The sequence below is a fragment of the Atlanticothrix silvestris CENA357 genome, from assembly GCF_016056295.1.
Classification (GTDB): Bacteria; Cyanobacteriota; Cyanobacteriia; order Cyanobacteriales; family Nostocaceae; genus Atlanticothrix; species Atlanticothrix silvestris.
Genome location: NZ_JAECZB010000010.1, coordinates 2,475 through 60,145, shown reverse-complemented (window position 1 = coordinate 60,145; position 57,671 = coordinate 2,475). Strand labels below are relative to the sequence as shown.

Genomic DNA, 57,671 nt, shown 5'->3' with positions numbered 1-57,671 from the left:
GTGATGTTAGAGAAAGTTAATTGCTAACTTATAGAAATCCTACTTGAATTTTGCTGAGTATGCTGAAAAATAAACATTTATCAGCCATGTTTTTAGCCTACTTGGTTTTTCAAAAATCAAATCAGAGGCCTATATTAGCTATCTTTTTGAACTAACATCCTAAATGAATATTAGAGACTGATCAAACTCTCTCAAAATATAATTCACTCAAGATGAATTATATGAGTTTTATCCTCCGCATACTCATTACATCCACTAGTGATGCCACTTACCAGTTTCATCATCTACACACTTATAAATTGGTGTTACTGTGATTTTGTAGCCGACATACATACTTCCTCCACCGCAGTCGCCGTTGGGTGACTCATATTTATCTGTTTTTTCACAATCACCATACTCTTTACCACCGCCGTACTTTTTACGACTATAGGACTTAGACCATCCAAATCCACCAGCTACAAACTGCTGTTCATCTGCGGATAAATCTACAAGCAAAGTAGATGTGATCATTTGGTTTGACATAATTATTTGCCTCACTTACATTACATAGGTGTTGTTTACCTATGACTCTGTTATAAACATTTGATTGGGAAAATAAATGATTCTTTAGTCGTAAAAAAAATAAAAATATTATGTATTTGGCATTATAAATAATCATCTTAAATAGCATTTATTATTAAGCATTATAAATCGTTTGTACAAACAATTATGCACAAAATTATATAGTTATTTGGTATAAAGAAATAGCACCCATGATGGCAAAATACCTTCATGGATGCGAGAATATGATGACTACATTGAGTAATATTTTAAAAAGATATTCATCAAGTAGTCAAAACTATTTGCATCTTAGTAGTGATGTGACAGAAAGCGAAATATTAACCTATTACCTATCTTTTTGATCTCATGTCCTTAAAAAATATAAAAGACTGACCAAACTCTCTCAAAATTTGATTACTTTGAAGAAAGTTAATTGTATAAGTCTTTTTTGTCATTACTAATTACAAGCGTCTCTTACTGGTCAACAAAGCCTAAAATGCGGACGGGAAACGTTTTACCTTCACTAGTGTCTGTGAGATGACCGTTGACGATTATATCAGGTCTGCTTCCTTGTTGACATTTTGGCATTCCACAACCTTGTTTTCTTCTTCCATAACATTGTCCTCCAGTTAGAAGCTCTTGTTGCTCTGTAGATAGCTCTGTAAAGAAATTAGACATCATGATCGATTTCCTCAATTTTGTGCAAAGTTTTTAGGTAGCACCCATGCAGATAAAAACATCATTATGGGTGTAAAGTCACGGCTAAATATTTGAGTTATACCGTGAAAAAATGAGTGTTAAGTAGCCAAAATTATTTGCATTGTAAGAGAGAGGAGAGCAGAAAAATTAGTGTTAGGATAAACACTTTTACTTCTGGTCTCCATGGCATAGTTTAAAGCTTTAGAGAACATAGAATTGTTACCACACTTTCTCAAATATGCTTGATATTGAGTAAGTTATGTAAATCTATCTCTTCCCCTGATTTATTGCAAAGGTTAAGATTTTTTTAACTTCCTAACGCGAACGATACTTCTGCTTTTAATTAGGTAAACCCCAGATTTTTTATCAAACATAGAGTCAGAATATTCGCTGTCGTCAGAACCTTCGTCTTCTAAGTTTGTTTCACTCTCTGTCTCTGTTTCATCTCCATTAACTCCACCAGCTAGGAGTTGTTGTTGTTCTAAGGATAAATCTGCAAGTAGTTCGGACATCATTAGAGTTGACATAAATTATTTGCCTCACTTACGTAAATAGGTGTTATTTACCTATGTTTTTATTATTAACTATTGCCCTTGTTTTTAAATTATTCTTTGGTTAGATAATATAAAAAAATATATACTTCTTTTGACTCATGAATAGCAAATCAATAACTAATTTAATTAAACTATTTAAAATGCTTGAAATTGAATATCTTAATTTTCAAAATTATAATAAATTTGCTATCCATCAATATGGATCAGTCAGACGCGATTTATCGCGTCTCTACATAAGGCTTTTTGGCTTAAATTAACGGTATTGGTATGGGCTAAAAACAACTTATATTGACTTTTTAAAGTGTACTATGGGTGGGCATTGTCCACCCCTCCTTTAAGTTTAAAATGTGCGAATTTCTTCCTACAGCAAATTGGATTGCTATAGGATTAGTTTTTGGCATTAAGTAAAATTTTCACAGTGATAAAAACTTCAAATGTTCTCCTTGTTGCGAAAGAAAACTTTCTGGAGTGCCTTGCATTTGTATCTGACCTTTATCTAGTAACACAATCCAATCTGCCCTATTGATGACACTAGGTCGATGGGTGATCAAAATTGTAGTTCTGCCTTTGCGGTATTCTAGAAGTTGATCTAGTACTTGAGATTCACTAACTGGGTCTAATCCCGCAGTTGCTTCATCTAAAATCAATACAGGTGGATCAGTAAGAATTCCTCTGGCGATCGCTAATCTTTGTCTTTGTCCACCAGAAAGATTTGCTCCAAATTCTCCTAAAACAGTTTGATAGTTATTTGGAAGTTGACTGATAAAGCCGTCTGCATCAGCAATATGGCAAGCTTTGACAACTTCTTCAAAGGAGATATAAGGTGTTCCTAAGCGGAAGTTCTCTAAAATCGAGCGACTCCAGAAATGCGGTTCTTGGGGTACATAAACCACTTGTTGTCGCAGACAATCTAGGGAAATATCTTGAATGTTATAAAAACCAATCCGAATATTGCCAGAAGTTGGCTGATATAAGCCTCCTATCAGTTTTGCTAAGGTACTTTTACCACAGCCAGATTTACCAATCAAAGCTATAACTTGTCCTCCAGGCAGCTTGATGGAAAAATCTTCTAATAAGTCAACTCTACCAGGGTGGTGAAATGTGAGATGAGAACAACGAATATCTACATCACCAGGAATTTGTGCAATAGGTTTTTGACTACCTCCGACCACTTCTGGTGTAGCATCAATCACTTCCAAGAGGCGAGAGATGGCTGTTTGAGAGCGAAAATATTCATCAGTTAAGCCAACTAAAGAATCAATCAAATTCAAAACATTAATCTGTAGGGCGTTAAAAGCCAACAATTGACCGATGCTCAATTCGCCCTGAATCACTAGGATACTCCCCATACCCAGTAAAATAATACCGCCGATTGTAGAAAGAAAATTCGCAACGGTATTATTGATAATTCCGATTTGGGTGGTGCTGAAAGTAAGATTAGCAAGGCGACCAAAACGACTTTGAAATTCATCCCAAAATTGGGGAGCAGCATTTGTAGTTTTGAGTACCTGTGCGCCCTTAAATGTTTCTACTAAAACGCCTTGATTTTCAGCACCCAAAACCAAAAGACTACGCGTCTTTTGTTGGAGGATAGGTAAAAAAGGTAGGGTGGATAGGGTAATTAAAGTGCCAATAAAAACAACTGCTAGGGTCAACTTCCAGCTATAAAACAACATGAAGTTGAAAGAAATTACGGCAACAAAAAACTGGCTAGGTAAAAGAACCACAATCTGTGATACTAATTGATTGATATCATTGATATCTCGCAGTCTGCTGGTGATTTCGCCACTACGGCGAGCTTCATAGTAATTTAAGGGCAATTGCAGAATTTTTCGCCCAAACTCCAACACTAGACCTAATTGCAGCCGTTGACCAAAATGAGCAATCATGGTGGCTTGCAGTAATCGCAGACTACTGCTGAACAATGTCATAACCACAACAGCCAACACTACAACAGTGAGTAACTGGGTATCTCCTCGCACCAAGACATCATCTGTGAGGATTTGGATGAGGATGGGAGTACCTAAAGCGAGTAGACCCAGGACAATGTTGATCATTAAAACATGAGTTAGCAACCCACGATAAGGCAAAATCCGCTTCAAAAACCGTCCTAAACCACCTTTCGCCTCTTCTTTGGGTTGCTCAAAAAAGCGGTCTGGATCTGGCTCTAGTAAGAGCATCACCCCATTCCAAGCTGTTGTTAGCTCTTCTTTGTTGACATAACGGATGCCCACAGCAGGATCGGCTATTACGTACTTCTTACCCCGTTGGTCATATAAAACAACCCAGTGGTAGCCTTGCCAATGTATAATTGCTGGCAGCTGAATTTCTTTGATTCTATCGATGACTGCTGGCGAAGCTTTAACTGCTCTGGCATTAAAACCTAGAGTTTCACATCCTCTTTTTAGACCCAACATGGTTGTTCCTAGCTGTCCAGTTCCTACTGCTTCTCGGCTGCGATTGATGCTTAAAAACCGTCCGTAATGTTTGCAAATCGCCGCTAGACAAGCTGCTCCACAGTCTTCTTCGCTCAACTGTAAAATGGACTGATATTTTTTTTTGAATAGATCAAACATAGTTACTAGACCTATGAAGTTGGTATACAAACTTTGGATTTGGATTAAAAGTTTTAATCCAAAATTGAAAATTCAGTCAGGTCAGCAATTATGAAATTAAATTTCGGTGATTAATTTTGCTTTGCGGAGTATGAATTGAAGTACTGTTTCTTCACGGGAAATAATATCGGCTCTACCTTCCATCCCAGACTTGAGATGACACTGGCGATCGCCTCTACCTACATGTAAGGTTTGCGGCTCAATCGTAACTTCGTAGGTAGCTATAGCCGCCTGTGGTGTGTTGAGCGTTGTAGGATTTTTGACAGTTAAGGCATCTGGTGCAACTGTTTTGACGGTTCCTTTGAGAGTGCCGTAGTCTGGATAGGGGCAAGCAGAAACCTGCATCTGGACTTTTTGACCTACTTTTACTTTGTCAATATTTTGAGCTGTCACCTCAGCTTTAATCAGTACTGGGGCATTTAGAGGAGCAATTTGAGCAATAGCTTCACTTGGTTGTACTACCTGACCAGGGTTGCGAAGTTTTAGTTGCAGTACAGTCCCAGCGATTGGTGCGCGAACTATAGCCTTATTCAGGTCATTTTCTACTTGTTGTAAGTCTTTACCAGTACTAGTGAGTTGCTTTTGGAATTCTAGACGTTGTTGAAGCAGAGTTTCTCTTTCTTTTTTCAACGCTGCTAAGCTAGCCTCACCTCTTGCCCGTTCTTGCTCAATCCGTTCAGATGCTACTGTAACGGTAGCATTACTAGGATTGATCGCAGTTTGGGCTTTTTGTAGATTAGTTTGGGCGATCGTCAGGGCTTGGTCTTTTTCTTCTAGGAGGTTTTTAGCGTTAGCTTTAGCTTGTTCTAGTTTGGCTTCAGCAGATATCACTGCTTGGTCTTTTTCTTCTAAAAGGTTTTTAGCATTAGCTTTAGCTTGTTCTAATTTGGCTTCAGCAGATATCACTGCTTGTTCTTTGTCCTCCAAAAGATTTGTAGCATTAGCTTTGGCTTGTTCTAACTTGGCCTCAGCAGACTTCACTGCTTGTTCTTTTTCTTCATAGAAATTGCGAGAAATTGCACCTAATGCTACTATCGGCTGCAATCGGTCTCGTTGCACCCTAGCTAAGGTCAAAGCTGCTTCTGCTTCTTGTACAGTTGCCGTTATGAGTTTTTCTTGCTGCAATCTATCTCGTTGTAACCTAGCAAAAGTCAAAGCTGTTTCTGCTTCTTGTACAGTTGCTGTTAAGAGTTTTTCTCGCTGTAATCTATCTCGCTGTACTCTAGCTAAAGTCAAGGCTGCTTCTGTTTCTTGTACAGTTACTGTTAAGAGTTTTTCTCGCTGTAATCGGTCTTGTTGCACTTTAGCTAAGGTTAATGCGGCTTTTGCTTGCGTCATCTCAGCTAAAGCTTTAATTTGCTCGTCTGCATAGTTGCGTTGAGTACCTCCTAGTTCAGCTTGTGCAGCGATAATTGTGCGGTTAATTAAGTTTGTTTGCGCTGCTATTTGAGTATCGACTTCACCAAGTTGAGCATCGATTTGACTTAGTTGTAATTGACTCTGCTGAATACTGTTTTGTAGCTGACTTTTTTGAGTTTGCAGACGAGAATCATCGACATAAGCAATAACTTCACCTTCGGTGACTACCTGATTATTTTTAACGCTAATTTTTTCAACGGTGCCAGTAATAGCAGATTCAACAACTCGCAGTTCTCCTATCGGTCGGATAGTTGCAGGGGCTTTGACGGTAACTTTATATTTGAGAATAGATGTCAGACTCATACCTGCTACAAAAATACTCAGCAGAAATCCCCCGCCAATGTTTATCCACTTACCGATGTGCGGAAGAAACTCATTAGCTTCAACTGTAGGAAGCTGCTCTGGAATCGGTTCATTTAAACTATGCCAGAAATTCTTTTCTTCGCGACCTATAAAGTTCACGGTATGTACCTTAATTATGGTTATTTAAATGTTGTGTCTGTTGATTTGGAAGAATCTTGCAACGCGAATCTATATGACTTGATGGCAACTCGTACCAAAAAGCATCTACGGCTTATTCATACAGGAGGAATACGAAAATTCCTGTAAAAATGGGTCTTTAGTGTGATATTTACTAAATGGCAATATCAGCTGCTAATAGTAGCCACAATCCTGTTTTACGATCAGTTATAATCGTCAAAGGGGAATGAGAAGGGTATGCGCGACACGCAAAAATTATCTTTCTCAAATCTCAAACGTGGATAATGCGTTGAGACCACGGAGGAAAACGCTCAAACTCCCTCAAAGTCCTCACTTACGTTGAGCGAGTAGCAACAACCTCCTCCAGTCCCCTTTTTTATATTTAGCACAAGGATTGCAGAGATTTACTCGCAGATTTGTCGTTCAATGCATCTAGTTAAAGTCCTAAATCTTACAAAAAGAAAAAGGCACCAAGGCTCTAGCAGTATTTAATACCATAACTACTAACTGGTAGGTTTTCAGTTAGGATAAGAAACCACGTTAGTACAACTATTGAATATCTAGGAATCTCTACTTAACTAAGTGTTGTGTTGCCTAAATATACAATGATAGTTGCCAAAGTTAAGCTTGTGAATCAAGCCTAAAACATTTTGTGCTGTATTATTCTAATCAAGGAAATTGCTGTTGTTGCTTTAGGGATAAGAAGTGCTTGTACCCTGTAAAGCGGCGAGGTGCTAGAGCAAAATTGCTGCAACTCATTTCAAGATCATCGTTCAGCGAGAAACAGTTGTTGTTGATCAAAGAACGCGATTATTTTATATGACATGATTGTTAGCCTCACTTACACAATCAGATAGACAGACCACCTAAGTACTCAACTATAAGCACTGTTTGTCAGGAATTCATAAACCTAGAGATAGAAATCAAAGTTGTATATTTACTCCTCAAAGTAGATATAAAAACTTCTATTTTTTATAGATATACGAATGTCTCCAGAGGTAAAATAGCTAATTGTCGATGCTTTTGAAGCTATCTGGAGTATTTAAACGAATATTCATAGAGTTTATGATCAAAGCTCATAGAAAAATAAACCCTACACGTACCATTTTTTTTCGCTTAAAAGTTTGAATATGAGGTAGTATAGTTGGTCAATAACCACTTAAAGCAGTGAAGTCACAAAGTATACTAAAAACCTCTCTTTGTTGTAAAGAGAGGTTTAATGATCACGAGAACACCAATTTATTTTTATTGAGAAATACTTAAGAAATCAGCTAACTGCCGAAGCTGCTGCTGCTGCTGGTTAAATTGCTTTTGTTCTGGTGTTAAGATATCGCTGTCAATTGGCTGGCGCATATCCCATTGCCACTCAGCCAATATAAGTAAACTCATCATGATGATGATGCCAGTAGCAAGAAACTGCCATTGACCAAAACAAGGCATAACTGCAATTCCCAACAGATGAATCATTGCTGTTATCAAAAAAGTACGCGATCGCAAAGCCAACGCTGTACACAAGTAACCAATACTACTCAATCCCAACCATAAGGGACACAGACGCATCAAAACTTCACCCCAACCACAAAAAATGCTTGCGTCGGTGATTAAAACACCCCCTAACATCAAAATCACCCAACAATATACAAGCCAACGCACTTTTTCTACACTTACCCAAAACCAAGTCAAAATTACCATGCCTATGGTACCGACGAAAGTCAGTACTGACCACAAAACTGCTTGTGTATACCAACTGATGGGTAGAAATTGGGCTGTCAGGAACATACCTGGACATATTAGACCCCATAAGATAAAGACCTGATCTATGCGGGTGTAAAGCCCAGACAAAACTCTCAGTTGACCAATTTTTAAATTGAAGCGTACTAAGCCTTGCAAGTCTTGAATATCTAAAGCTTCCTGTTTATCACGCAGTAGTGGTTGAGAGATGGGTAAAACAGTCATTCAGAATTTTTATTTAAAATAAAATCATTACTTGGTGAAGTTTAACAAATAATTTAATATTTTTTAACTAAAATTCTGAGAAGTGGGCGATCGCTACCAACTGAATGTGCTATCAAGTTGGCCATAGCTGAAATAAGGCAAAAGCAAGGGCTGCACTACCTAAAGGAACTGTCAAATTATCAACACCTAAAAATGATACGGCTTCTAAGCCAGTAGCTACTAAAGCAACCGCCAGTGAGACTACCCAAGTTTGCCAGGTGTTTCCTTCTACACCCAACAAAATTAAGCTGCTGACCAGATAGCTGACTAAAGCCATAGTAAAGGAGCCTTCCCAGCTTTTTTGCGCTCCGAATATTTTATACTGATGTTTACCAAAACGTTGCCCAATCAAGGCCGCTAGTCCATCGCCCCATGCCATCACCATAATTCCTATGGCTGCATACTGCGGCTGTTGCAAGTGCCAAAAATAAGCAACTAAAATGCCTACACTGACAGCATAAAAAAATGTTCCTAAACTTTGACGACCGACGCTATTAATACCAGGGAGAATAGGAAATCTGTATGACAACAAGGTAACGGCACTCGCTAGAATTGAAGCCGTAATGCCTACACTCGCAGGTACATCAAGCCACCAAGCCAGCAAAATTACATTGCCAGTACCAATATGAACAATCTTGCGTAAGATTTCTGGCTCACCATTGGCGAAACGTTTTACCACCCATGCGATTAGGAGGACGAGTAACACCCAAACTGCAACTATTGTAATTTGCAGCCACAAAGATGGAATTGAGGTTAAACCGGGAACTGAAGTAAACAAAGATCTTACAAGATGGGTAATTTTTACCTTTGTTACTAATTTATAAGATTTAGGCGATTGCAATGAAATTATTATTGATTTGGCTGATTCGGGGCTACAGAATGTTTATTTCGCCACTGTTTCTCCCGACTTGTCGCTTTCAACCAACTTGTTCAATGTACGCCATCGAAGCAATTGAAAGGTTTGGTGTGTGGCGCGGTGGCTGGATGGCAGTTCGGCGCATTTTGCGTTGTCACCCATTTCATCCAGGTGGTTATGACCCTGTACCAGAGTTACCAGCAACGGTTACGGGGCATTGTTGTCATTTTGAAAGGGAACAGGAAAATTCCCATAACTAACTATAGGACTCATATTTGATTTCTGAACAAAACTCAGTACACTTTCTTGAAAAGTTCTCCGGCAGGAGTATCTCCCCGGCAGACTTTCCGCTTTATTTCTTCTTACCTATTCCCTGTTCCCTGTTCCCTTACTACGCAAATGATTTCAGGAATCAAAGCAGATTCCTATAGTACAGTGGGCGCGGAAATAAACCACCCATTCCAAATCAATGAAAAGTTTGCTCTTGGGGGAAACCTCAAGAGCAAACTTTTCGCTGTATTCGTTTTTAATTTTTAATTTTTAATTTTTAATTTTTAATTTTTAATTCCGCCTCGCGCTACTAGGCAGGAGGAGCAAGTTTCATCAGATGACGCACGGCTTGTTCTATATCTTGTTCTTTTATTAAAGATTCTCCTACAAGAACCGCATGTGTACCAGCCTCGCCTACCAGTAATAAATCATTATGTGTGTACAATCCTGACTCACTGACAATTATCACACCCAAGTCTTGTAATTGCGATCGCCTAGCTGCGATTAATCTTTGAGTTGTGCTGGTATCGATTGTAAAATCTTCTAGACTCTGATTGTTAATTCCTATTAAACGAATATCGTCTAGCTTCAGTACCCGATCTAGTTCCGTCAAGTTATGGACTTCTACTAAAGCGTTCATCCCCAAATAATGAATCACTCGCAACAAGTCTTGGAGTTCCCTATCTGTCAAAATGGCGGCGATGAGTAGTACTGCATCTGCTCCCGCTGAGCGTGCTAAATAAATTTGGCACGGGTCAATGATAAACTCTTTGCACAGTAGGGGTAAAGATATTTTCTGGTGGATTGCACGCAGACTTTCAAAACTGCCATGAAAGAATGATGCTTCAGTGATTACAGATATACAAGCAGCACCACTTCGTTCGTAAGCTTTGGCGATCGCTATTGGGTCAAAGTCTGCTCTGATAATTCCATGAAGTGGTGATGCTTTTTGGATTTCTGCAATCAGACTGGGTCGATGAGGACTCTGTTGCAAGGCTGTCAAGAAATCTCGCACAGTTGGAGCCGCAGTTAATTGACGTTGTAAGGAAGCCAAAGACATCTGTTGGTGCATTTGTATGACTTCTTGCTTTTTGTGCCACACAATCTCTCTGAGAATGGGTTGCAGACGGGTATTAACAGGAGTGAGTGGGTAAATCATAAGCTGCGACAAATCTGGAGATGGGGTGACTCAAAAAGTATGAAGTATGAAACCGCGTTCCTACCCTGGGGGAACTTCTCCGCCTAAACTAAAAATTTTTTATTGATCAAACTTGTTGCGAATATTGAGATTGTATTCACTACTTAACAGTAGGTGATTACGAGTCTAACTAATCCAGTTTGGCTTCATGTCAAAAACTTCTTTATTTTCAACTTCTTTCATCTTAGAACCATCTGTTAAGTAGTTATTTTTTAGGAGTCGAATATAGGTGCGATAAGGTATATAGTCTATAGGGTTATAGCCAGAAAAACGTAGAATTAAGACACATGCCCAGGAATATTTGCCGGCAATAATTGCTTTAATTATCTGATCGATTTGTTCGGTATTGATTTTATTACCAGTCTGGGAACTATAAGTAGTATTCATTCTTTGATGCATAATCTTTCCTCATTTGGTAAAGTTTGCAATTTTGAATGTAGGCAATTGTTCCGTGAAGATTGATGTTTTATTATCTAAAATCGAAAATTATGTTTTTTGAAAGTCTGTCGACTGTCTAGTAGGATAGCAAACCTTTGATGATTACAAAGGGGTTTTAGAAATAGGGGTAAATTTAACCAGTCAGCATTTTTATCTGCCTAATAAATATCTAGTTAAATCAGCCCCTACGAATGACCCGTATTGCAGAATTAGCTTCTTTTTTAAGACTACTCAATCTTCAGCAACAGATACATGTCTAATTTTTTGGTAGACTTATCTTTTTTTTCTCTTTTGTAGTTTATTACTTGTTGTAAACGAAAAATTTTGTTGAATACTATTTTTTATAAAACTTGGAAATTATACAAATTTACATTTAGACATAGAAAAATCTCAATCTCCAGACTCTTTTTTGATTTTGTCTTTTTAATTTACCATTTCTACTTGTTCAGATACTAATTTAGTATGCCTCGGTCATTACAGTAGCATATACTACAAATTATACTGAACTTAACCCTGATCAGTTTGATTCGCTTATGATCAGTATAAGTAAAAACAAAGTATTTAAAAAATGTGCTTATAAAAACAGTAGTACGTAGATTACATACGTAGTGATCATGCCAAATATTAATGAGCAAACAATATTTTAAATTTCATTTAGCCGAAATTACACGATAATTGTTACTTATAAATTAACTTAACCATTTAGTACACAAGTGATAAAACATACTTTATTATTACCCAGGAAAAAATTTACACATGTAAAAACTGAGTAATACCCCGCTGTCACAGATGCCTAAAATCAAGTTACCAAAACCCTCGCTAGGATATGAGTCATTTAAGACTTAAAAGCTTTCTACATCAGGTAATTTTAATTGTGAATAAAAATATGAGTGAGTTGATTCAAGGCTAATAGCTTGATAATAGCATTATTTCAGCCGTGTTTTAGTACTCAATATCGCTTCAGTCTAAGATTTTGTGTTTATCAATACATTTACTCTTAACATTTTTTATTTCTTTTGAAAGATGTTTTAACAATATACATGTGATGTTTAATAAAAATGTATTCCCTATGAAAGATGACTTAGCATATTATTATGTAGTTAAATCCCTGAAAGAGTAGAAGTAAAAAATATAAAATTATGGACAAAAAAACTTCGTTTTAACTTAAAAATGAAATGTTAAAAACATCTAAATTTGAATTGGAATAATAATATGAATCGTGATGCAAAGATAAAATTATGTCGGTACTCTTTATTTGTAAATAAAAAATAATTCAACTTATTTAATATTGCTGTCTTAAAATGTTGACTCACCTATTTAATTTGGCTGAAATTAGTTATATATAGTTTTCTGTATGCAAGTGCATAAAAGACTGAATGTGATTGCAAGTTGTTTATGACTATACAATCTAATTTTGTCTTAACTATCAACTTATTTATAACAAGTAATTTATATTAAATGAATAATAAAAAAACATTGTTTCTTTATGTAACCAATATTAAAGTGTTCACTCAATATTGGTAAAATCATATTTACAATAACATTGTTAAGTATTTTTCGCTTTAATTCGTTCTTCGATAATTTAGTAGTGCAATCAGGGTTTTAAATGATTCGGATTAACACTAATTAATGGCTATAGTACCAATTGATTTAAAGGAGTGGTGAAAGTGTAGTCTGGTAACTATTACGTTCGTTCAATCTAAATTTCAATTGGCGCTACAGCCATAAGCAAAGTTGAAATTTGCTGATTTCTTGGTCAATGAAGCTATAGGGCAAGGGGGTTTTTCTTTTTTATGAGTAGCCTCGAAGCTGATAATAATATCACTGCACAAATGAGAGCTTTGGGGCTATTTTTCCTACCCCTTAGAGGTTGTTTGAAAAGTCTAATTTATTACTCGCCCTGGCGACTAGAAGTCGCGCGCCACTTGCTTCTCCCAAGGGTAGACGCTGCGCGAACAAGTCGGGGAACCGCAAGGGCGCAGTGGCTTGGCTACACGGACAGGACGCGTAGCGGCTTCCCTCCGGGAAGGCCACCTGCGTGGGTTTCAAACCCTTGTTTTTACATTAGTCCGCGCAGGCGGGCTTTGTTTGTGTAGTAGCGAATTATATTCGCCCAAAACTTTTCAAACATCCTCTTAAAGGGATGTGCTTCTTGCCGACTTTCGCTGACGAAGTAGTAGAGTTAAGAATGCAAAAGTGGTTTGATGAATTAAATGATGCTATAGAGTATGTACAACAGGAAGTTTGTGAATTGCAGAAGAAGGAGACAGAGTTAGAAACATCTGTTTCTTTACTGCGTTCTACTCTGGAATCTACTGCCAATGGTATTGTTGCAGTAAGTTTTGCCGGTCATATCGAGAGCTTTAATCAGAAATTTGTGGATATGTGGCAAATCCCAGATTCACTGATGCTGTCTAGGAATTTTCTTCAAGTAAGTACCTTTTTCGAGAACCAATTAAAAAACCCAGAAGCTTTTCTTGCAGTTCTGGAGAAGGTATCCGTCCAACGTGATTTTGAGAGTTGCGATATTCTAGAACTAAAGGATGGGAGAATCTTCGCTCAATACTCTAAACCTCAGTGTTTGGATAACGAAATTATCGGTAGAGTCTGGAGTATTTGGGATATTAGCGCAGTTCAAAAGACTAAAAATGCATTATGGCTAAATGAAGCTATATTTTGCACTTTGGCAGAAACGACGGATGCTAATATTTTTGTAATTAGAGGTTCGCATCTATCATACGTCAACCCCGCCGTGGAGGTACTTACTGGCTACACAAAAGAGGAACTATTAACTGGCTTTGATATTGGCCAACTGCTCAAGAATAAAGACTCCGAATATCAGGAGATATCTATTTTAACAAAAGATGGTACTGAGCGCTGGCTGGCTTGTACAGTTGCAATGTTTGATTTCGAGGGTACGCCAGTGGAAATGATTGCAGGTATTGATATCACTGATTCCAAACAGGCAGAATCAGAATTCCGTCAGGCTTTAGAACAAGTAAAGCAACTAAGCGAACAAAGAGCGAATTTTGTTTCTATGGCTTGCCATCAATTACGCACGCCACTGAATGTTGTTTCAGTCTCTAATAGCTTACTGCAAAAACGTATTGATGAACGAACAACAGCAAAAATGCGATCGCTACTTGATCACATTCAAACAGCTGTTGAAAAGCTCAGCCAGATGTTAAATGATATCTTGTTATTTGCACAGGCAGAAGCAGCAAAACTCAACTTCGAGGCCAAGCCACTTGATTTGGTTCGGTTCTGTAATAAGTTAGTAGCACAAATGCAGCTCAGTAGCGCTCAGAATCCCATCAATTTTGTGAGTCAATATAACTCTTTAAGCGCTGATGTGGATCAAGAACTTCTAGAGCGTATTCTGAAGAACTTGCTCGACAATGCCATTAAGTATTCTCCAACTGGTAGCGCGGTTGATTTACAGCTTACTTGTGAACACGAGAAAGTAATTTTCCAGGTAATTGATAGAGGAATTGGTATTCTAGCAGCAGACAGACAAAGACTTTTTGAGCCATTTTATCGAGGTAACAATGTTAAGAATCTATCCGGTACTGGACTGGGTTTATCGATTGTCAAAAATCTTGTAGATTTATATGGTGGTCAAATTACTATCGAAAGTGAGGTTGGTATAGGTACTACTGTGACTGTTGTGTTGCCATCGATGAAACCAAAGCTCACTTCTATACAAATTTTTTAAGTACCTAAACAAAATTAATTATACATTTTCTATGTTCCCTATTCCCTGTTCCCTTTCTGCTACTGATAACTTTAATTCTGCCTAACCACTGATAGCTGACTCAGCACAGAGTTTGGTCATTATTCCCTGCCAAAAATTCTAGTGAGAGAAAAATGATGCATAAATCGTCGAAAACAATTCTCGTAATTGAAGATGATGCTCCTACCCGCCATCTTTTCTTAGACATTCTTGAGGCTGAAGGTTTTGACACAATAGGTGCTGAAAATGGTCTAATTGGCATTGAAAAAGCACAGAAGCATTTACCAGACTTGGTGATTTGCGATATTGCTATGCCGGATATGGATGGTTACGGTGTTTTGAATACGCTGCGTCAACATCCTATAACAGCAGTTATTCCCTTTATTTTTCTTACTGGTAGTGACACTAAAGCATCTGTTCGTAAAGGTATGGAACTGGGAGCAGATGACTATCTTACCAAACCTTCTACAGTAAGCGAGTTACTAAGAGCGATCGCAATCCGATTAGAAAAAAAACAAGCTATCCTCAAGTACTGGTATGCTACCAAATCTCATCAGACCTTACCAGTACTACCTACAAACACTACTTCGCCCGTAACTTCTGAGTCCTTCTTTCCATCGTTTCCCCAACTCAAAGAAGTTTTCGATTACATTGAGGCTAACTACGATCAAGGAATTACTTTATCTGATGTGGCTGATGCTGTTGGTTATTCAGCAGCTTATTTAACCAGTAGAGTTGCAAAACAAACGGGAGAAACTGTCAACGGCTGGATTGTTAAGCGCCGCATGGCAGCAGCACGTCCCTTATTGCAGGATACTGATCAGACAATCGAGCAGATTGCTATAAAATTGGGCTATCAAAATGCATGTCATTTCTCCCGCCAATTTCGTCAATATCATGGGCTACCTCCCAAAAATTGGAGAAAACAACATCAAAATCAGCAAAATCAAATTTTTCAGGCTTCGCGAAACAAGAATTTGCAACTAATCAATAGTCGTTCTCAATTGGGAGATTACATACCTTTCAATCTTGGCTAAAAGTTTTAACTGCTTTTGGGCTTTGTCAGCTGCTGAATTATTGATTGTATTGCCAAAGCCAACAAACCGATTGCCACTATTCCAAATATCCCACTTCCTAAAGCAAACACACCTACAACTAGGGTACGAACAGCAGAGGAAATTTTCCACACTAATGGATTATCTGAATGGATCGGTTTGGTGGCAAAATTGGTAGCGATCGCAATCATCAATGAATATACTGCAAAGCTTAGTCCTCCTGAAATTACTGCTCCAGTTACACAGCGTACTAGACTAGCTGGAGCCTGTGTTGGATTTTCTGTTTGTGGTGTTAAATTTGGGTCACTCATTTTAGATTGGGAAATGGGGAATGGGGCATGAAACCAGATGAAATCTGAATTTCTTAATTACGAATTACGAATTACGAATTATTATGCCGTGTGTAGTCATCCGGGTCACGAATAATTCTAAATCTTCGTCAGGAATGGCTTCTCTAATTTTTAATTTAACTGCTTGTGCTTGTTGTTCAGACTCTGTGAGTGCAAAGACTGTTGGCCCAGAACCAGACATCATTGTTCCTAACACTCCTTGTTGATTGGCAAATAGTTCTCGCAGTTGCAGAACTTGGGGGTACTCTGGCAATACTACACGCTCTAAATCATTGTGCAGTTTTTGGGCAATTTCTGTGGCATCTTTTTTAAGGATAGCTTTGACCATTTCTCCCGAATGAACTGCACTAGCACGCGCTGCCAAACTTTCGTCTCTCAAATAAGAACTGCCAAACTGTTGACGATAGGTTTTGTATGCCCAAACGGTGGAAACTTCTAAGCTGCGATATTTAGCTAATACTATATATATGTGATCTAAACTTGGTAAAGGAGAAAGTTGTTCACCTCTACCTGTGGCGATCGCTGTACCACCAGCTACACAAAATGGTATATCTGAACCTAGAGTAGCGCCCAGTTCTTCTAATTCTGACTGAGTTAATCCCAATTTCCACAATAAATCTATTCCTACCAAAACTGCTGCGGCATCTGTTGAACCTCCTGCTAACCCAGCAGCTACAGGAATATGCTTTTTGACATTAATTTCTACACCGCCATATTTACTAAAGGCTTCGGGAAATTGCGTTGTCATTAGTTCGGCTGCCCGGTATGCCAAATTACTCTTGTCTGTTGGTAGTTGTGGATGGTTACAATGAACGCGGATAGTGTCAACGCTAAGGGAACGCACTTCAATTTGGTCAGCCAAGTCAATGCTTTGGAGGATCATTGCCAATTCGTGATAACCATCAGGGCGGTTGCCAATGATTTCTAAGTATAAGTTGATTTTGGCAGGGGCAGTTAAGGTGTAGGAACGCATATTCAGTTATCAGTTGTTAGTTGTTAGTTGTCAGTTGTCAGTTGTCAGTTGTCAGTTGACTTCTAACTCATTAGCTAGTGTTACCCATTGCTGAATGCTGAGGTCTTCAGCCCTAGCTTGGGGATTTATTTCTAATTGTTCCAGTAAGTGGGTCAGGCGATCGCGATCAACGACTGATTGCAAGTTATTTCGTAACATTTTACGTTTGGCTGCAAACCCCAATTTCAGTAAGTTCTCAAACTTTCGGGGGTTAATGGCTGGCGTTGCTATCTGCCTTGGATGCAACCGCACGACTGCTGAGTCTACTTTTGGTGGTGGGTAAAATGCACTGGCTGGTACTGTACAAATTAATTCACACTCAGCTAAATACTGCACTCGTACACTTAAGGCTCCAAATGCTTTCGACTCTGGTTTAGCATATAACCTTTCTGCTACTTCTTTTTGTACTAGTAACACTATCGAGTCAAAGGGTTCTGGATTAGGATTACTGATAGTTCCCAATAATTTTTCAATAATTGGCCCTGTGATGTTGTAGGGAATATTAGCTACTACTTTATTGGGATTTTGAAAGTTGGAAAATGCTGCTAAATGAGATGGTAAATCTAGAGTGAGAAAATCTCCTTGCAGCAGTAAAAAATTTTCAGTTTTACCTAGTTGCTTTATTAAAAGTTTGCACAAATCAAAGTCTATTTCTACTGCAACTAGAGATTGCACCAAAGGCAATAAACGACGCGTCAGAATGCCAGTACCTGGGCCGATTTCTAAAATGCGTTCACCTGAGGTGTTGGCGGAGCCATCGTTTGGCTGACACGCTGCGGCCTTCACAATTGCATCTAATGCCTTTTCACTTTTGAGCCAATGCTGAGCAAATATCTTGCGCGGTCGTACCATTTATTTTCCTTGCTATATCTAGGTTTCAGATTTTTGAGAAAAACACGTTTCTTACTTTTTTCTTACTTTTGATTGTAAATTTTTGTTATCTCTAGCAATATTTAGCATGACAAAAATAATTATTTGTGATATATAACCATTATCTTTGAGGATGGCGATCTCTTCACCACAATTATGTCTCTACAATACAGTTAGCAACGCCTAAAATTGGGTTTAGACTTCCTTCCAATCTTCAATTTGTAATCCATTCACCCAACTAAATTCCCTCATATTGTGCGTAACTAACGTTAAATTATGCACTTTAGCAATAGATGCAATTTGCAAATCATAAGGGCCGATAGGTGTACCTAAAATTGCCAATTCAAACCGAATTTCACCAAAAAATTTAGCGGCTGCATCATCAAAAGGCAGAGAAACACAATTATTGAGAAAAGCTCACTGTAAAGCCAAAGTGCGTTGAGGAATTCTGCTTCTGACTGCACCATAAAATAATTCTGCCTTTACAACTGAACAAACAGCAATATCCTGTGGTGACAAAGATTCTAACCGTCGCCGTACACCAGACATTGGACGATTGAGATAAACAATGCAAGCATTGGTATCTAATAAATAAATTACTCTAACGACTCTCGCATCTCATACTCACTTTGGGGATATCTCATCAGAGGTTCATTTTGTAAACAACCAGCCGTTTGTTCAAAAAAATCAGCAGGCCAGCCTAATTCTTCTGGTGTTTTTGGCTGTACTGCTGCTTCAGCGTGACCTTTGGCGGCAAAAGTTCTGAGAGCATCGACAATTACTTCCGTAGCCGTTGCATATTTACCACTTTCAATCTGAGCTTGGATGAATTGCTCCAGTTCTGGAGTTAAGGACACATTCATAGATAATTGGGCAAGTATTTTTCTATAACCATTGTAAATAATCAGTGCATAGGCAAGCTTATGGTGAATATCGCCTCAATCACCCTAATCACAATATCCGAAAAACGCCTCATACCTTTGTATATATTTATGAGAAAATGCAAATAAACACTTAATGTAATATGTCAGAAACACCTTCAGACTCCATTTGGATTGTTACCGATGAAATGCCTCAAATATCCATACCTGAAGGCGTTAAAGGCGGAACTACTACACGGGGAAGTTGGGGAGATGAACCCACAAGAGATACTAATCACAAAGTGGTAGGAGATGCCGTTAAGGTTAGCGCTGAGAAATTAGAGCAAAATATGACTGGCTTTTTGCAAGTCGTAGGGCGCTTATTTAGTCGTGCAGAACAGCAAGTAAATTCTAAAATGCAGCTAGAAGAAATTGAACTATCGGTAGAAATTAGCGGCGAAGGCGAAGTTAAATTAATTGGTAGTGGTGCAAAAGCTAGTGGTAAAGGAGCAATTAAGCTAACTTTCAAACGGCAAGAGCCAAAGTGAGATGTGGCTCCGCGTTTCTGCGCCTCTGCGTTAAAAAATTATCTTGCCCTAACACCAAAAAATTTGGCACAATAAACCAAAATCCCCACTACCAAGTCAAAAACCATGCCCACGACTGGTACAACCCTCCGCAACCGCTATAAAATCATCAAAATCTTAGGAAGTGGCGGATTTGGCGACACCTACTTAGCTGAAGACTTAGACTTACCCAACCATCCCAAGTGTGTAGTCAAACACCTAAAACCCAACTCCGACCCAGCAGTATTACAAATCGTTAGAAGATTATTTGATAGCGAAGCCCAAGTTTTGTACCGCTTAGGTAATGATAGCGACCAAATACCGCGACTGTTTGCCCACTTTGAAGAACAAGGCGAATTTTATTTAGTCCAAGAATTTGTAGATGGGGAAGACCTAAGCGAAGAAATTAATCCTGGTAAGCGATTGAGTGAGAAAGAAGTCACAAAACTACTACAAGAAATACTAAGCACTAGTACAACTACAACACCATTCGCAAATCCGGTAACGAGTGAACCTGTCATCCAGACTCCTGCTTCCTCAAATAACTTACAAACCTTTCAATTTGAAACTGTGACGGTGAATGCACAAGGAAACATTACTAACCGCCGCAATCAACAAGCACAATATTTCGTTGAAGACTTGGGGAATAGTGTCAATTTGGAAATGGTGCAGATACCAGGGGGAACCTTTACGATGGGTTCACCAGCAGGGGAAACGCAACGAAAATCAGATGAAAGTCCGCAGCATCAAGTTACAGTACCTCAGTTCTTTATGGGGAAATATGCAGTCACCCAAGCACAGTATCAAGCAATTATGGGGACAAATCCTTCCAGCTTCAAAGCTGATAAACGACCTGTAGAACAAGTGAGTTGGGATGATGCGGTAGAGTTTTGTCAAAAATTGAGTCAAAAGACAGGAAAAACCTATAGGCTACCCAGCGAGGCTGAATGGGAATATGCTTGTCGCGCAGGAACAACTACACCATTTTATTTTGGTGAAACAATTACCACCGATTTGGTTAATTACAACGGTAAATTCTTTCCTTACGGCTCTGCACCAAAAGGTAAATATCGTCAACAAACAACAGATGTAGGAGAATTTCCGCCTAATTCTTTTGGTTTATACGATATGCATGGTAATATATACGAATGGTGTCAAGATATATATAATGATAATTACCAAGGCGCGCCAACAGATAGTAGTGCGTGGTTAATTGGTAAAGATAATGACATAAAGCTGCTACGTGGCGGTAGTTGGGCTGGCTTTGCCTAGCATTGCCGTTCTGCCGAGCGCGTTAAGCGTACGCGCGCGAGTAGTAATGACATTATTTGTTTTCGCGTGGTGTCTGAAGTTTCGCTTCATTGAATTCAATACCCCGACGTGCAAAATATTTATGAATGTTGATTTGCACAAATAAGTCTTTGAGTTCGTCAGCAATCTCTTGGGGTAGGTTTCAAGATAAAGCGATCGCAATTAAACGTTCAGCAGTGTGAATTTCACCACAGTCAATTCCCAGAGTTGCGGCACTACGATGCAATACTGAACGAGTTGGTTCTGCTGCCAAATCACCTGCAATTAACTCTGCTGCCGATCTTTCTTGTTCAAAAGCTTGCCTGGACAATTGGGAAGCTAAAGGTAAGTCACCTCTAAGTTTAGCAACCTGTGCCATTTCCGCTAAATTCATTGCTTGTTGATGTAACTCTTGAATTTGACTCATTTTTTTACTATGAATATTAAAGGGTTACTGAACTCAACCAATGCTGCACCAAATGCTGGGGTAATGGCGGGTAATCCTTCCTTGAGTTTGGTGATTACCAATTTCTTCGAGTTAGAATTCATCGAATAGCTTTTTCCCCATTATCTGTTACGAGAGTGTCAAGCGATCGCCGTAGAATCATTAAGGTACTGTCAATACCTTCATGAATATCGACCTGCTTAAATTCTGCTTCATCAAGGCGGGAAAAGTTCCGCAGCGACAGGACGATTTCACGAATACGTTGGGTTCCTACACGCATAGATTTGAGGAGTTTAATTAAATCTTCCTTGAGGAAATCAAGTTCAATGACTGCGATTTCTGCTTGAATTTCTTCTGGAGGATAGGGAAAGTGTAATTGATAAAGTTCTACCAATCGCAACAAGTCTTGGGCATATTCACTGGCTGGAATCAGATTACCGTGAATAAAGTTGACCGGATTATTAATTTCATGAGCGACCCCTGCAACCATACTACCTAGTGAGGACATTTTTTCACTGTGGATGAGTTGGGCTTGAGTGCGTTGTAGTTCGCGCAGAGTATTTTCTAAATTTTCGGCTTATTGTTGCAGTTGAATTTCGGCTTGTTTGCGTTCGGTAATATCGGTTGACACACCCAAAATTTGCTTAATTTTTCCATCTTCAGCGCGGTTAAATGGCGTTTCTCGACTGTACAACCAACGCCATTCACCATTAGCTTGTCTTACTCGGAATTCTAAGTCAAAAATATCACCATCTTTGGCTATAAGGAAATTTTGTAAGTGAATTACAACTTTTTCCCAATCGTCTGGATGAGTAATTTTAAGTAGAATCTGTGTTCCCATCCGTTGAATTGCTTCGTGGGAGTAGCCAAGAATTTTGGCGATTTCATGGTTTGCATAAACATTACGCTGTTCTTCTAGGTCAAAAATGTAGAGAATATTAGGAGAAGAGTCGGTAATGCGTTGAATGAAGTGTTGACTGGCTTTGAGCGCTTCTTCTGCTTGTTTACGTTCACGAATGTCGCGAGTAATGGTTGCCATATACAAAGGCTCACCAGTCTCTGTCCTCTTAATCACAAACATATTGTAATCAACTGGGATTACTTCTTCAGTCTCAAAATGTCGGAAACAATGTTCACCCTGCCATAAACCACGTTCTATGACACTAGGTAGAATGCGCTGCTGTAAGTCTTCTCTGTCTTTTGGTAAGAAAAAGTCAAGTATACTGATGTTTTCAAGGGTTTCTAAATTCTCAATACCAACTAACTTTCTTCCAGCTTCGTTGACAAATATTGGTTGTCCGTTTATATTGCCAAAACCAATAAAATCACTGCTATTTTCAATCAAAGAAACGAAGGTTTGCCGTTCTTGTTCAGCTTGCTTGCGTTCTGTGATGTCAGTCACTGTAACCATGAGTTGAGAAATGCGCGAAGCGCTGTGTAAAAGAAGCATTATATTTAAGAGCCAACAAGTTTCTTTGTCATTAGCCCAGAAAGATTCCTCAAAGAAAATGCTCTTACCCAACTTGATACATTTTTTGTAACGTTGGCGATACTGATGTGCCATATCGGCAGCTAGCGCCTCTGCAATTGTTTTTCCTAAGAAAGGTTCCAAAGGAACGGGACTCATACTGAGGATAGCGGGATTGAACTTAACGAAACGAAACTCTGCCCCATCATCTAAAATATCTAAGACATAAATACCGTAATCTACACCTTTCCAAATGCTTTGCAAAAACTGGGCTTGCTCTTGAAGTTTTTGCTCTGTTTGTTTGCGATCGCTATTTAGTCGTTTGAGTTCTGCTTCTGCCTGTTTAAGAGCAGTAATCACTTGTGTGAATATGATAATACCGCCAATTTCACCTGAGTCTTCGTACCAAGGATTTATTTCCCACTTTATCCAATCAATTGTCCCGTTTGCACGGAGAAAGGTCTCTTCTTGCGATTTCTCAACGGCTCCTGCTAAACAGCGTTGGTGAATTTCTCGCCAATCCGAAGAGATTTCCGGAAAAATATCGTAATGAGAACAACCAATGATGTTGCGATCGCCTAGGTTGTAATCTTCTCTCCAGCGACGACTCGCCAGCAGGTAGTGCATCTGACGATCAAATATAGCGATCGCCGCAGGTGTATTGTCAATCAATAAACCCATCTGCTCTTGGCTATATTTGGGGATAGTTGAAGACTGGGCCTGCTCCAAACGGGCTACTACCTGACGTATTTCTATCAGCTCCTGTTGAAGAGATTCATACGTATTTTTATCTACAGTAATGAGATGATGAGCCATAGTTTCGCTACTGACCAACTAGAGTGTCTGAAGTTGACTTCAGTATTTATGTTGCCCAATCTTAAATAAAGACAATCAATTACTGAGTAAAATAAACAAAAGCTGACAATTTTGGTACATAGCCTTACACGAATTTTTCGATATATTTACATCTCTTGGTTCATTAATTCACCTAATTGATGCTTAATTAATAAACTTTTTAATGTTGCATTTTCAGTTTTTAGCGCAATATTTTCAGCCTCTAATTCATTAATTCTCTCTTTTAGAGCTTCTTTTGTTGTACCTTGTCTATGAATAACTACTTCTCGATAAATTTCTAAATTAGTATCTTCATTCATCCATCTTTGATAAGTCCTAGTATGCTCTTGGACTGTGTGACCCATATAATCAGCCATTGTCTTAATGGGAACTCTCAATCGATGACCACGTATCCCATAAGCATGACGCAAATCATAAGGTCTAAAGCCAATATCAGAAGTTCTAAATTTGATATGAATTTTAGCTGCTTTATTACTTAAAGTCCCTTCATTATAAGGTAATTTCACATCCTTAAGATTAAATAATTCCACCCAATGAGGATGTAAAGGTGGAATCCCACAACTGCGTTCGCCAGTCTTAGTACCTTCTGTGAGCTTGGGATTTAAACTAACTAAATGGAAAGTATTTGCTGAGTCTGTAAATGCTTCTATATCTACAGCAAATAATTCATGAGGTCTTAACCCATAAGTTGCTAACATCCCATAAGCCCATTGCCATTGTTCAGGTTGTGTCATGTGATCTTTACTAGCATAAGCTGATAAAGGCGCTCCAATTTTGAGAAATCCTTGCATAATTTCTTCATCAGCAGGTATTTTGCGAATAGTAGGCTGAGGTTTAGGAGTTGTATAAGCATAAATAGTTTTCAAATCATCAATTCCGCAGAATTCGCAAAACTTTTTCAGTTGCCAAACCAAAAAAAACCTCGCTGATGTATTAGCTTTAGTTTTCTCTAATGCTGTTGAAAGTGCTTCTATAGACATCGGCACATCTAGAGGTAACTTTTTGAGATGCCGCATGTAATGACTTTCCCAAGTACGTATCCCTTGCCTATTCTTTTCATGAGTTTTCCAAAACTCACATTCATATTCTTGAATCAATTCACCAATGAATTTAGAAGATTTTTTTTCATCTATAGGCCATATTTTTTGGGACTGCTTACCTAGTAATTCTGGAGTCCACTGGAATTGTTTGGTAATTAATAATAAATCTAATTCCCGTGCTTTCAGAACTGCCATTTTTACCCCAGTATCATTAGTAGCAAAACCGCATGAAATGGTATACTGTTTATTAGGACTACCACATTTACCGACATCACCAGGCCTACAAGGAAAAGTCCCTTGTAAACCTATAGTTTTCAAACTAGTTAGCTTAAGTTTAATTTTGACTCTATCTAAACTTAATGCAGAATTAGCTTGCTGAATAGCATATTTGATTCTAAGATACTCACGCTCTATTTTAATATTTTCATCTGATGCAGTGTATTTGGGTTTCCACTGCTTCCATTTGGATGGTTCCCATTGCTCAATCGATATACCATCCCATACAGTTTTACGAGGATCGTAAGTGCCGGATTCATGGCTGGGCATAAACTTTATCTGACTATAATTTTCAGTAGTTTAACTTACATTTTTATTTGCAACTGACCACTGACCACTAACTACCGACAAAACTCCATCCCTTCATGGATAGAGTTTTTATACATGTTAAAGCATCCGTTCAATGAGGCGATCGCCTACACGTAAAGCATTAGCAATAATTGTTAAAGTAGGGTTAACAGCAGCACTAGAACGAAAGAAACTGCCATCTACCACATACAAATTATCAATGTCATGGGTACGACAATTGATATCTAATACTGAAGTTTTGGGATCTTCACCAAAGCGACAAGTACCACACTGATGTGCTACACCTTGCAACGGTAGTTTTTTGCGGAAATAAAAGGAAGCAGGAATAATCCTTTCGCCACAACCAATCATTTTCAGTACTTGCGTCCAGCGGTTGAGAAGACGATTGTAGGCTTCGGTGTTATTCTCCGTGTAATTTAACTGTATAGAATCATTCCGGAGTGTAACGCGGTTGTTAGGATCGGGCAAATCTTCAGCAGTTAGCCACCAGTCTACCGAACGAGTAGCGATCGCTTCAAAAGTATGTCTTTCTCTAAACGATACTCCTAAAACAGATGGAGACTCCTGAGCAATCATATCTGCATTTACTTTACCCAATAACTGTATATGTCCCATAGGATAATCGAAATCTTGATCACCCCAATAAAAATCGTTGATTGCCAAAGTCTTTTGAAATGCAGTCAAATTGGACTTGAGACTAACTCCAATGATGGCTCCGTTTTGATGTTTCATTAAGTTTCGTCCTACTTGATCCGAACTATTTGCTAATCCATTTGGATGGCGATCGTTAGCCGAACGCAATAGCAAAGCTGCTGAATTAATTGCTCCACAAGAAACAACTACAATATCACTAGAGAACAGATGAATTTCGCCATTAATTTCTGTTTCTACAGCAGTCACTTCTCGCCCAGAAGAACTGGTATGTAACCGTTGTACCTTAGCATTAGTGATCAGGGTGACGTTATTATAATGCTCTGCTGGACGTATACAATTCACATCTGCATCTGCTTTCGCGTCTACTAAACAAGGAAACCCATCACAAGTGTTACAGCGAATGCAAGCACTCAAACGACGATTTACCTCATTTAGTTTAATTGCCAGTGGCAAATAAAACGGATGATAACCTTCTGCTTCCAAAGAATCGTGAACCTCTTGAATACGGGGTTCGTGGTTAATAGCAGGATAGGGATATTCTTCAGTTGCAGATGGCTCAGTTGGGTCTAAACCTCGCTGACCATGAACTTCATAAAGCTTTTCAGCTTCGGTATAGTAGGGTTCAAAATCGCGGTACTTCAACGGCCATTCTGGAGAAATACCACCCTTATGAATTACCGAATCAAAGTCTTGTTCACGCCAGCGAAACAGCGCACCACCATAAACTTTGGTGTTACCACCTACAAAGTAGCCTGTACCTGGATGAATAGCTTGTGCTTTTTGGTCATACCAAACTTCATCAGTGTGATAGCGGTCTTTCTGAACCACTTCAACTGTGTCCCAGTTGGCTTTCTCACGAGGTAAAAAAGAACCACGTTCCAAAATCAGAATTTTTTTCCCAGTGGGAGCTAGGCGATAAGCAAGTGTACCGCCACCTGCGCCAGTACCAATGATAATCAAATCGTAGTGTGAAGTAATCATGAGTTTTATGTATGCTACGCAGGTCAGTTGTTAGTTGTTAGTTGTTAGTTGTCAGTTGTTAGTTGTCAGTTGTCAGTTGGTTTAATACCCCATCGCATCATCCCTTGATCGGTTTTACATCTCGTCGTTAGCAACATTCAGAGTATAGTCATCTGCTGCTTGGGCACGACGACGGCTCATTTTCTGTTCGTGAGCATCGTAGGCAATACACATCCAAATCAAAGTCATGAATAGGATGTTTTTGTTAAAGCTTTCTGCTGCATTAGGAAATAAGCTGCCAGCAGGAATAATCCCAAATGCCAAAATGATGCTGAATGTCATCAAAATCAGTAGTAGCCCTGTCCACCGCACCCAATAGTTGAGGGCAAACAATGCACCCAAAATAATTTCAGCTAAAGGTAGCAACCAGCCATAAGGAACAGCGATTAACCAAGGCAATGGCCCCATACCTTCCCATCCCGGCGGAATCCCAGGGCCAATTATTTGAAGTTTCTGAGTGAGGACAGTTTGGTAAAAACCATTAGGAATACTGAAATTGAGATAGTTAGCAATTCCAGAGATGAAGAAGAAAACGCCCATCGTCACACGATTGACAACAAAAGCCGTCCGGAGGTTGAGTAGGTATTTCATAAGTAAACTCCTCAGAGATGAAATTAGGTTTGAATAGTTTGTAATGTGGAAAGTACCTCAAAGTGGCCTCATATCCCTGCGTTCTTTATCGAGAAGGGGGTACAAGCCAATCAAGTAACGTTGGTATACCTGTCCAACCAAGGTTTTGCTGAAATTGCATAGGTTGAGCAGCCCGCCAGACGAGAGGAGTTGTCAAAATAATTGCAGCAGCAATAGTTGCAATCCCAGAGAGTAAAGGCGTTTGTCCGAGTTGCATATAGGTAATGGAACGATCGCGCTGGAATAATTCGTCAGTCAGCCACTCAGTTGTGACTTTGCGGTTATGTGCAGAGTTTGGTAACAGTTGTAAATATGTTGCTTCTCGGATGAAATGACCCGGTTGTCCTTTAATCTGGACTTTATTGAACAAGTTTGCCACACCTTCATTAAGTCCTAGTTTCATCAAAGTACCCCGCATTTGGATTTCTATAGGAATGGCGGGTTTACCTTCCTCCAGACGTTGGAGATTTTGAGCGATCGCTTTTCCCTGTTGATAGGCGACTTGGGCGGTGGGTGGTTGGGGATTGCTACTATTTGTGGCACAGTCTCCAGCCGCGAAGACTTCGGGAAAATTCAGGAGTTGCAATGTTGATGTTACCAGTAACCGCCCTCGGTTGCTAGGAACTGTTAACTCCATCAACAGAGGATTAGGAGCAGTGCCAGCTGTCCAGACGACTGTTCCAGCTTGTAAAATCTGTGTTTGGTTGTGTTGCTGGTACTCCACACCTTGGGGCTGAATCCTAGTGACAGCCGCATTAAATAGAAAATCCACAGGAATTACGCGGCGTTTGAGGGCACGTTGTGCTATGTAGCGTAAATGGCTATTCACATCTCCTTTAAGGATTTCTTGGCTGCGGTTAACTAGGACAACCCGAACTTCGCTAGCATCACCGCCCAATTCGTCGTACCAGATAGGCAACAAATCTGCTAATGTACACGCTAGTTCAATACCAGCCGGCCCTGCACCAATAATGGCAGTAGTCAACAGCAAACGACGATGTTGAGAGTCTTGAGTTTGGATTGCTTGGTGCAGCTTGCGGCGCAAGTGTTTTCGTAGAGCGATCGCCTCTTCCCCAGATGTAAACGGCATTGCACATTCTGCCGCACCGGGAGTATCAAAGTAGGTTGTTTCGCTACCCAATGTTAATACCAAGTAGGCGTAATTAAAAACTTTTCCAGAAGCGACAATAACTCTGCGTTGATTGAGATGAATCGATTTCACTGCGTTTTGCACAAAGGTTACATTACTACCAGTTAAAAGCTCTTTATAGCGTGGATAAACTTGTTTGCTGTGCAGTTCGCCGCTGAGCAGTTCATATAATAACGGTTTAAAACTGAAGCGATCGCGCTGTTCTATTAAAATAATTGGATGAGAATAATTTTGCTGGCTTAAGTGTAAAGCTGTAAATAGTCCAGCGAAGCCACCACCCAGGATGACTGTGGGATGAGACGCTTGCTGCATAGGTATTAAGAGTTGCTTTAGTGAACTGCTCTTAGTATCGCGGCGCTCAGTAACTCTTAAGTGATGAAAGAATAAACCTTCGCTGAGAAATTCTTTCACTGCTTTCTCAGCAATAATTCAGACATAACTATAACTTACACACACTCCACGAATTCTTGGCGTTCTTGGCGTCTTGGCGGTTCGATGAATTAAGGTTTTTGGTGATTTTTGCGTAAGTCCTAATAACCTGAAAATTTAAAACTTGCTGAGAATTCCATAAGATAGATCTAAACAAAATATCAGCTTTCTAGGTATTAATTTTTAGCTATCTATAATTTTCAAGCTAATTATTTCAGTAATAATCAGTTTAAACTTAAAGCTACGAGCTACATAGCTGAGTAATGTATTGAGGAATTTAAATCATGAAAATCAGAGATTTATTAATTTGGGGCTTGTCTTATTTTATGCTAGTTAGCTGTGTTCAAGAAGTTTCAAACAACCAACCTAATGAAAGTCCTATTCCCGTGTCTTCAACTCAGACGAAGCCTTTAACCCAGTCAAAACAATCTCAAGATTCAACTGTGATCAAGTCAGGCACGTTTGTTTCTGGAGAACATACAACTCAAGGAACAGCCCGTATTACTAATAAAGATGGTAAATCCTTTATAGAGCTTGACCAGTCATTTAAAACTTCTGAACTAGGGCCAGATTTGGTAGTAATTTTACATCGTTTAGATAACGTCATCAATTCAACTAAGCCACCATCATATCCTCTAAAAGAGGGAGACTATATGATCATTGCTCCCTTACAAAAATATAGTGGCGCTCAAACATATCTCATTCCTAACAATATCAATTTAGCAGACTACAAATCTGCGGTTATCTGGTGTCGTAAATTTAATGCTACTTTTGGTGCTGCTAATTTAATTTAGGCAATATCAATCAATCACAAGGAACAAGTTTATGAGACTAGATGGCAAAGTTGCTTTAGTTACTGGTAGCAGTCAAGGAATTGGACAAGGAATTGTTCTTTGTCTTGCTCAAGCAGGGGCAAATGTTGTGATTAACTATCGTTCTCACCCAGAAGGAGCAGAGGAAACTTTAGCCAAGGTAGAAGCTATTGGTGCTAATTGTCATCTAGCTTGTTGTCCCCAGTCCTATGGTTACACACTCCAGGCAAACTTGGGTAGTGTTGATGAAATACGTCAACTAATTGCAGAAAGTATTAAGCATTTTGGCAAGCTAGATATTCTAGTGAACAATGCTGGTATTGAAAAACATGCAGCTTTTTGGGATGTTACAGAAGCAGATTATGACGCTGTGATGAATGTCAACTTAAAGGGTGTATTTTTTGCTACTCAAATCTTTGTACAACATTTGATTGAAACTAAACGAACTGGAAAAATTATCAATATTAGTTCGGTGCATGAAGAACTACCATTTCCTAATTTTACTGCTTACTGTGCTAGCAAAGGCGGGATGAAAATGCTTACTCGTAACTTGGCAGTTGAGTTAGGTGCTTTGGGTATTACGATTAATAATGTTGCACCAGGAGCAATAGAAACTCCTATTAATACGAAACTGTTGAATAACCCAGAAAAGTTGGGTGCGCTATTACAAAATATTCCTTTGGGTCGTTTGGGTCAACCACAAGATGTTGCTTCCTTGGTGAAGTTTCTCGCTTCTGCTGAGGCTGACTACATTACAGGTAGCACTTTCTTTGTGGATGGTGGACTACTTTGGAACTATCAAGAACAGTAGAATATGTTGCTAGATTTATTGTTGAGCAGGTTGTGCAACACGCAATCGCCTAGAAACCGAACTAATCAATATAAAAAATATCGCGATCGCCACAGATGATGCAAGCACTACGGAGACATTATCCAGAATACTTGATGGAAGCTGCGGGATTGGGTATCTTTATGCTTTCTGCGGGGCTAGTAACTGCACTAATAGAGCATCCAAGTTCACCAATTCGACAGGCAATTACTGACTCACTTTTACGACGGTTCGTCATTGGTGTGGCGATGGGATTAACTGCTATTTTTATTATTTACTCTCCTTGGGGTAAGCAATCCGGCGCACATATCAATCCAGTTGTCACTTTAACTTTCTTCCGTCTTGGCAAAATTCAGCGGTGGGATGCAATTTTCTACATCCTGGCTCAGTTTTTGGGTGGATTGATGGGACTACTGTTAGCAGTATCAGTATTTAAGAATGCACTCACCAATCCATCTATAAATTACATTGTCACAGTTCCCGGTTCAGGTGGTGCAGGTGTGGCATTCTTGGCTGAACTAATAATTTCTTTTGGAATCATGTTAATGATTTTGTTTGTATCCAATACTCCCAAACTAGCACCATTTACAGGGATATTTGCTGGGGTAATGATTGCAATTTACATTACCGTAGAAGCACCATTATCTGGTATGAGCATGAATCCAGCGCGTACCCTAGCATCCGCAATTCCTTCTCATAATTGGACAGCCATTTGGGTTTATTTCATCGCACCACTTTTAGGGATGTTTTTGGCAGCCGAAGTTTATGTAAAACTCAAAGGAAAAAGGGCTGTACGCTGCGCCAAACTCCATCACCATAACAACAAACGCTGTATTTTTCGCTGCGGCTATCGTGATAAGTTTCCCAATTCCTGATGCATATCACAAAGGAAATTACTATGACCTCTGTTTTGTCACTTTAAGAAGAAAAGGCGTTGCTGAATCATGGAATGAAATTGGATTTATTAGAATCTCAAACTCGTTATCCTCTCTGCGTCTCTGCGCGGCAGTCGCTTCAAGTCGGGAAACCCGCCCAACGCGCTGCCTTGCCTCTGCGTGAGGTAAATCATCCCGCATTTATGCAACGCCGGAAGAAAAAACCAGCAAGAGTATTGATTTATGTCTATTGAATTTGGGCGGGAAATCTGCGGTAATCTCGACACCGCAGAGTTACGGGAATGGTTAGTTACTAACGGTATTGGTGGTTATGCTTCTGGAACAGTGGCAGGTTTATTGACCCGTCGCTATCACGGCTTACTAGTAGCAGCATTGCAACCGCCTCTGGGTCGCACCTTGCTGCTGGCAAAACTAGATGAAACTGTTTTGTATGATCATCGCTTTTATGATCTACATACCAATCGGTGGGCAGATAGTACGATCAGCCCCCACGGTTATCAACACATCGAAAATTTTTCCTTGGAAGGTACAATTCCTGTATGGCGTTTTGCTGTTGCTGACGCTTTGTTAGAAAAACGAATATGGATGCAGCATAAAGCTAATACAACATACATCCAATATACTCTACGTCGTGCTACCCAACCGCTGAAGTTGACGCTTAAAGCCATAATCAACTACCGCGATTATCACAGCGACACCCAAAGCAATGGTTGGCAGATGTCTGTTGAGCAGGTGGAACAGGGAATTCGTGTAACTGCTGATGCCGATGCTGTACCATTGTATCTGCTAAGTGACTGCGGCAGTGCCTCGCCTTCTCACAATTGGTACTATGGCTTTGACCTAGCAGTTGAACGCTATCGGGGATTGAACGATCAAGAAGACCATCTTCATGCTACTACTTTTGAAGTTACACTGAATCCTGGGGAAGCGATCGCGTTGATTGCCAGTACTCATAAGCAATCAGATTTAAATAGTGAAGCAGCACTCAAACACCGTCAGGCTTTTGAGCAAAAGTTAATCAGACTTGCGAATTCTAACTGTCCTCTAAATACTCCCGATTTTCCTGCTTGGGTAAATCGTCTGGTGTTAGCTGCTGACCAATTTATCGTTGACCGTTCCGTACCAGAAGACCCTGATGGCAAAACTATCATTGCTGGTTATCACTGGTTTGGAGACTGGGGACGGGATACGATGATTAGCTTGCCTGGGTTGACCCTGGCTACTGGTCGTCCAGAGGTTGCACGCTCGATTCTTCGCACTTTTGCCAGGTATGTAGACCAGGGAATGTTGCCTAATCGTTTTCCTGATGCAGGTGAGACACCAGAATACAACACAGTCGATGCAACGCTATGGTATTTTGAAGCCATCCGAGCTTACCACAAGACTACTGGGGACGATGATTTACTAATGGAACTTTTCCCCGTGCTGGCAGATATTATCAACTGGCACTGTCGCGGTACACGCTACAACATTCATCTTGATTCTACCGATGGTTTACTTTATGCAGGAGAAACAGGTGTACAACTCACTTGGATGGATGCAAAAGTGGGAGATTGGGTAGTGACGCCTCGTATTGGTAAACCAATTGAAGTTAATGCTCTTTGGTATAATGCTTTGCGGACGATGGCCAAGTTTGCCCGTTATCTAAATAAACCACACCAAGAATATGAGGCGATCGCTGACCGCGCCCAAGCCAGATTCGCTCGCTTTTGGAATCAGGAAACTGGCTACTGTTACGATGTGCTAGATAGCCCCGACGGAAATGACCCATCTCTACGTCCTAACCAAATTTTTGCCGTTTCCTTACCTGAAAGTCCGCTGACGCTAGCTCAACAAACAGGAGTAGTAGATGTTTGTGGACGAATTCTATTAACTTCCCACGGGTTGCGATCGCTCTCTTTTGATCACCCCCAATATCAGGGTAAATATGGTGGCAGCCAATATAAACGTGATGGAGCTTACCACCAGGGAACCGTCTGGGGTTGGTTGCTGGGTGCATTTGTTACAGCACACCTACGTGTCTACAAAAATCCTCAACAAGCGCGTAAGTTTTTGGAACCAATGGCTAACCATCTCACCACACATGGTCTTGGTAGTCTCAGCGAAATTTTTGATGGTGATGCACCAATGACTCCCAGAGGATGTATTGCTCAAGCGTGGACAGTGGCAGAAGTTTTGCGTGCTTGGCTGGCTACGGAGAATTGATACAGAGTAATAATATGACAACTCCAACCCAAGAAGAAATTAGATTACAAGAAGCTCAAAATCACGTAGCTCATTGGCGCAGATGGGGGCCATATTTAAGCGATCGCCAGTGGGGAACAGTACGTGAAGATTATAGCCCAAACGGTACAGCCTGGGACTATTTCACCCACGATCAGGCTCGTTCTCGTGCCTACCGTTGGGGTGAGGATGGGATTTTTGGTATTTCTGATAATCATCAACGGCTTTGTTTTGCGATCGCCCTTTGGAATGGTGAAGATTCTATTCTCAAAGAAAGGATTTTTGGTCTAACTGGTAGTGAAGGTAATCACGGTGAAGATGTTAAAGAATATTACTTTTATTTAGACAGCACTCCCACACATTCATATATGAAAGCGCTGTATAAATATCCTCATGCAGCTTTCCCTTACTCCCAATTAGTTGCAGAAAATCAACGCCGAAATCGTCGAGAACCAGAATTTGAACTCTTAGATACAGGTGTGTTTGATGACAATCGATATTTTGATGTTTTTGTGGAATATGCCAAGCATTCTGCGGAAGATATTCTCATTCAAATTAAAGCAGTCAACAGAGGTACAGAAGCTAAAACATTACACCTATTACCGACCCTTTGGTTTCGTAATACTTGGTGTTGGAATGGAGATGCAGATAAACCTACTTTAAAAGAGATTAAATCAGATCGTAGCTTCAATGTAATTGCAGCATCTCACCCAAGTTTAGGAAATAGGTGGCTGTATTGCCAGGAAGCAACAGAGATTGTCTTTACAGACAACGAGACAAATTATCAGAGATTATTTGGTTCTCCCAATACTTCGACTTATGTTAAAGATGGCATTAATGACTACATCGTAAATGGTCAAAAATCAGCAGTAAATCCTGATAAAATTGGGACAAAAGCATCTGCTAATTATGTGTTAACAGTTGGAGCAGGTGAAACTAAAACTATTAAATTACGACTCAGTAATGCACCCAATTTACTTGAGCCATTTGGTAATGAATTTGAGGTAGTTTTTAGTAAGCGACAACAAGAATATGAGAAATTCTATCAACGTATTACTCCATATCCTCTAAGTGAAGATATGCGGAATGTGCAGCGCCAAGCATTTGCTGGTATGCTGTGGAGCAAGCAATTTTATCATTATATTGTAGAGGATTGGCTTAAAGGCGATCGCAACACACCAACACCCCCATCAGAGCGACAAAATGGCAGAAATCAAGAGTGGTTTCATCTCTACAATGAAGATATTCTTTCTATGCCTGATAAGTGGGAATATCCCTGGTTTGCTGCTTGGGATTTAGCATTCCATACTATTCCTTTAGCAATGATTGACCCAGATTTTGCTAAGTACCAATTGGATGTTCTTACACGGGAATGGTATATGCATCCTAATGGGCAAATTCCCGCCTATGAATGGGCATTTGGTGATGTTAATCCTCCTGTTCATGCTTGGGCAACTTGGCGCATTTATAAGATTGAACAGAAGATTTATGGGCGAACAGACAGCCAATTTTTAGAACGAGTTTTTCAAAAGCTGATGCTCAACTTTACTTGGTGGGTAAATCGTAAAGATGCTGAGGGAAATAACGTATTTCAAGGAGGATTTTTAGGGTTAGATAATATTGGCGTGTTTGACCGCAGTGCAGCCCTTCCTACAGGCGGACATATTGACCAATCTGATGGTACTAGTTGGATGGGGATGTACTGTTTAAATATGTTAGCGATCGCTCTAGAGTTAGCCAAGACTAATCCTGTTTACGAAGACATTGCCACCAAATTTTTTGAGCATTTTCTTTACATAGCCGATGCTATGAATAAAATTGGCGAAATGGAAGCCAGTTTGTGGAATGAATCAGATGGATTTTATTATGATGTGCTACATCTACCTGAACAGCAGATTACCTTAAAAGTCCGGTCAATGGTGGGATTAATCCCCTTATTTGCAATTGAAAGCATTGAACCAGAAACCTTAAGAATGCTTCTTGGCTTTAAGAAGCGGCTGGAATGGTTTATCCAAAATCGTCCTGACTTACGGCAAAATGTAGCTTGTATGGAAACAAAAGGAGTTGGTGCTAGAAGATTATTAGCAATTGTTTCACGGGATAAGCTAAAAAGTATTCTGCAAAAAATGCTTGATGAAACTGAGTTTTTTAGTCCCTATGGTATTCGCGCTCTTTCTCGGTTTCACGCCGAACATCCCTATACTTTTGATGTCAATGGTTCACAATTCCGTGTAGATTATGAACCTGCTGAATCTAGCAGTGGTTTATTTGGTGGAAATTCTAACTGGCGTGGCCCTATTTGGTTTCCGGTAAACTTTTTACTAATTGAATCTCTGCAAAAGTTCTATTATTACCTGGGTGATGATTTTAAGGTGGAATGTCCCACAGGTTCTGGACAAATGATGACACTTTGGGAAGTTGCATCAGAATTATCTCAAAGGTTAACTAGAATTTTCTTGCAAAATACCTCTGGACAACGACCTGTTTATGGTGGGATACAGAAGTTTCAAAATGACCCGCACTGGCAGAATTTAATTCTATTCCATGAATATTTTCATGGTGATAATGGAGCTGGAATTGGCGCTAGCCATCAAACTGGATGGACAGGTTTAGTTGCTCAACTTATTCAGCAATTTGGTGAGTACGAATCACAATGTTAGGAACCAAATATTGAGGAGGATAAAGAGGCAAAATCTGCCCCAATGAATGTTTTTCAAAGAAGCATTTTTATCTCCAATCTTGGTTTTTAAGATAGCCAATAACAGCCAAGAAGTAAAGTTTGATTAAAAACTTGTACTGTTGAGACTACAAACAAAATTTTCAAATTTATGCGGAATTGATACCAGCTACACTGAAGTAAATAGAAACAGACAGCATCACCATCACTATGAACAACATTATGAATACAAATACAAAATATTTCTTACCATTTATTGTTGTGGCGATCGCAGCTAGCCTCAGCAGTTGTAATTCTCCTTCTACTTCTCGTAACATTCCCAGCGAAACACCAACACAAAGCTCATCAACCCCAACCCCCAGCATGGCGCAACTAAGAGCCAAATCTAACAACGTTGAGCCATCTGAAAACACCCCTGTTGCAACTACCAAAACCGCTAACGTCACGCTCTATACAAGTGATGTGCAATGTCAAAAACTGATTCCTCAACAAGTATCTGTACCAGCAGCAGAACCTGTCACAGGTGCGGTAGGCAAAATCATAGAAGAACGAGATACCGGTGATTTGAGCTTATCTGGTTATCGTGTCAAAGTTGAAAATGGCACTGCCACAGTTGATTTACGACTATCACCCCAGTCGAAACGGCAATTGTTATCTCTTTCGAGTTGTGAACAGTTTGCTTTGTTTGGTAGCCTGCGTAAAACCTTAACTAGTAATACTCAGTGGAATATTAAAGAAGTTCGCTTTACTGAGCGCGGAAAAGAAGTCATCCTTTAGTCATCAGTAATAAAAAAATTCTACAAAGCACCATTAAAAATCTGATGAGCAGTCAGTTTCAAATCTGGAAAAGTAGGGGATATAATAGGTTCTTCATCCCTAAATTGAGCGATTTGATATTCTTCATCAACTAGATAATAAATAGAAATGGTTGCTTGTTTGGGATTACCAATAAATTTTCTTGCCCCCAAAGCTGCATAATCAACGACCCAATATTCAGGAATTTTCATTGCTTCATAATTCCCTAATTTGGTGTAATAATCATCTTCCCAGTTTGTACTTACAACCTCAATAACCAAAGGAATAGATCCACTTTGAGTCACAGTAGATTCTTTTTCCCAAAATTCCTCGTTGTGCAAATTAGCATCATTGATTAAAACTACATCTGGTGAATAACCCGATGATTTTCTCGGTGGTTTTACTAATGCTGTTTTAGGAATAAAGTATGGCAATTTCAAACGCTTATATTCAACAGTAATTTCCCCTGCTAAAAATCCCGTAACTTTTTCATGTTTCCCACTCGGCTGAGGCATTTCAACAATTATCCCGTCGTGTAATTCGTAACACTTCCCGGTATTTCCCGGCAGCCATTCGATAAATTCTTCAAAGGTAAATAGTTTGGGTAAAGCTTGAGCCATATCAAAACCTCCGCTTGTTTTGACTTTAACATTTACAAGGTTGGGACTGATTAGTTTGGCATCGCAGCAAAGATTAAAGATCAATACGATTCAGTTAGCGCCAAAAACTCTCTGATAATCAAGAGCCAAGCTAACTTTTTTTAGACAAAAGCCATTGCTCAATTAACTCCGCGACAATATCGCTCATCTGTCGTTCTTGTGAAACTGCTGCGGCTTTGAGTTGTCGATGCAGTTGCTTAGGCAGATAAATAGTTGTACGGGTATAAGCTGGGTCAGTACTTTTGCTTTGGGAAGTGGGTTTATCTTCAGTTTGCTGTAGTTTATCTCTTTGTTGACGACTACGAGCAGCATCAATCAAGTCATCAAAACGGCTAGTTTTTTTCTTATTCAACGTAATATCTCCTTACCTGCCTCGGCATAACATCGCCATGCAATTTGTGCATAAGAATCTTTGACAGCATTTACTGGAAGCCCTTCTAAAGCAGCTCTTTGGAACACAGCCAGTCGCCGAATCCCAGATTTGAAAACAGGTAGCCCCGCTTGTTCTAGAGATGTTCTCGCTTCTTCTCCCGCCTTATTTGGGTTTGGTGGGATGATAGTCAGTAAAATTCGATAATTTGTTTTGAGTTGTTTGAGTAAGTTAACCATTTGGAGTGTTGCAGCTAAAGCGATCGCATCTGGGGTAGTGGGTATCACCAGCAAATCGCATCCTTTAGCAATAGTTTTTAGCTCATTTGGATCTGGTCGGGCTGGTGTATCAATTACTATATGCTCATAAAGTTTTGCTAAATTTACCCCATGTTTTTCATCAGCAACTTTGAAGGGTAAACAACCCCGGTTTGACCAATCCAAAGCACTGCGGTTTAAATCACCATCTATTAATAGTGTGTCAGCTTTGTTCTGAAGGTATGTAGCTAAATGCAACGCTGTCGTAGATTTACCGACACCGCCCTTAAAAGCAGCTACTGTGATGATCATTTTTGATTTAACAGCAAATAATGCCAAAATTTTACTGTATAACTAAACATCTAGACATTTATTTTTTGTTCTTGCATTTAGATGTTTAGATATTTAAATATCTAATTAATTTAGCATACGTATATTTAGTATAATTTAATTACGCATACAATTATTTCGCTTGTCAGTAAATCGTGGGATAAATGTATAAATCTTTTTAAGTACAAATTTATTATGGTTTGCTGATTATTTCAAAGAATGTCAAGCTCATTCCACCCCTGGAAGGGGTGGAATTTCGTGTCAGTGGTCAGTTGTCAGTTTTGCCACTCACCACTGACTACTGGCACCTGACGGCGACGGGGCGACTATCACAGACACTCCTCTAAGAAGCAGGTAACGCGATCGCCTTTTGATGATTAATTGGAAATTGTGAATTGAATCAGATTACCCATCCAAATAATTTATAAAGGCGTATTACATGGATAGACAGGTTAACCGAAAGGTTCTACAATTTGAGTGATAGTGGTAATTTTACCTATTGCCCAATCAACCGAAGCATAGTAAAGATTTTCTGGCGATTATACGCGATTGTGGAAGCGCGCTATTAATATAAGAAGGTCTTTAGTTAAGGACAGCAAATAACATGGAAGTAAAGCTGATTTTAGTTGGGTTAACGGTTATATTTACGATTTCGTGCCTGTTTTTTGGTACGAAAAATGGATTTTATGATTCAGAGAACTATCACGGTAATGGCTCTGCACATTGAGAGAAGACTGAGTGGAACCAACCTCTGCTCAGAATTTTGGAAACACAAAAAGGCAAAAGGCAAGTTCCCATAGCCCCAAACTTGAGGGCTTCTCATTACCCAACTTTTCCGAACCAGTGCGGGTTCGCAATAAGCGTCCTCCCCAATCCAAAATCCGCATTCTTAAGGGTGTAGAGGCGCACTACAAAACTTATCCCAAAGTCAAAATACCAAAATCCTTGTGATTCATGGCTTTTGGGATATTTCAATGACGATGAGATTGGAGGGGAGGAGAGCATGAGGGATAATGTGTCGGCATCCTCTCGCGTTGATGCTGGGGAAACGGCTAATGAATTAGAATGTTTGCCCTACAGTGTCCAGCATAACGATGAGGGCGTATGTTTATTAGTACGAATGGGGCCACATCGCATCCTATTGGACTGTGGTTTAAAAGAAAGTTCTTTATTATTAAGCACACTAACTAAATCTGCTGGTAAAGGTAGTTCACCTTTACCAGCAGATTTAGTTTTGATCAGTCACGCCCACCCAGATCATGCTAGAGGGCTATTAGCACTACATCAATCTTTTCCACTTTTACCTGTTTACGCCAGTGAAGTAACCAGCAAGTTACTGCCGCTAAATTGGCCAGATCAAGCTCCCCAAGAAATTCCCCAATTTTGTCATGCATTACCGCTGCGATCGCCTGTAGAACTGCAAGATGGTTTAGTGGTAGAGTTATTTCCCGCCGGACACTTACCAGGGGCGGTAGCAATTTTGCTCACCTATACTACCGTTCAGCACTCCTACAGGCTATTGTACACAGGAGATTTTTTCTTATCAAATTCTCGGTTGGTAGAAGGTTTACGCTTAGAAGAATTACGGGGATTAGATCTCAGTGTGCTGATTATTGAAGGTACTTATGGCACATCGCGTCATCCCCACCGCCGTAACCAAGAAAATCAATTAGCCGAGCGAATTAATCGGGCGATCGCCGATAATTGTTCTGTTCTACTGCCTACACCTGCTTTAGGCTTGGGTCAAGAACTGTTAATGCTTTTACGCTCTCATCACCATTTTACAGGGCGGGATTTAGATATCTGGGTTGATGGTGCTGTAGCAAGTGGGTGCGATGCTTATTTAGAACTACTACCCCACCTGCCTCCATCAGTACAGAACTTCGCCCGCCATCAACCCTTGTTTTGGGATGAACGAGTGCGTCCGCGAGTCCGTCGTTTGCCACCAGAACATCGTGCCACTGTAGGTAAGTCTCCCTGTATTGTTCTCACCGACTCTACATCTGATTTTGGACAATATTGTCAACCCGACACTGGCCCTTGGCTCATTCTACTGCCAGAAAAAATTGATATAAAAGTTCACAAAAAATATTTAGCACCCACTACTATTGACAGCTATCTTTTAGCACAACATAGTGACGGCCCTGGTACTACCCAGCTAATTCATAATTTGCGTCCTCAGCACGTCGTTTTTGTTCACGGTTCTTCTACCTATTTGGCAGATCTAACTAGCTTAGAAGAGTTACAAAACCGCTACCATGTACATTCCCCCTCTGCTGGCACATTAGTAGAACTGCCCATTGGTGACACATTTTTACAACCGGCAGCTCCAGAAACTAATTATGAAGGTGAACTGACAGAACTGGGGACGGTAATTACAATTACACTTCCCGATGCGATTACTGCCGATCCTCGTTGGCGGCAGTTTGCCGATACTGGCTTAATCGAAGGTCATTGGCAGGGGGAAGAACTAGTATTGCGGGGGTTGTCTCAACGAGATCTGCTCCACCAAAATAGTGATCGCTATACTTCGTCTGATGTCGACTGCTGCGGTAACTGCCGACATCAAAGGGGGCAACGGTGTTGGAATCCCGCCTCCCCCTTATATAACTTCAAGGTAACTCTTGAAGGTTACTGTCCTGCTTTTGAACGCTTAAATGATAGTCAATAGTTTCTTGGCAGTGGTCAATTTTATTAACAACTGACCCTTCGGGTGACGCTCGCAAGCTCACTAACGCTGCGCTAACGCAGTCGCCTGCGGAGGGAAACCCTCCCGCAGCGCTGCCTCACCACTGACAACTGACAACTGACCAATGACTAGTTATTCAGGGTTTGAGTCGGGGTAATGGTTGCGGATACGCTCAGCCTCTGGACAGTCTTCAGTCATCAGAGGTTCTACATTACCCCGCGGCACTGAAGCTAATTTTTGGGTTACAGCGCCGATACTCTCAAGGCGAACCATTTCCTCCCAAGAACAAGTCTCGTCTTCCTCTTCTGTTTCATAGCGTAGGGTGACTAAATCTCCCTCTATGTCGAGGATGCGGGCGCGTTCAATCCAGCGTTGCTGGTCCCGCAAGAAAACACATACCTCGCGCCCATCGCAACACAGTTGATAAATCTTGCGGTGTAGCATGTATTGCTTCTGCCTTTTTAAACAACGTAGTTAAACCTGTCAAAATCTGGGTTTTACCCCATCTTAGATCACACCTTTGAGAGATAAGTTACTCGGTTCAGAATTAGTGCGTCTGGTGACTTTAATCCAAAGAGTTGCTGATAGTGGCCAGAATCTAGGAAATTTTGAATCATCAGCTAGTAGCTACTGCACCAGTTGAACTCAATCTCTTTCAAGGTTATTCAGCGAATGTCTACTTCATAGAAGTCAGACAATTCGGGGATTTTACTCACTAGCCTAAAACTTGCTGGTAAGTCATTTCTACCATTATGTAATAATAAATACTCCAAAACAAGAGGTGATTGCGGTTGTCTGAGTTGCCTACTTGTAATCATTGGCATTACTGGGAAGTCTGGGGACTCGGCTTTACTTTTCCCCCGTATATATTTGATCTTAACTCATTCTTTTGCCTACTCTCATGGTTTTCAGCAATAACACTGCAAGAGTTTTGAGTTGAGAGTTTTGGCTGATGCGACACAGTTCTATTTGCGCCCCACAGTGCAGCATTATCAGCAAGATTTGTACTGTGTGAGAAATGCCATTGGCAGTTGTGAAGATGCTTCTCTTTTTATTTCACCTGTGCATACTGCATCGTATAAAGTTGCTAAGTCTACCAAATCTTCTGACTGATAGCATTTGGTCGCCAACACCTGATGAAGTAGACCCTCAGATTCAACACTAAGATACCCAGTTTGGAAAGCAGATTCAACGAGTGTGCGAATCATGTTGATTAGGGTGTAGAGAGCAATATTATTATTTCTAGTCTGGAACATTCTCCTCCTTAGCTAGTTGATATGAAACCGTATTAATAGGTGATTATAGTTACAAAAAACTGTGACTACAATCACAGTATATAAACGTATCAGTAAGGCTTTAAGGGATTGAGCTTTACTATACTTAGGGCAAAAAGTACAAACTTTTAGTGGTACTGTAATTATTCAAGTATATAGATATACTAATTTTTGGCATGTATACACTAAAAAATAGAGGAATACGAGTCAATAATCAAGAGAAACAGACAACTCAAAGAAGAAATTGGCGGAAATCCTCATCCTTTTGACTCAATTGCACCCAGTCTAGGTTTAAAGAATTAAATTTTTGTACCAAGCGATCGCAAGCAGGGCGTTCAGTTGCATAATGACCAGCATCAATTAAAATTAGATCGCGATCGCGGCTTTCTTGAAATTGATGAAACTTACAGTCAGAAGTTAGATAAGCTTGAGCATTAGTTTTAACTACCGCCGAAATAAAACTAGCTCCCGAACCACCCAACACAGCCACTCGTGAAATTGTTTGTTGTAAATCAGCAGTAGGAGAAAAAATTAAATTAGGGGGAGCAAGTCGATTTTGAATAGTTGTGAGTAAATCTTGTAAAGACAAAAAAGGCTTTAGCATCCCCACACGCCCGTATCCTAGTCCTGCTTGCGTGGGTACTATGGGAGTAACTTCTTGGAGTTCTAGAATTTGAGCCAAAACATCAGCAGTCCCATCTTGTACTTGGTCAAAATTTGTATGGGCACTGTAGACACCTATATTGTGGGTAAAAGCTAACCGTGCCATTTCGGCGATCGCCTCACCACTGCGTAGCGACTTGGGAGGATTAAAAATTAAAGGATGATGGGCAAAAATTAAATTGGCTTTAAAGGCGATCGCTTCTTGCATTACCGCCAAAGTTGGTGTTAGACACACCAATACTCGTGCTTCATCCTGCAATACTCCCGGCTCTATCTGCCAGCCGCAATTATCCCAACTTTCAGACCAAGTAGGATTTGCCCATTCTTCAAACCAAGTTATTAAATCAGTAATTTTCATCTTTTTTTAGTGTCTCTGTGGCTGAATATTTAATTTTACTGATAATTGCTGGCGCATTTCCTCGAAAGGTTTATTCCATACAGGGTGAGCATTCCAGTTCCATGCTGCCACTGGGATGAGTTGTTTTCCTGCTAGATAAGTTAACAAGCGGTATTCATCTTCTGGTTCGCGGGAAAAGGAAAAAGGATTACGGAATCCTGTATCACATAGTTTATAAAATGAAACTTGATCAAGACTGATGCGATGCACAAGTTCTTGACCTTTAATAAGCAAATAATCTAAAAAGCACAGGCTAAAAGGTTCTATATGGGCGCGATTGTGCGGCTCTTTCTGTACCCATTTTGCCCACACAAATCCATACATAAAATCGTGAATATAGCGAAAGCGTACTTCTTTTTTAATTCCAAATAACTCGATCAAAGAAACCATTTTGTTGGCAAAATATTCTAAAAAATCAGCCCCGTCATCAGATAATAAAGCTTGCCTGAGCATACTGCTTACCATAAAATCAAAATCCCAGAAAATGTTTTCTGGGAAGTTTTGTAACAGGGCATCAAGGATGACTTCCAAGGTAGAGTATAAATGAGAAATTAACTGCATATCTGTAGTTTGTGCCGCAATAAAATTTTCCAATTCGGCAAAACTGGTAATTAAAGACTTTTTGGGATTGAGTGATAAAAGATTAATAGAATGCTGGACAAGAATTTCATCAAGATATGTGAAAGCCTGAGTTGGTGCTAGATTTTGCTTCATAATTAATTGCAATATTTCAAGCAACTCAAAATAAGTATTATTTTATATTGCAAAAAATGTAATTATTAAAGCAATATAAATAAACTTAACTTTCACTTTACAAAATGAGAAATAAATCCTAAATAATGCGCTTCAAGATGGTTATATAAACATCCTATCTGAGTTACAATAACCACCTTTATGATAGAGTGCTAAATCTGCCACTAGTTGACTACTACAGCACGGCGAAAATAATTATCCAGTTAAAAAAGGTTTAAAAGCCTATCGCTAAGCCCAAATGTGGACAACCAACTCTCTTACATGGCTGCGCTGGCGATGTTCCCAAATATAAATTCCCTGCCAAGTTCCTAGCACCAAATGACCGCTATTGATAGGGATATTTTCAGAAGTATGGGTAAGGGCTGTGCGAATATGTGCAGGCATATCATCCGCACCTTCAGCATCGTGAATGTATTTGCCTGATTCTGGCACAAGTTTGGCCATAAAATTAGCTAAATCCACAAGTACATCAGGATCGGCGTTTTCTTGAATTACTAAACTAGCTGAAGTGTGACGCAAAAATAAAGTACAAAGACCAGTTTCTACTCCCGACTCAGCAACAATGGCTGCGATTTTTGCAGTGATGTTGTAAAAAGATTTGCCATTAGTGGAAACTTTCAGTAGCTTTTGGTAATGAGTCATGTGTAAGGTGATTGACTGCTAACTCTATTGTGCAGATGATTTTTTTGCCATATAGGCAAAGATAAACAATTGGATATTACCCCAACATTACTTATAATTACGGCGATGGGCTGACTACAGATTGGGAACGTTGCTGCTGGTAAAGTTTAACAACTTTTTGGACATAAGCAGCAGTAAAGCCACTGTTGCAACCTGTATAACTGCCAGTCATCCACCAACAAGCTACACTACCCACTGCCGCAATTTCATTATTACTGAGAGTGCGAAACTGCTGGGTTAGTTCACGGCGTGTGATACAAGATATAACTTGGCGTGCAGTAGCTGGGCTGTTTTCAAACTGCGTCGGTGTTAGTTCTCGTTTAAGACAATATTTCGACCAGGCTTTGAGGGTTTCGGGTTTGACTTGCCATGCACTGTATAGCCCATCATTGGGGGAATTAGTTTGCGGTGCAGCGAGTCGCAGCGATTCTACCATAGCGCCGACTTGAGCGTTAGAAACTTGTTGTTGTGCTTGAGCTAACAATGACGACAGTCCGAAGCTGACAATCACTCCGCCTAGTAGTAATCGCATGGGATTTTTCCTCATAGCTTATGACTGATTTTAAACACTAAGATGTAGCATATTATGCGATCTGAGGAGTTTAAAGACTGCGAAAATAGTTAACTACAGCCTGAGCGATCGCTTCATTACCATCCTTAGCAATAGGCTGGGATAGCTTTGGTTGTTGGGGGTGTCGATGAAGAAAATCCCAAGTCTCTTGAAAAAACTCAGTTGGCGTGAGAATTTGATGTTGATGGTAATTAACAATACCTTCTAAAAGAAAAGCTGCTTCCGCAAAGTCATCGCGGGGAATGGTAACGAGAGGGACTCCCAGGCGTGTAGCTTCCGCAAAAGTGCCGTAACCAGGTTTAGAAACAACACGGTCGCAGATAGACATAAAATCTACAGGGCGATATTTACGGTCAGTAATTTTGATTAAATTAGGTAAATCTGGTGTAGATTGATCAAAAATAATGAATTGCCAATCTGGAAAATGTTTCAGGTTGTCGTAGGGAATCTGCTGTAAACCTAAGCCACCAAAGGTCAACAAAACAGTTTTTTCTAATGGTGCAGTTATACCCCAAGCAGCACGCAGATCATTCGCAGAGTAGCGAGGGGAACCACCAGTTAAGCCGACATCTGTGATATTGTTAAAAGCCTGCATTGGTTCGTGAAAGGGAAGACGAAACAAGCGATCGCACTTCGAGTAACAATCACTAATCCAATCAGCAATAGCAATAAATTCGTTTCCCCAATCTCGGTAAATCAAATCCCAGCCAAAATTACTCATCATCCAGCAAGGGATATTTGCCGCTTTGGCAAATAAAGGAGTGAGAAAAGGAATATCTGCCAAGATGAGATTGACACGATTTTGGCGGATAAAATTGACTTCAGAAGCTATCAGAGAATTTTGATGTTTTTGAATATCTAGCAACTTTTCTTTAGTCGCTTCCTTATCCATTGTTAAGCTATCCGCCTGGATTACACCCAAGTCAAATGATCGGGGACGATGGATAAAATCTCCTTCTATATAGCACTCTAACAACCACCGTGGAGCAGTTGTTACCATAATTAGCAAAACATCTGGACACAACTTTTGAATTGTTGCAGCTACCGATGCTGTACGAGTCGCATGACCAAAGCCGTGGTTAGTGATGGCTACGTATAAAATTGGACGTTCCATTAAGAGGTAAGAATGAAGAATTAAATCTTGGGAATTGAAATCACAAAAATCATAACTGATAATTTTTAAGTTCTAACTCATCTTTTGTACTTAGCCAGGACTTACGCAAGTGTCACACAAGATTCTATTTTTTGTTTGTAGTAAGGGCTTTAGCCCTGATATTGGCTACGCCAATGTACTACAACAAAGGACTTTAGTCCTCTCTGCGAGACGCTGCGCGAACACTACAAGCTAGGGTATTATGCCAGTTGCGTAAGTCCTGGCATAATTACAGAAAAATTAGGACAGCTAATCATAAAACGTTTGCAAATTAAACTCTTGGTATTTGATGAGGAACAAGTGAGGATTGTGCAATGGATACCTTAGAACGCTATCGCCAGATAGTCCGCCAGTTAATTGATGAAATTGCGTTGTATAAGCCTTCTCACGGTCAGATTGAGACCGAAGCAATTATCGACCCTCAAAGAGATCGTTATGAACTGCTGCACGTAGGCTGGGATGGGCAACGTCGGGTACATGGCTCGGTGGTACATATTGATATCATCCAAGGAAAAATCTGGATTCAACATGATGGTACTAATCGTCCTGTAGCCGAAGAGTTATTAGAAGCAGGAGTTCCTAAAGAGGATATTATCTTGGGCTTTCATCCTCCTCACGTCCGTCAGTATACTGATTTTGGCGTGGCATAAATGAAACGGAATATAGGATACAAGAGAAATAATTGCTCGATGTAGTACTTAGACAGTTAAGGATTCGTAGATAATCTGATGCTAATTCTGGCTAAATCTTTGTATTTCTTCAATTAATTGGTCGATTTCCGATTCTAAAGTCAAGTAATGGACTGTGGCGCGGATACAGTCAGGATCGGCAATTGTGCGAGTGAAGATTTTTTGTGACTCTAAAAATTCCACTAGCTTGAGACTCGCTTGAGGTTGTTGCTCAGTGAGTTGAAAGGAAACTATACCACTTTCGGGTGGTGAAGTTCGGAGACATTTAATATTAGGTAACGCTGCCAATTTCCGCCAGAGATACTCACTGTTAGAGCAAATTTGCTCGTAACGTTCTTGTGAAGTTCCCCATTGTTGATGAACAGCGATCGCCTCTTTAAATCCCACATATAACGAGTAAGCTGATGTTGAGACTTCATATCTTCGCCCATCCGGTTGCCAAGACACAGGCTGCGATCGATGATCTACAACAATGCCACGCAAACCAATAAATGTCGGCTGCAAGCTTTCTCTAACTTCTGGCCGGACATACAAACCACCAATACCAGCCGGGCCACATAACCACTTGTGACCTGTGAAAGCATAAAAATCTGCTTTCAATTCACTCAAGTTTAAAGGTAACAAACCAGCAGACTGGGCAGCATCAACCAGAACTAAAGAATTATTGTTTCCGCATATTTCTACGATTTTGTCAAGATGTAAAACTTGACCCGTATTCCAGAAGACATGACTTAAGATGACCAAACGAGTTTGGGGGTGTAAGTGTTTGGCAATCACTGTCGCGGGGTCGCCCTCATTTAAAGTTGTCATTAAGGGGCAAGTAGTCACTTTTACAGCGTATCTGCGCCCAATTTCTTGTGCTGTCGCAATTACACCTGGGTGTTCGCAGTCCGAAAGTAGTATATGGTCGCCAGGTTGCCAGTCAATACCCCACATGGCAATATTGCAGCCAACAGTGACATCTTCGGTGAGAGTAATTGTTGCTGATGGTACATGAAATTCAGAGGCGATCGCTTCTTTGATAGCTTGTTTTTGTTGAGTCAGCCAGGTGTATGCCTCATTTCCAAAAGGGCCGAGATGCTGGATGTGAGCTTCAGCTTGAGTAATGGCATCCATTGCTCTCTTGGGCATTGGCCCTTGCCCACCATAGTTAAAATATGTCTTATTTGCTAAAGCTGGAAATTGCTCTCGATGGTGATGCAACTTAGTTTTTATCATAGAAATATTAATTATTACCAATAACCTCAATAGCCGTCTTCAACCAATCAATGTAAGTTTGCTCTCGTTGCGTAATTAAGTCCAGCACCAGTTGATGCATAACTTGCTCACGATTTACAGATGCATCATTGAGAGGTAGCACCTTGATTGCTTGACAATTGACCATCTTTTCACCGTGAACTACTAGCTGTTGTTTTAGTAAATTAATGATTGCTTCATTAGGTAGTTGAGCCGCAAAAAATAACTGCACAAGCAACGGTTCTCGTACCGTCGGTAATGGCTGAGGGCATTGCAGCCACCGAATTAATTCAGCTTTTCCGGCTTCAGTTGTACTATACACCTTTCGGTTGGGGCGATCACGCTGAATTTCAACTGTACAAGTAATCCAGCCTTGTGCCTCAAGCTTATCGAGGGTTCTATAGATTTGCGCTTGGTCTGCTGGCCACAAGTGGGCAATACATTGATCAAAGCAGTTTATTTTCAGGTCATAACCTGTCATTTTTTCTTGCTGAAGGAGACCTAAAATTGCGTGCGCTAAAGACATAGGCGGTTTTCCGAAAGTAAATTAGTGGAAACCATATCTGTTCTTTCTTATATAATCTTATGTTAATATATGATTAATCATATAAAAGAGTTGTATAACAACATAACTTTGATTATGGGGTGTTACAGAAACTAACTTAATTACTTAAGATTAAGTGTGACTCCAGGTTATTCGCGTCTAGAACGTTCAAAAATCCGTGACCACCGTATCAGATATATTTCAGTTGTTTGCTACTGTCTATTTGTAAGCAATATTAAAGCAGAACTTATTCAAGCTATTAAAGACTATTGCCACGGGAGGATCAGTTCAATTGGCTTCTAACATACTCCAACAAAGAATACACCAACATCAACATCTACGTGATTTACGAAACAAATTACTACATCTTCACAAAGCGTTGATTGAAACAGAACGCATCGCCTACGAACAAGTTAGTGGACGAGTATCAAATAGAGAACTCCTGCAACTTGTTATCAACCATGAACAATTTGCTTGGCTACATAGCATTTCTGAACTAGTTGTCCAAATTGATGAAAGCCTCGTAGCAGATGAGCCCGTATCGCTGGAAAATGTCCAAAATTTGATTGCCAATGCCCGGATGTTAATCTCACCATCCGAGGTAGGTAATACATTTGCCAGAAAATACTACGCTGCGCTGCAACGTGAACCTGATGTTGTATTAGCACATGCAGATGTATCCCAGTTTCTTGCATCCAAGAAATAAGTCAAAGTGAAAGACAAGCACCGTGAGGTAACTCGCGGTGCATTTAAATATGTTTAGCGTTATTTGCTTATTTAATATATGGTTTAATCAAAGATATGATTTGTTGGGTTCTTATATCTCTGCCGCGATCGTTAGGATGATATTGGGTATTAAACATTAGTTCATTGGGCAAAGTTGCTTGATAAGGGTCACCAAGGAGAAGGGTGCCATTGTACTGATAATATTCTTTAATTTTATTAAAGAATATTTGATATTTCTCTTTTTGATATTGATCTTGTTTTTGCATTACAGGATAAAGAGCTAATACTTTAATTTTGTTTTGTTTGCACCAATCAAGAAACTCTGCAATAACTCCTGTTGGATCAATTGTGTAATTTTTTGGAATTTTTAAGGCATTAGGCATAACATCTAATGGCTTCTGACCAATATTACAAAGCTCATCTCCAAATTCATTTAGAGTAAAACCGGTATAACATTTTTTCTTTAAAGCTTTTGCTTTTAATTCAGACAAGACTTCTTGTTGGTCTTTATATAAAACTAAACTTGACAAAATGTCTATATTCGATAACTGAATGACATGATTGAATTTAGCAGAAATACTTAAATTATTAAAATAGTTTGTATCATGGGACAAAACATGTTTCAGGTATGTTTCATTAAAATTACCTCCCCAAGTATAGGTACTATACTCTAAAGGTAAAAGAACTATGTCGCCTTCTTTTAGGATAGTTTTTGCATCATCCAGGGTATACTTAACGCCAAGAGCTGCATGAGTTGCCAAATTGACTGTAGGAACTCCTGTTTCTTGATAAATTTTTTTGGCACTAATACCAAACAGGGCGTTGCTACCAGAAACAATAAGTATTCTTTTACCTGAAATTGATTTAGCTATATCTTTTTTGCGAGTTTGTGCAACTGCAATCCAGTTATCTGCCCCCATAATATATTTACCAACAAAAAAATAACTGACAAGCAAGTCTAACGAAAAGACCACTAAAAAGCACAAAATCATAACTTTTAAGTAAGATTTAAAGCTTTTTTGTCTATTTGATAGGTCACTTTTTTCTAACAAAAAATCTGATTGTTTTTTTGTATCTAACATACTTAAGTCTCAAAATTGAAAGTACAAAAATTCTGACGGTTTAGCTTCTAATATTTTCGATATGGCAATGAAAAAAATCAGTCCTAAGCTTATTGCCCATAGCAAGTTTGGCTTCCACAAAAATATATTTTTAATTTCGTTATTTTTAGTTGATAGAGTAGGTTTATATCTCCAAAGTATCTGCTGAGTATTAGGTGCAAACCATACAATAATTGATGATAACACTAGCCATAAGACGCAAAAAATTAAATTAATATTTGCAGGAGAACCCCACAAATTATTAGGAGTTAAATTATGCAAATCAAATGACAGCATCGATTTCAAAATACTAACAGCTGCGCTTAACGATTCTGCTCGGAAAAATATCCAAGCGACCATTATAGATAAAAAAGTAATTATTCGGTAACATGCAATTTCCCAAATCGATTTGTCCCGGCTTTGTAAATGTAGAGTCTTTTTAATAGCTGCATATAAATGATTTACTATCAAATAAAAGCCATGTAGTCCGCCCCAAATAACAAACATCCATGATGCACCATGCCATAAACCACCAAGTAGCATTGTAATCATGAGGTTACCATATCGTCTAACTTCTCCCTTACGATTTCCCCCAAGAGGAATGTAGAGGTAATCTTTGAGAAATCGTGATAGTGTAATATGCCAACGTCGCCAAAAATCAATAATACTGTTGGCTTTGTAAGGTGAATCAAAATTTTCAGGCAAGATTATTCCAAATATCCTAGCTATACCAATTGCCATATCTGAGTACCCTGAGAAGTCAAAGTACAGTTGAAATGTATAAGCTAGGACACCACACCAAGCTTCAAAAGAAGAAATTAATGTGCCTGATGCAGATGCATTAAAAATGGGTGTTGCGTATGTAGATACGCCATCTGCTAAAATAACTTTTTTAAATAATCCCAATGAAAAAATGGTCAATCCTATAGCAATGTTAGCAAAGTTAAAATTTGTAATATTTTTATTTGCAAACTGCGGTAACACTTCCTCATGATGAACAATAGGTCCTGCAATTAACTGAGGGAAAAATATTACAAATAAGCAATAATCAAGAAAATTATATTCTATAGTTTTACCTTTATGAGAGTCAACTAAATAACCAATTTGTTGAAAAGTAAAAAATGAAATTCCTAGTGGAAGTATTATAGTACCTAATGTTAATTCGGTGCCTGCCAATAAATTTAAATTTTTGACAAAGAAGTTTGCATACTTAAAGTACGCCAAAAGTGCAACATTTACCGAAATTCCTATAAATAGAAAATGATTATTGTTAAACTTACTTTGCTCGTGATTAAATTGATATTGCTTCGCTATGAAATTTCCTATTACATAGTTGAAAATCATTGAGCAGACAATCAGAATAACGTAGTTTGCATTCCAATAACCATAAAATATAAAAGAGGTAAAGACTAGCCAAACAATTGCAGCTTGGCGAAATCCAAAACGACCTAATCCAAAGAAACCTAATATGGTAATGGGCAGAAATAGACAAATGAACTCTAAAGAGTTGAATAACATAATTAATTTGTTATGTTTAACAATAATTAACTTTTGTTTATATATTTCATATAACAACTAAAAAAACAAGTTATTTTAAGTATTTTTACTAAAAACTTACAATCTTTACTCTAATTTTATAAACACAAAAGGCTCTATGGACAACATGGCAGAATACTTTAAGTCATCAATTGAGTAAGAATAAATATAAAGTTTAAGTAAAGACTCATGCTATAAGAGATTAATTATTTACTCGATATGCAATACTTCTCGCTTAAGTATTTTTAATTCGGATCGGGTTTTGGGAAAAGGTTAAAGGGGAAGGGTTAAAGGTTTTTTCTTTCCCTTTCCCCCTTCCCCTTTTCCCTTTAACCGAGAAGCATTGACTCGATATGATATCTGGGAGTTGCATAATTGCGGGAAAGTTAGCGAAAGCTCCGCTAACGCTTAGCGTCTCGTAGAGAGCGTCACCTAAAGGGAGGGGCAGAGAGGATAAGGAGTTTGAGATTCTAATAAATCAAATTTCATCCCATGATTCAGCAACATCAATATTTGAAGTCCCCTCCAATCTATTGATGAAAAAAATTGCTGCTGGGATATACCATGAATGAGACTGTTGATTATTTTCAATTAGACTTTATCCTAAAAGCCTATCGATGTAGCAAATCCGATAAATTCAGAGTAGACTGACTGCACTATTTTAACTATCTATAAGCAGAGATTATTGATTTTATTAGATGGTGCAAGATATGAACCAGCTTTTCCGCACTGGATTGAGCGCAGTCGATTAGTTAATATGGCAAATTGGTCTACTCGACCATTGTGGAAGCGAATTGTTGGACGCATAGTTCTCTTTTTGCAATCGCAACTTTAGCTAATTTCGTCATCCTGCCAGATATCTGTTTCAATAGCTTCTGGTAAACTTGCTTGAGTCGGCAAGCTACTTTTATTCATTTGAGTCAAAGCATACTTTGCTGTTGATTGTACTTCAGCATCTGGATCTTCTAAGGCGTGGCTCAACATTTGGTTCATTTGACTCATAACGTCATAGACGCGAGTCAAGTCACGGATAGCATTTTGCCGCACTTGGGGACTTTCGTCTTGCATTGAAATTGCTAAAGCCCGGTTTAATGGTTTGAGTATGCGAACGTTAATTTCTGCTAAAGCTGCCAAAATTAAGCTGCGTTCTTGAGAGTCAGCATCAATCATCAAATTTATTAGTGGCTGAATCGCCCGCGAATCTCCTTGCTGACTCAAGCTCCAAACAGCCTTGCGCCGCGTTTTGGGGTCAGTACTGCGTAAGTCCTTAATCAACTCTTCAACGACATTGACTTTAGGTATACGAGAAGTTTTTTCTAGTGGCACTACTGCTGTAGAAATTGACGCTTTTGTTGTTTCTTGATTGATCACAGATGCAGTCTTTCCCTGCTGATTTGGTGTGTTGTGCAATTCTTGTAAAGGCGGTGTCACGACGAAGTCTTCCTTTGCTGGACTTAAAGCTTTCAGTTCTGAAGTTTGGGGCTGTTGCCCTTGTTTTAGCTGACGAGACCATCTCATCAAAAACAAGAGTGCGCCAATACTTCCTAAAATTCCCAGACCAGATAGAGACCACCAGATGATCCCTCTTTGATTTGGCTGGGGCGTGGTATTTGCAGTTGGTTGGGGCGTTGGGGTAAAAGGGGCAATTACCGGAGAGTTGACAGGCTTAAATTTGGCTGCCATAGCCGTTCGCAGATTGCGTTTAGTCGCTAAATCTGCTATGCCGTCTACTCTTTTTAAATTCTTGCCTTTCTGAAATTTAGCTACAGCAGTTTGTGTACTTAGGCTGTATTTTCCATCTATTGAGCCATTGTAATATCCTAAGTTCTTCAATTGGGTTTGTAGCACTTTTACATCTAAACCTTGACTACCAGGTTTAAGGACACCTTGTTGAGTAGGAACTTTAGAACTAGCTTGTGCTATTTTTTGCGGTAATAAGTTAGGGGTAGCTGTGCTTGCGCGATTTGGGTAAAATCCCAGGCAAGTCAAACAGGTAAATATTAAGACTGAGGAATAACATTGCCTCATATTGGAAGTTGCAGCCTGAATGTGCTTTTGAAGTCATGGATATTACAATAACTTCAAGCTGACCAAATGTTAACTTTTAGTGTGACACAAAAATCAGTAGTCAGTAGTCAGTAGTTAGTTGTCAGTTGTCAAAGGCATTGAGTATTGGAAAATTCTTGCTTTCCTGTTCTCTACCGAGTCAGGGCAAAATGTCTGGCTCCGATTCTCTGACCGATAAGGTTACGGGGTTCAACTTCTTAGCAGATGCTTCTAAAATTGTTGGCTGTTGTGTAGTCGTTTTTTCCTCGATAATCACCATGTTTTGTTTTCCTGACAAGGTATCACGTTGATTGATGAGATAGATACTAATTAAAGTCAAGAAAACTCCCGCCCACTGTAGCGAACTAAGTACTTCTGACAAGAATAGATTGCCAAATAGTAGAGCAAAAACGGGGGTGAGGAAGGTAAGAGAACTGAGACTGGTAAGACTACCACTAGAGGCAAAATAGAAAAATAACCCGTAAGCGATCGCACTACCAAAGATTGTGGCATAACTCAAAGCCATCCAATCAGCAAATACGAGATTTTGCCATTGCTGCGACTCTAAAATTGATGAAATTCCCCATAATGGCAATCCCCCAATGATCATGTGCCATCCTGTAGCTGTCACAGGGTCTGTATATTTACACACAAACCGAATCAAAACTGTTCCCACTGCCATTGACAGCGCCGCTAACAGCATTAACCATTCACCACTAGCAAATAAATCTTGCCAAGTGCCAATCGTGACATTCACACCTGAATCGAATAAATGGAAAATCCACTCATCCGGTAAGCCAATTAAACTAATACCTGTAACGCCCAATCCTAACCCCAGCCATCCCCAAAAACCGATGTGTTCTTGGAATAGCCACAACGAGAGCAAAGCCACAGCCAAGGGCTGAGAATCAATCATTACTGAACCTAACCCAGCACTAGTTCTGACTAATCCCTCGGCCAAAAAGCCTTGAAACAGCGTGCCATCGACCAAAGCAAATAAGGTGATCCACAGCCATGCAGCCCAACCCTTAGGCTGGGGTCTACCCATCAATGCGGCTGTAATCAGAATTAATACCCCCGCCGGCAACAAACGCACACCAGCCATAAATAAGGGTGTGGTGTGGGGTATTACTCCTTTCATAGCTACCATCGCCGTTCCCCACAGGAAAAAGGGGGCAATTAACAATAGGGGAGCGAAGGGAAGTCGAGATGCACTGAGTTTCAGTTGCATGGGCTTGCTGAGACCTTTAGTTAACATACGCAGAGATTACTTTACACAATTTTACCTAATTGTGACTTTTTGTGTTTGCCAAGGGTCTCTCTTTGAAAGAGAAGGAAAGAATACTCAGTGTGATCGCTAGATTGGCTATACAAGTTTTACAAAGCTAGGCTCAGGCTCCCCAGACTTTATTGTGTGAAAATTGATGTAAGTATTTTGGGAGTTGCAGATGTAGCTTGGGGAACTGGCGATCGCTTGAAAGGTGGAAAATACACCATTGAAAAAGAATTGGGGAGGGGACGCTTTGGCATCACCTATTTGGTCAAAAATAAAAATGGCGATCGCTTAGTTATCAAAACTTTATACTTCTGGTTCTACACCAAGAGCGCGCAATTGTGCAGTCAGGCGATCAGCTCTTTCATCGCCAGTTAACAACAAATTACCTTGCAAATCCCACCAGCGCAGCCAAGGTAATTCCGCATTCTGATATTCTCCATGCCAAATGCCTAACTCAACTCCCAAGGGTGTGATAGGATAATGTCCGCGCTCATTTGTTGATAAAGGCTGATATTGTCCTCCAATGAATTTATAAACTTCCACACTGGCTTTTTTCACTTCAAAAATGCCATAAAAAGGAGGACGAATCACCTGCTCATAAATCCAAAATTTCCCCTTCCAAGGAGTTTTATCTCGTTCTTCCATACCATTTCCAGAGACAAATTCTAAGGCAATCAACGGGGCAATGTATTCTCGCCACAGTACATAAAACCTCCGTGTCTGACCATCAAGCAAGGGCGGTACATTTCCTGCATAAAACCAATCTGGTGCTTCTGCGCCTTTCTTTGGGGGGTCAGTTAAGCGCCAGTAAATGCCCAAGTCCTGACCAATACAATATTGCCCATCAGGATGTAATTGTTTCAATACGGGAGCAATTGAGTCAGTTAGTAAAATGCTTTGCGGATGTTCTTGCCAATTTTTCACAAATTTACCATCAGACTCTGGCAACTGCGTATGGTCTGGGAAAGGAGTGAGTTCGTCGGTGGATGGATTGGTTGCAGAGGTCATAAGACTACCTTTGCAAAGGGTAAGAATTGTTTTTTAGTTTAGCAATACAAGGAGAGAAGGGGCGATCGCCTTTCTCATATTTAAGCAATTAAGTATAATTTTATACTTAGTTAAATATTAATTAAAAAATAATGAGGAGAAGGCTTCGCTCAGAAAAGAATAATATTCGTCCTTTTGTCTTTACCTTATTGCTTAATCTATAAAATTAAATTTAGTAAGCATTAGCACAGTTTACTTGCGGAAAACACCAAAATGAATAAGCAAACTGGGATTTGAGAAAGTAAAACCTCTTTTTGCTTGCGGAAAACACCAAAATGAATAAGCAAACTGGGATTTGAGAAAGTAAAAGTTCTTTTTGCTTGCGGAAAACACCAAAATGAATAAGCAAACTGGGATTTGAGAAAG

Annotated in this window: 53 protein-coding genes and 2 pseudogenes; 17 read left to right on the top strand and 38 right to left on the bottom strand. The window is 39.6% G+C overall.

The window, feature by feature from the left end; genetic code table 11:
- Window positions 1-255: 255 nt before the first annotated feature.
- From I8751_RS06815 to I8751_RS06785, 7 genes are all read right to left on the bottom strand, one after another.
- Window positions 256-522 (bottom strand): hypothetical protein, encoded by a 267-nt coding sequence (locus I8751_RS06815; RefSeq protein ID WP_214438409.1) that lies wholly within the window; start codon window positions 520-522, stop codon window positions 256-258.
- Between the two features lie 492 nt (window positions 523-1,014).
- Window positions 1,015-1,221, bottom strand: a complete 207-nt coding sequence (locus I8751_RS06810) for a hypothetical protein (RefSeq protein WP_225894009.1) — start codon at window positions 1,219-1,221, stop codon at window positions 1,015-1,017.
- 314 nt (window positions 1,222-1,535) lie between these two features.
- Window positions 1,536-1,766, bottom strand: coding sequence for a hypothetical protein (locus tag I8751_RS06805; protein WP_214438407.1), 231 nt, complete (start codon window positions 1,764-1,766; stop codon window positions 1,536-1,538).
- A 440-nt stretch (window positions 1,767-2,206) separates the two neighbouring features.
- Window positions 2,207-4,369, bottom strand: a complete 2,163-nt coding sequence (locus tag I8751_RS06800) for a peptidase domain-containing ABC transporter (RefSeq protein ID WP_214438406.1) — start codon at window positions 4,367-4,369, stop codon at window positions 2,207-2,209.
- A gap of 96 nt (window positions 4,370-4,465) precedes the next feature.
- Window positions 4,466-6,289 carry an HlyD family efflux transporter periplasmic adaptor subunit gene (locus tag I8751_RS06795; protein WP_214438405.1) on the bottom strand — a complete coding sequence of 608 codons (1,824 nt, stop codon included), beginning with the start codon at window positions 6,287-6,289 and terminating at the stop codon, window positions 4,466-4,468.
- A gap of 1,263 nt (window positions 6,290-7,552) precedes the next feature.
- Entirely contained in the window at window positions 7,553-8,263 is a 711-nt protein-coding gene (locus I8751_RS06790) for a hypothetical protein (protein WP_214438404.1), read from the bottom strand.
- A 112-nt stretch (window positions 8,264-8,375) separates the two neighbouring features.
- Window positions 8,376-9,080, bottom strand: a complete 705-nt coding sequence (locus I8751_RS06785) for a diacylglycerol/polyprenol kinase family protein (protein ID WP_214438403.1) — start codon at window positions 9,078-9,080, stop codon at window positions 8,376-8,378.
- A gap of 62 nt (window positions 9,081-9,142) precedes the next feature.
- On the opposite strand from I8751_RS06785, the gene yidD reads away from it, so the two are divergent.
- Entirely contained in the window at window positions 9,143-9,418 is a 276-nt protein-coding gene (yidD, locus tag I8751_RS06780; RefSeq protein ID WP_225894008.1) for a membrane protein insertion efficiency factor YidD, read from the top strand.
- Window positions 9,419-9,738: 320 nt separating this feature from the next.
- On the opposite strand, the gene trpC is transcribed toward yidD, so the two are convergent.
- Both trpC and I8751_RS06770 read right to left on the bottom strand, forming a co-directional pair.
- Window positions 9,739-10,587 (bottom strand): indole-3-glycerol phosphate synthase TrpC, encoded by an 849-nt coding sequence (trpC, locus tag I8751_RS06775; protein ID WP_214438402.1) that lies wholly within the window; start codon window positions 10,585-10,587, stop codon window positions 9,739-9,741.
- A gap of 165 nt (window positions 10,588-10,752) precedes the next feature.
- Window positions 10,753-11,025: a HetP family heterocyst commitment protein gene (locus I8751_RS06770; RefSeq protein ID WP_214438401.1), complete on the bottom strand. Its 273-nt coding sequence runs from the start codon at window positions 11,023-11,025 to the stop codon at window positions 10,753-10,755.
- Window positions 11,026-13,216: 2,191 nt separating this feature from the next.
- Here I8751_RS06770 and I8751_RS06765 point away from each other — a divergent pair.
- A complete protein-coding gene (locus tag I8751_RS06765) occupies window positions 13,217-14,779 on the top strand; it encodes a sensor histidine kinase (protein WP_225894007.1) in 1,563 nt (520 codons plus the stop codon).
- Window positions 14,780-14,931: 152 nt separating this feature from the next.
- On the top strand, window positions 14,932-15,834 hold the full coding sequence (locus tag I8751_RS06760; protein WP_214438399.1) for a response regulator transcription factor: 903 nt from the start codon (window positions 14,932-14,934) through the stop codon (window positions 15,832-15,834).
- Window positions 15,835-15,839: 5 nt separating this feature from the next.
- Here I8751_RS06760 and I8751_RS06755 read toward each other — a convergent pair whose 3' ends face one another.
- The 5 genes from I8751_RS06755 to I8751_RS06735 all read right to left on the bottom strand — a co-directional run bounded on the left by I8751_RS06755 (window position 15,840) and on the right by I8751_RS06735 (window position 18,947).
- Complete coding sequence (locus I8751_RS06755; RefSeq protein WP_214438398.1) at window positions 15,840-16,163, bottom strand: DUF3082 domain-containing protein; 324 nt, start codon at window positions 16,161-16,163, stop codon at window positions 15,840-15,842.
- Between the two features lie 64 nt (window positions 16,164-16,227).
- Complete coding sequence (ispE, locus tag I8751_RS06750) at window positions 16,228-17,175, bottom strand: 4-(cytidine 5'-diphospho)-2-C-methyl-D-erythritol kinase (protein ID WP_214438397.1); 948 nt, start codon at window positions 17,173-17,175, stop codon at window positions 16,228-16,230.
- Between the two features lie 51 nt (window positions 17,176-17,226).
- Window positions 17,227-18,066, bottom strand: coding sequence for a 16S rRNA (adenine(1518)-N(6)/adenine(1519)-N(6))-dimethyltransferase RsmA (rsmA, locus tag I8751_RS06745; protein WP_214438396.1), 840 nt, complete (start codon window positions 18,064-18,066; stop codon window positions 17,227-17,229).
- Between the two features lie 435 nt (window positions 18,067-18,501).
- Window positions 18,502-18,633, bottom strand: a complete 132-nt coding sequence (locus tag I8751_RS30225; RefSeq protein ID WP_318780300.1) for a PIN domain-containing protein — start codon at window positions 18,631-18,633, stop codon at window positions 18,502-18,504.
- Between the two features lie 47 nt (window positions 18,634-18,680).
- Complete coding sequence (locus tag I8751_RS06735) at window positions 18,681-18,947, bottom strand: ribbon-helix-helix domain-containing protein (RefSeq protein ID WP_225894006.1); 267 nt, start codon at window positions 18,945-18,947, stop codon at window positions 18,681-18,683.
- Window positions 18,948-19,108: 161 nt separating this feature from the next.
- On the opposite strand from I8751_RS06735, the gene I8751_RS06725 reads away from it, so the two are divergent.
- Both I8751_RS06725 and I8751_RS06720 read left to right on the top strand, forming a co-directional pair.
- Window positions 19,109-19,492, top strand: coding sequence for a Pepco domain-containing protein (locus I8751_RS06725; protein ID WP_214438395.1), 384 nt, complete (start codon window positions 19,109-19,111; stop codon window positions 19,490-19,492).
- Window positions 19,493-19,597: 105 nt separating this feature from the next.
- Window positions 19,598-20,782: an SUMF1/EgtB/PvdO family nonheme iron enzyme gene (locus tag I8751_RS06720; RefSeq protein ID WP_214438394.1), complete on the top strand. Its 1,185-nt coding sequence runs from the start codon at window positions 19,598-19,600 to the stop codon at window positions 20,780-20,782.
- Between the two features lie 181 nt (window positions 20,783-20,963).
- On the opposite strand, the gene I8751_RS06715 is transcribed toward I8751_RS06720, so the two are convergent.
- The 6 genes and pseudogenes from I8751_RS06715 to I8751_RS06690 all read right to left on the bottom strand — a co-directional run bounded on the left by I8751_RS06715 (window position 20,964) and on the right by I8751_RS06690 (window position 29,058).
- Window positions 20,964-21,227: a hypothetical protein gene (locus I8751_RS06715; RefSeq protein WP_225894005.1), complete on the bottom strand. Its 264-nt coding sequence runs from the start codon at window positions 21,225-21,227 to the stop codon at window positions 20,964-20,966.
- Between the two features lie 118 nt (window positions 21,228-21,345).
- Window positions 21,346-23,529 (bottom strand): annotated as a pseudogene (locus I8751_RS06710) (PAS domain-containing sensor histidine kinase).
- Between the two features lie 146 nt (window positions 23,530-23,675).
- Complete coding sequence (locus tag I8751_RS06705) at window positions 23,676-25,154, bottom strand: integrase (protein ID WP_214438393.1); 1,479 nt, start codon at window positions 25,152-25,154, stop codon at window positions 23,676-23,678.
- Between the two features lie 117 nt (window positions 25,155-25,271).
- Window positions 25,272-26,828 carry a GMC oxidoreductase gene (locus I8751_RS06700; protein ID WP_214438392.1) on the bottom strand — a complete coding sequence of 519 codons (1,557 nt, stop codon included), beginning with the start codon at window positions 26,826-26,828 and terminating at the stop codon, window positions 25,272-25,274.
- A gap of 114 nt (window positions 26,829-26,942) precedes the next feature.
- Window positions 26,943-27,458: a DoxX family membrane protein gene (locus I8751_RS06695; RefSeq protein WP_214438391.1), complete on the bottom strand. Its 516-nt coding sequence runs from the start codon at window positions 27,456-27,458 to the stop codon at window positions 26,943-26,945.
- 85 nt (window positions 27,459-27,543) lie between these two features.
- A complete protein-coding gene (locus I8751_RS06690) occupies window positions 27,544-29,058 on the bottom strand; it encodes an NAD(P)/FAD-dependent oxidoreductase (RefSeq protein ID WP_318780299.1) in 1,515 nt (504 codons plus the stop codon).
- 302 nt (window positions 29,059-29,360) lie between these two features.
- Between I8751_RS06690 and I8751_RS06685 the strand changes: the two genes are divergently transcribed.
- The 7 genes from I8751_RS06685 (at window position 29,361) to I8751_RS06655 (ending at window position 37,290) form a co-directional block, all read left to right on the top strand.
- Window positions 29,361-29,870, top strand: a complete 510-nt coding sequence (locus I8751_RS06685) for a DM13 domain-containing protein (protein ID WP_214438390.1) — start codon at window positions 29,361-29,363, stop codon at window positions 29,868-29,870.
- A 31-nt stretch (window positions 29,871-29,901) separates the two neighbouring features.
- Window positions 29,902-30,699 (top strand): SDR family NAD(P)-dependent oxidoreductase, encoded by a 798-nt coding sequence (locus tag I8751_RS06680; RefSeq protein WP_214438389.1) that lies wholly within the window; start codon window positions 29,902-29,904, stop codon window positions 30,697-30,699.
- A gap of 95 nt (window positions 30,700-30,794) precedes the next feature.
- A complete protein-coding gene (locus tag I8751_RS06675; RefSeq protein ID WP_214438388.1) occupies window positions 30,795-31,592 on the top strand; it encodes an MIP/aquaporin family protein in 798 nt (265 codons plus the stop codon).
- 74 nt (window positions 31,593-31,666) lie between these two features.
- Window positions 31,667-31,846, top strand: coding sequence for a hypothetical protein (locus tag I8751_RS06670; RefSeq protein WP_214438387.1), 180 nt, complete (start codon window positions 31,667-31,669; stop codon window positions 31,844-31,846).
- Entirely contained in the window at window positions 31,836-33,818 is a 1,983-nt protein-coding gene (locus tag I8751_RS06665; RefSeq protein WP_214438386.1) for an amylo-alpha-1,6-glucosidase, read from the top strand. Before I8751_RS06670 ends, I8751_RS06665 begins: the two co-directional genes overlap by 11 nt.
- A 14-nt stretch (window positions 33,819-33,832) precedes the next feature.
- Entirely contained in the window at window positions 33,833-36,496 is a 2,664-nt protein-coding gene (locus I8751_RS06660) for an MGH1-like glycoside hydrolase domain-containing protein (protein ID WP_214438385.1), read from the top strand.
- A gap of 239 nt (window positions 36,497-36,735) precedes the next feature.
- Complete coding sequence (locus I8751_RS06655; RefSeq protein ID WP_404800422.1) at window positions 36,736-37,290, top strand: sporulation/spore germination protein; 555 nt, start codon at window positions 36,736-36,738, stop codon at window positions 37,288-37,290.
- A gap of 20 nt (window positions 37,291-37,310) precedes the next feature.
- Here the strand turns inward: I8751_RS06655 and I8751_RS06650 are convergent, their stop codons facing one another.
- The 3 genes from I8751_RS06650 to I8751_RS06640 form a co-directional block, all read right to left on the bottom strand.
- Window positions 37,311-37,928 (bottom strand): Uma2 family endonuclease, encoded by a 618-nt coding sequence (locus tag I8751_RS06650; protein WP_214438383.1) that lies wholly within the window; start codon window positions 37,926-37,928, stop codon window positions 37,311-37,313.
- 130 nt (window positions 37,929-38,058) lie between these two features.
- Window positions 38,059-38,319 carry a CopG family transcriptional regulator gene (locus I8751_RS06645; protein ID WP_214438382.1) on the bottom strand — a complete coding sequence of 87 codons (261 nt, stop codon included), beginning with the start codon at window positions 38,317-38,319 and terminating at the stop codon, window positions 38,059-38,061.
- Window positions 38,316-38,906: a ParA family protein gene (locus I8751_RS06640; RefSeq protein ID WP_214438381.1), complete on the bottom strand. Its 591-nt coding sequence runs from the start codon at window positions 38,904-38,906 to the stop codon at window positions 38,316-38,318. The genes I8751_RS06645 and I8751_RS06640 overlap by 4 nt, the downstream gene beginning before the upstream one ends.
- A gap of 756 nt (window positions 38,907-39,662) precedes the next feature.
- Here I8751_RS06640 and I8751_RS06635 point away from each other — a divergent pair.
- A complete protein-coding gene (locus I8751_RS06635) occupies window positions 39,663-39,875 on the top strand; it encodes a hypothetical protein (protein WP_214438380.1) in 213 nt (70 codons plus the stop codon).
- 52 nt (window positions 39,876-39,927) lie between these two features.
- Entirely contained in the window at window positions 39,928-41,595 is a 1,668-nt protein-coding gene (locus I8751_RS06630) for an MBL fold metallo-hydrolase (RefSeq protein WP_214438379.1), read from the top strand.
- 150 nt (window positions 41,596-41,745) lie between these two features.
- On the opposite strand, the gene I8751_RS06625 is transcribed toward I8751_RS06630, so the two are convergent.
- The 7 genes from I8751_RS06625 to I8751_RS06595 form a co-directional block, all read right to left on the bottom strand.
- On the bottom strand, window positions 41,746-42,057 hold the full coding sequence (locus I8751_RS06625) for a DUF6679 family protein (RefSeq protein ID WP_214438378.1): 312 nt from the start codon (window positions 42,055-42,057) through the stop codon (window positions 41,746-41,748).
- Window positions 42,058-42,605: 548 nt separating this feature from the next.
- The gene (locus I8751_RS06620) at window positions 42,606-42,821 is read right to left on the bottom strand and encodes a hypothetical protein (protein ID WP_214438433.1); all 216 of its coding nucleotides are present in this window, start codon (window positions 42,819-42,821) and stop codon (window positions 42,606-42,608) included.
- 298 nt (window positions 42,822-43,119) lie between these two features.
- Window positions 43,120-43,908 (bottom strand): Nif3-like dinuclear metal center hexameric protein, encoded by a 789-nt coding sequence (locus I8751_RS06615; protein ID WP_214438377.1) that lies wholly within the window; start codon window positions 43,906-43,908, stop codon window positions 43,120-43,122.
- A 6-nt stretch (window positions 43,909-43,914) separates the two neighbouring features.
- Window positions 43,915-44,661: a hypothetical protein gene (locus tag I8751_RS06610; RefSeq protein WP_214438376.1), complete on the bottom strand. Its 747-nt coding sequence runs from the start codon at window positions 44,659-44,661 to the stop codon at window positions 43,915-43,917.
- Window positions 44,662-44,928: 267 nt separating this feature from the next.
- The gene (locus I8751_RS06605) at window positions 44,929-45,342 is read right to left on the bottom strand and encodes a secondary thiamine-phosphate synthase enzyme YjbQ (protein WP_214438375.1); all 414 of its coding nucleotides are present in this window, start codon (window positions 45,340-45,342) and stop codon (window positions 44,929-44,931) included.
- 97 nt (window positions 45,343-45,439) lie between these two features.
- Window positions 45,440-45,913, bottom strand: coding sequence for a hypothetical protein (locus tag I8751_RS06600; RefSeq protein WP_225894002.1), 474 nt, complete (start codon window positions 45,911-45,913; stop codon window positions 45,440-45,442).
- Window positions 45,914-45,983: 70 nt separating this feature from the next.
- Window positions 45,984-47,066, bottom strand: a complete 1,083-nt coding sequence (locus tag I8751_RS06595) for a glycosyl transferase (RefSeq protein WP_214438373.1) — start codon at window positions 47,064-47,066, stop codon at window positions 45,984-45,986.
- 353 nt (window positions 47,067-47,419) lie between these two features.
- Here I8751_RS06595 and I8751_RS06590 point away from each other — a divergent pair, with 353 nt between their 5' ends.
- Window positions 47,420-47,755 (top strand): XisI protein, encoded by a 336-nt coding sequence (locus I8751_RS06590; protein WP_214438372.1) that lies wholly within the window; start codon window positions 47,420-47,422, stop codon window positions 47,753-47,755.
- A gap of 81 nt (window positions 47,756-47,836) precedes the next feature.
- Here the strand turns inward: I8751_RS06590 and I8751_RS06585 are convergent, their stop codons facing one another.
- Both I8751_RS06585 and I8751_RS06580 read right to left on the bottom strand, forming a co-directional pair.
- On the bottom strand, window positions 47,837-49,012 hold the full coding sequence (locus I8751_RS06585) for an aminotransferase class V-fold PLP-dependent enzyme (RefSeq protein WP_225894001.1): 1,176 nt from the start codon (window positions 49,010-49,012) through the stop codon (window positions 47,837-47,839).
- Window positions 49,013-49,019: 7 nt separating this feature from the next.
- Window positions 49,020-49,556: a PadR family transcriptional regulator gene (locus I8751_RS06580; protein ID WP_214438371.1), complete on the bottom strand. Its 537-nt coding sequence runs from the start codon at window positions 49,554-49,556 to the stop codon at window positions 49,020-49,022.
- A gap of 310 nt (window positions 49,557-49,866) precedes the next feature.
- Here I8751_RS06580 and I8751_RS06575 point away from each other — a divergent pair, with 310 nt between their 5' ends.
- Complete coding sequence (locus tag I8751_RS06575; RefSeq protein WP_225894000.1) at window positions 49,867-50,280, top strand: hypothetical protein; 414 nt, start codon at window positions 49,867-49,869, stop codon at window positions 50,278-50,280.
- 67 nt (window positions 50,281-50,347) lie between these two features.
- Here I8751_RS06575 and I8751_RS06570 read toward each other — a convergent pair whose 3' ends face one another.
- From I8751_RS06570 to I8751_RS30030, 5 genes are all read right to left on the bottom strand, one after another.
- Window positions 50,348-51,382: a hypothetical protein gene (locus tag I8751_RS06570; protein WP_214438370.1), complete on the bottom strand. Its 1,035-nt coding sequence runs from the start codon at window positions 51,380-51,382 to the stop codon at window positions 50,348-50,350.
- Between the two features lie 9 nt (window positions 51,383-51,391).
- Window positions 51,392-52,918, bottom strand: a complete 1,527-nt coding sequence (locus tag I8751_RS06565) for an MBOAT family O-acyltransferase (protein ID WP_214438369.1) — start codon at window positions 52,916-52,918, stop codon at window positions 51,392-51,394.
- Window positions 52,919-53,767: 849 nt separating this feature from the next.
- Window positions 53,768-54,925 (bottom strand): peptidoglycan-binding protein, encoded by a 1,158-nt coding sequence (locus I8751_RS06560; protein ID WP_318780298.1) that lies wholly within the window; start codon window positions 54,923-54,925, stop codon window positions 53,768-53,770.
- A gap of 217 nt (window positions 54,926-55,142) precedes the next feature.
- Window positions 55,143-56,213: a DMT family transporter gene (locus I8751_RS06555; protein ID WP_214438430.1), complete on the bottom strand. Its 1,071-nt coding sequence runs from the start codon at window positions 56,211-56,213 to the stop codon at window positions 55,143-55,145.
- 176 nt (window positions 56,214-56,389) lie between these two features.
- Entirely contained in the window at window positions 56,390-56,512 is a 123-nt protein-coding gene (locus I8751_RS30030; RefSeq protein ID WP_263973485.1) for a hypothetical protein, read from the bottom strand.
- Here I8751_RS30030 and I8751_RS30220 point away from each other — a divergent pair.
- Window positions 56,478-56,564: pseudogene (locus I8751_RS30220) on the top strand (serine/threonine protein kinase); the annotation flags it as partial. The gene I8751_RS30030 and the pseudogene I8751_RS30220 sit on opposite strands and share 35 nt — an antisense overlap.
- Here the strand turns inward: I8751_RS30220 and I8751_RS06550 are convergent.
- Entirely contained in the window at window positions 56,562-57,266 is a 705-nt protein-coding gene (locus I8751_RS06550; RefSeq protein WP_214438367.1) for a Uma2 family endonuclease, read from the bottom strand. The pseudogene I8751_RS30220 and the gene I8751_RS06550 sit on opposite strands and share 3 nt — an antisense overlap.
- Window positions 57,267-57,671 lie beyond the last annotated feature (405 nt).

Bases quoted from the DNA above. Each gene is read 5' to 3' on its own strand.
- I8751_RS06815 (WP_214438409.1), bottom strand. From the start codon at position 522: ATGTCAAACCAAATGATCACATCTACTTTGCTTGTAGATTTATCCGCA.
- I8751_RS06810 (WP_225894009.1), bottom strand. From the start codon at position 1,221: ATGATGTCTAATTTCTTTACAGAGCTATCTACAGAGCAACAAGAGCTT.
- I8751_RS06805 (WP_214438407.1), bottom strand. From the start codon at position 1,766: ATGTCAACTCTAATGATGTCCGAACTACTTGCAGATTTATCCTTAGAA.
- I8751_RS06800 (WP_214438406.1), bottom strand. From the start codon at position 4,369: ATGTTTGATCTATTCAAAAAAAAATATCAGTCCATTTTACAGTTGAGC.
- I8751_RS06790 (WP_214438404.1), bottom strand. From the start codon at position 8,263: ATGACTGTTTTACCCATCTCTCAACCACTACTGCGTGATAAACAGGAA.
- yidD (WP_225894008.1), top strand. From the start codon at position 9,143: ATGAAATTATTATTGATTTGGCTGATTCGGGGCTACAGAATGTTTATT.
- trpC (WP_214438402.1), bottom strand. From the start codon at position 10,587: ATGATTTACCCACTCACTCCTGTTAATACCCGTCTGCAACCCATTCTC.
- I8751_RS06770 (WP_214438401.1), bottom strand. From the start codon at position 11,025: ATGCATCAAAGAATGAATACTACTTATAGTTCCCAGACTGGTAATAAA.
- I8751_RS06760 (WP_214438399.1), top strand. From the start codon at position 14,932: ATGATGCATAAATCGTCGAAAACAATTCTCGTAATTGAAGATGATGCT.
- I8751_RS06755 (WP_214438398.1), bottom strand. From the start codon at position 16,163: ATGAGTGACCCAAATTTAACACCACAAACAGAAAATCCAACACAGGCT.
- ispE (WP_214438397.1), bottom strand. From the start codon at position 17,175: ATGCGTTCCTACACCTTAACTGCCCCTGCCAAAATCAACTTATACTTA.
- rsmA (WP_214438396.1), bottom strand. From the start codon at position 18,066: ATGGTACGACCGCGCAAGATATTTGCTCAGCATTGGCTCAAAAGTGAA.
- I8751_RS30225 (WP_318780300.1), bottom strand. From the start codon at position 18,633: ATGTCTGGTGTACGGCGACGGTTAGAATCTTTGTCACCACAGGATATT.
- I8751_RS06735 (WP_225894006.1), bottom strand. From the start codon at position 18,947: ATGAATGTGTCCTTAACTCCAGAACTGGAGCAATTCATCCAAGCTCAG.
- I8751_RS06725 (WP_214438395.1), top strand. From the start codon at position 19,109: ATGTCAGAAACACCTTCAGACTCCATTTGGATTGTTACCGATGAAATG.
- I8751_RS06720 (WP_214438394.1), top strand. From the start codon at position 19,598: ATGCCCACGACTGGTACAACCCTCCGCAACCGCTATAAAATCATCAAA.
- I8751_RS06715 (WP_225894005.1), bottom strand. From the start codon at position 21,227: ATGAGTCAAATTCAAGAGTTACATCAACAAGCAATGAATTTAGCGGAA.
- I8751_RS06705 (WP_214438393.1), bottom strand. From the start codon at position 25,154: ATGCCCAGCCATGAATCCGGCACTTACGATCCTCGTAAAACTGTATGG.
- I8751_RS06700 (WP_214438392.1), bottom strand. From the start codon at position 26,828: ATGATTACTTCACACTACGATTTGATTATCATTGGTACTGGCGCAGGT.
- I8751_RS06695 (WP_214438391.1), bottom strand. From the start codon at position 27,458: ATGAAATACCTACTCAACCTCCGGACGGCTTTTGTTGTCAATCGTGTG.
- I8751_RS06685 (WP_214438390.1), top strand. From the start codon at position 29,361: ATGAAAATCAGAGATTTATTAATTTGGGGCTTGTCTTATTTTATGCTA.
- I8751_RS06680 (WP_214438389.1), top strand. From the start codon at position 29,902: ATGAGACTAGATGGCAAAGTTGCTTTAGTTACTGGTAGCAGTCAAGGA.
- I8751_RS06675 (WP_214438388.1), top strand. From the start codon at position 30,795: ATGATGCAAGCACTACGGAGACATTATCCAGAATACTTGATGGAAGCT.
- I8751_RS06670 (WP_214438387.1), top strand. From the start codon at position 31,667: ATGAAATTGGATTTATTAGAATCTCAAACTCGTTATCCTCTCTGCGTC.
- I8751_RS06665 (WP_214438386.1), top strand. From the start codon at position 31,836: ATGTCTATTGAATTTGGGCGGGAAATCTGCGGTAATCTCGACACCGCA.
- I8751_RS06660 (WP_214438385.1), top strand. From the start codon at position 33,833: ATGACAACTCCAACCCAAGAAGAAATTAGATTACAAGAAGCTCAAAAT.
- I8751_RS06655 (WP_404800422.1), top strand. From the start codon at position 36,736: ATGAATACAAATACAAAATATTTCTTACCATTTATTGTTGTGGCGATC.
- I8751_RS06650 (WP_214438383.1), bottom strand. From the start codon at position 37,928: ATGGCTCAAGCTTTACCCAAACTATTTACCTTTGAAGAATTTATCGAA.
- I8751_RS06640 (WP_214438381.1), bottom strand. From the start codon at position 38,906: ATGATCATCACAGTAGCTGCTTTTAAGGGCGGTGTCGGTAAATCTACG.
- I8751_RS06630 (WP_214438379.1), top strand. From the start codon at position 39,928: ATGAGGGATAATGTGTCGGCATCCTCTCGCGTTGATGCTGGGGAAACG.
- I8751_RS06625 (WP_214438378.1), bottom strand. From the start codon at position 42,057: ATGCTACACCGCAAGATTTATCAACTGTGTTGCGATGGGCGCGAGGTA.
- I8751_RS06620 (WP_214438433.1), bottom strand. From the start codon at position 42,821: ATGATTCGCACACTCGTTGAATCTGCTTTCCAAACTGGGTATCTTAGT.
- I8751_RS06615 (WP_214438377.1), bottom strand. From the start codon at position 43,908: ATGAAAATTACTGATTTAATAACTTGGTTTGAAGAATGGGCAAATCCT.
- I8751_RS06610 (WP_214438376.1), bottom strand. From the start codon at position 44,661: ATGAAGCAAAATCTAGCACCAACTCAGGCTTTCACATATCTTGATGAA.
- I8751_RS06605 (WP_214438375.1), bottom strand. From the start codon at position 45,342: ATGACTCATTACCAAAAGCTACTGAAAGTTTCCACTAATGGCAAATCT.
- I8751_RS06600 (WP_225894002.1), bottom strand. From the start codon at position 45,913: ATGCGATTACTACTAGGCGGAGTGATTGTCAGCTTCGGACTGTCGTCA.
- I8751_RS06595 (WP_214438373.1), bottom strand. From the start codon at position 47,066: ATGGAACGTCCAATTTTATACGTAGCCATCACTAACCACGGCTTTGGT.
- I8751_RS06590 (WP_214438372.1), top strand. From the start codon at position 47,420: ATGGATACCTTAGAACGCTATCGCCAGATAGTCCGCCAGTTAATTGAT.
- I8751_RS06585 (WP_225894001.1), bottom strand. From the start codon at position 49,012: ATGATAAAAACTAAGTTGCATCACCATCGAGAGCAATTTCCAGCTTTA.
- I8751_RS06580 (WP_214438371.1), bottom strand. From the start codon at position 49,556: ATGTCTTTAGCGCACGCAATTTTAGGTCTCCTTCAGCAAGAAAAAATG.
- I8751_RS06570 (WP_214438370.1), bottom strand. From the start codon at position 51,382: ATGTTAGATACAAAAAAACAATCAGATTTTTTGTTAGAAAAAAGTGAC.
- I8751_RS06565 (WP_214438369.1), bottom strand. From the start codon at position 52,918: ATGTTATTCAACTCTTTAGAGTTCATTTGTCTATTTCTGCCCATTACC.
- I8751_RS06555 (WP_214438430.1), bottom strand. From the start codon at position 56,213: ATGCAACTGAAACTCAGTGCATCTCGACTTCCCTTCGCTCCCCTATTG.
- I8751_RS30030 (WP_263973485.1), bottom strand. From the start codon at position 56,512: ATGCCAAAGCGTCCCCTCCCCAATTCTTTTTCAATGGTGTATTTTCCA.
- I8751_RS06550 (WP_214438367.1), bottom strand. From the start codon at position 57,266: ATGACCTCTGCAACCAATCCATCCACCGACGAACTCACTCCTTTCCCA.